Source organism: Streptomyces sp. NPDC090022, assembly GCF_044748145.1.
Lineage (GTDB): Bacteria > Actinomycetota > Actinomycetes > Streptomycetales > Streptomycetaceae > Streptomyces.
Genome location: NZ_JBIVFN010000031.1, coordinates 1 through 55,490 on the forward strand (window position 1 = coordinate 1; position 55,490 = coordinate 55,490).

Below are 55,490 nucleotides of genomic sequence, written 5' to 3' on the forward strand. Positions count from 1 at the left end.
CGATGAGACGCTCGGCGATCGCGACCTTGTGCTCGACCGTGCGGGCCTGGCCCTCCTCGTCGATCGTCAGCGCGATCAGCGCCGCGCCGTGCTCCCGGGCCAGCCGCGACACCTGCGCGAACCGCGACTGCGGGCCGTCGCCGTCCTCGAAGTTGACCGAGTTGATGACGGCGCGGCCGCCCAGCTTCTCCAGGCCCGCCTGGATGACCGGGACCTCGGTGGAGTCCAGCACGATCGGCAGGGTGGAGGCGGTCGCGAACCGGCCCGCCAGCTCCCGCATGTCGGCGACGCCGTCGCGGCCGACGTAGTCCACGCACAGGTCCAGCATGTGCGCGCCCTCACGGATCTGATCGCGCGCCATCTCCACGCAGTCGTCCCAGCGGGCCTCCAGCATCGCCTCGCGGAACTTCTTCGACCCGTTCGCGTTCGTCCGCTCACCGATCGCCATGTAGGAGGAGTCCTGCCGGAACGGGACCGTCTGGTACAGCGACGCGGCCCCCGGCTCCGGGCGCGGGTCGCGGGTCCCGGGCGCGGCTCCCCGGACCCGCTGGACCACCTGTCCCAGGTGCTCCGGCGTCGTCCCGCAGCAGCCGCCGACCAGCGACAGCCCGTACTCGCGGACGAAGGTCTCCTGCGCGTCGGCCAGCTCGCTCGCCGACAGCGGGTAGTGCGCGCCGTCCTTGGTCAGGACCGGCAGGCCGGCGTTCGGCATGCAGGACAGCGGGATCCGGGCGTTGCGCGCCAGATACCGCAGGTGCTCGCTCATCTCCTCCGGCCCGGTGGCGCAGTTCAGGCCGATCATGTCGATGCCCAGCGGCTCCAGCGCGGTCAGCGCGGCCCCGATCTCCGAGCCGAGCAGCATCGTGCCGGTGGTCTCGACGGTCACGGAGCAGATCAGCGGGACGGACAGGCCCAGCGCCTCCATCGCCCGGCGGGCACCGATGATGGAGGACTTCGTCTGGAGGAGGTCCTGGGTGGTCTCCACGAGCAGGGCGTCGGCGCCGCCGGCGAGCAGCCCCTCGGCGTTGATCTGGTAGGCGTCACGGATCGTCGCGTAGTCGACGTGCCCCAGCGTGGGCAGCTTGGTGCCCGGACCCATCGATCCCAGCACCCAGCGCTGCTGCCCGGTCTCGGCGGTGAACCGGTCGGCGACCTCCCGGGCGATCCGCGCCCCGGCCTCGGCCAGCTCGAAGTTGCGCTCGACGATCTCGTACTCGGCGAGCGCGGCGTAGTTGGTGCCGAAGGTGTTGGTCTCCACGCAGTCCACGCCGACCCCGAAATACGCCTCGTGCACCGAGCGCACGATGTCGGGACGGGTGACGTTGAGGATCTCGTTGCAGCCCTCCAGCTGCTCGAAGTCCTCCAGCGTGGGGTCCTGCGCCTGGAGCATGGTGCCCATCGCGCCGTCGGCGACCACCACGCGGGTGGCGAGGGCTTCTCTGAGGGCGTTCGCGCGTTCCTGCGCCCGCGCGGCGGCGGTGTCGGCGGTCATGACGGCCTTCCTTGCAGATGCGGTCCGACGAGGGCCGCGGCGTCGTCCCCGTACACCGTGCGGATCGTGTCCAGCAGGGCGGCGGGCTGGATCTCGTACGACTGCGAGCCGACGGCGGCCAGGACCAGCGCCGACATCGCGCAGCCCAGCTGGGCCGCGTTCTCCAGCGGCAGCTGCCAGCTGAGGGCGGCGAGGAAGCCGGAGCGGAACGCGTCGCCGACACCGGTGGGGTCCTCGGCGGTGACGTCGGGAACGGCGCGGACGGTGATCGTCGGCTCGCCCGCGCGGTCGATACGGACGCCCTGCGCGCCCAGCGTGGTGACCCAGGCACCGACCCGGCCCAGGACGTCGGCGTGGCTCCACTCGGCGCGCTCGCGCAGCAGCGCGGACTCGTACTCGTTGGTGAACAGCCAGCGGGCGCCGTCCACCAGCTGCCGCACCTCGGCGCCGGAGAGCCGGGCGAGCTGCTGGGAGGGGTCGGCGGCGAAGGGGACGCCGAGCTCGCGGGCCTGCTCGGTGTGGTGGACCATCGCGCCCGGGTCGTTGGGCGAGACGAGGACCAGGTCGAGCGGGGTACGGGCGTGCACGGCCCGCAGGTCGATCCGGCCGGCCTCCGCCATGGCGCCCGCGTAGAACGAGGCGATCTGGTTGGAGTCCTGGTCGGTCATGCACATGAAGCGAGCGGTCTGGCGTTCGGCGGAGACGTACACCGCGCTGGTGTCGACGCCGTGCTCCTTGAGCCAGACCTCGTACTCGCCGAAGTCGGGGCCGACGGCGCCGGCGAGGAGCGGGACGAGTCCCAGTCCGCCGAGCCCGTAGGCGATGTTGGCCGCCACTCCGCCCCGCCGGACCTCCAGCGCGTCGACGAGGAAGGACAGCGAGACGTGTTCCAGCTGGTCGGGGAGCAGCTGGTCGACGAACCGGCCCGGGAAGGCCATGAGGTGATCTGTGGCGATGGATCCGGTCACCGCGATTCGCACGTGGACTCCTGTGAGCTGGTCGGTCTGCGGGGCGAAGTGGTCGATGTGGTGCGGTGGTGCGGAGGTGCGGGTGGTGCGGGTGGTGCGGTCGTGCGGTCGTGCGGTCGTGCGGTCGTGCGGGTGATGGGGCCCGGACCGGCTCAGAGACCGGCGGCGGCCTTCAGGCGCTCGGCGCGGTCGGTGCGCTCCCAGGTGAAGTCCGGCAGCTCACGGCCGAAGTGGCCGTACGCGGCGGTCTGGGCATAGATCGGGCGCAGCAGGTCGAGATCGCGGATGATCGCGGCGGGGCGGAGGTCGAAGACCTCGGCGATGGCGTTCTCGATGCGGTCGGTGGGGATGGTGTGGGTGCCGAAGGTCTCCACGAACAGGCCCACCGGTTCGGCCTTGCCGATCGCGTACGCGACCTGCACCTCGCACCGCGAGGCGAGCCCGGCGGCGACCACGTTCTTGGCGACCCAGCGCATCGCGTACGCCGCCGAACGGTCCACCTTGGACGGGTCCTTGCCCGAGAAGGCGCCGCCGCCGTGCCGGGCCATGCCGCCGTACGTGTCGATGATGATCTTGCGGCCGGTCAGGCCGGCGTCGCCCATCGGGCCGCCGATCTCGAAGCGGCCGGTCGGGTTCACCAGCAGCCGGTAGCCCTCGGTGTCCAGCTTGATGCCGTCCTCGGCGAGCTGGCGCAGCACGTACTCCACCACGTTCTCGCGGATGTCGGGGGCGAGGAGGGACTCCAGGTCGATGTCGGAGGCGTGCTGCGAGGAGACGACGACCGTGTCGAGGCGGACCGGCTTGTCACCGTCGTACTCAATGGTGACCTGGGTCTTGCCGTCCGGGCGCAGGTAGGGGACGGTGCCGTCCTTGCGGACCTCCGTCAGCCGGCGCGAGAGGCGGTGGGCGAGGTGGATGGGCAGCGGCATCAGCTCGGGGGTCTCGTCCGTGGCGTAGCCGAACATCAGGCCCTGGTCGCCGGCGCCCTGCCGGTCGAGCTCGTCCCCTTCCTCACCTGTGGCGGCACCCTCCACCCGCGACTCGTACGCCACGTCCACGCCCTGCGCGATGTCGGGGGACTGCGCGCCGATCGAGACGGACACGCCGCAGGAGGCGCCGTCGAAGCCCTTGGCGGAGGAGTCGTAGCCGATCTCCAGGATCTTCTCGCGCACGAGGGCGGCTATCGGCGCGTACGCCTGCGTCGTCACCTCGCCCGCGATGTGGACCAGGCCGGTGGTGATCAGGGTCTCGACGGCGACGCGGGACGCGGGGTCCTCGCGGAGCAGGGCGTCGAGGATGGTGTCGCTGATCTGGTCGGCGATCTTGTCGGGGTGGCCCTCGGTCACGGACTCCGAGGTGAACAGGCGGCGGGACATGTCACTCCTGGTGGCTGGTGGTCTGTCGGGTACGCGGGTGGGTGGTCATACGGGCGGTCATACGGGCGGTCATACGGGCGGTCCGTGCCGTCCTGCGGCGGCCGCGGCGGTCTCCAGGGTCCGGGCGAGCGCCCGTACCGAGTCGGAGCCGCCGTCGGCGGTGCCGCCGATGGCGACGAACGGCGGGTGCCAGCCGTGGGCCGCGATGCGCTCGGCGACCTCGAAGGCGAGGGTGCCGGCGCCGGAGAACCCGCCGAGCAGCAGGGGTTCGCCGCGGGCGAGGGCCGGGCGCAGCGCGGCCAGGCAGGTACGGGCATCGGCGGGCGGGTGGACGGTGGCGAGCGCCTGTGGGCCGGGATGGGCCTCGGCGAGCGCGTCGTAGCACCCGGTGCGGGCGCCGGGCGGCGGGATCAGGCAGATCGTGCCCGCCCCCGCCCACAAGGCCCTGCGCAGCACGCGCAGGGGGCGCGGCACCGGGTGCGCGGCCCGCGGCACGGGGGTGCCGGCGAGGACGTCGAGCGCCTCGGCGACGGTCGTGGACTCCCGCACGACATCGGGGAGTTCACGCAGCAGGTGGGCGGTCTGGGCGAGCGTCTCGGCGGCGTCGGAATCGGCGATCCGGCCCCGGTCGTAGATGGCGGTCAGGACCAGTGCGCCCTCGGCGTCGTGGTGCGCGGTGACGGTGTACGGCAGTGCGGTGTGCGCGCTGACGGACTCGGCGGGGTCGACCCGTACCCCTTCGGCGGCGAGTTCGGCGTACACCGGATCGTGCGCGTCCCCGGCGGGGGCCTGGGCGTCGAAGGCGAGGAGCGACTCGGGGCGGGGGCGGGTGCCGGGGCCGGCGTCGTCCGGGCCGGCGTCGTCCGGGCCGCCCGCGGCCCAGACCGCGAACTGCCCCGGCGCCAGCCACTCGTACGCCGCCGCGTCCAGCGCGCGCCCGGTCAGGGTGGTCAGCAGGTGCGTGACGGGGACGGCCGGGTCCACGGTGACGTACACCGGCACGGCACTGCGCAACGGCCCGGGCAAGCGCTCGGCCCCGGCGAGCGTGATCCCCCGCCCGGACACGGCAGCGGCAAAGGTGACGGGCGTGGCCGACCGGACCACGCCCCGTCCCGCCCCGGCGGCGGAAACGGGGTGGGGGGTGGCCCGAGGGTCCTTGGGCGTGCCGGAGGCGGCCCGGTGGAGTTGGAGGGCCCACGCCGTATGCAGGGCCGTGCTCTCCGTCGCACCCCAGTGCGCCGCCCAGTTGCGCAGGCGCAGCGCCTCGTACGAGGTCAGCCGCTGGCGGGTCCGGCCGTGGCCGCGGCGACGCGAGCCGCGGTACTCGGACCGCCCCGGCAGCGTGGTGGCCCCGGCCGAGGGCAGGGCCCGGGCGGTCCAGAAGGCACGGGCGGGGCCCAGCTCCTGGGCGGCGAGCCAGCCCATGTGGTCGCGGACGTCGGGCCGGCGCTCGCCGCCGAGGGGGCGGCCGGCGCCCAGGTAGGCCCGGTACAGGGCGCGCTGGAGGATCCGTACGCTCCAGCCGTCCAGCAGCGCCTGATGGTAGGTCAGCAGCACCCGCACCACACTGCGCGGCTCCTCCAGGACCGAGATCCGCAAGGCGGCACCCGGCTCGTGCAGGTCGAACGCCCGCAGCCGCTCGCCCAGCAGCAGCGCGTGCCAGTCCGTGCTGCCGCGCGCGAAGCGCTCCACGCGCGGCGCCGCGTACGGATGGATCACGACCAGCGGCGCCGGATCGCCGGCCCCCGGCCGGGCCAGCGCCGCCCGCAGCACCGCCTCGGTGTCGTACAGCGACTGCCAGGCCGCCGTGAACCGCCGCGTGTCCAGCGGCCCGTACCAGCGCCAGTGCAGCTGCTCGACGTGCAGCCCGGAGCCCGGATGGGTCAGCGCGTCCAGCAGGACGTCCCGCTGGAGCGGGGTGACCGGCAGGGCCCGTACGGGCGTGGGACCGGCACCGCCGGCGTCCCCCGCCTCCCGGTCGTACGGCACGAGCGGCACCGCCCGGCCGTCCTCCGCGCCGGTGAGCAGGTCCGACAGCGGCCCCGCCGGGTACGGCGGCGGGGGCAGCGTCAGGGTGTGGTGCGTCGCGCTGTGCCGGAACAGCGTCGGCGTGCACGGCGGCAGCAGCGCGAGCGCCGCGGCGAGCGCGCTCGGCGTGAGCGGGCCGTGGAGGTCGAGCGAGGGCGGTGGGCCGGGCGTGACGACCACGGTCACGGCCACGGTGGCGGCCATCGGCTTTCCCTCCACTTCTTCCCTCGGGTCCGGTCCGGGTCCGGCATCCACTGATCCTTTTCCAAAGGGGGACGAGTATGCGAGCAACGCCCACATATCCCTGACACGTTCGTGACGTCGGCTGCGATGTCGGCTGTGATGTCGGCTGTGACACCGGCTGTGACACCGCCCGTGACGTCCGCCGCGGCGTCCGCGCTCCGGCGGGCGCCGCCGGGCGGACCTCAGCCGGCCGCGAGGACCTCCTCGACCATGCTCATGAACCCCTCGTCCAGCATCGTGTGCACGGCGGTGTCGACCGCCGGGTCCAGCCCGGTGTCGTGACAGGCCACGCTCAGCAGGTAGCGCCCCAGCACGTGGTGCGTGCCGAAGGCCCACTCGCCGTGCGCCGCCGGCCGCCCGTCGGGCGCGAGCAGCTCACCGCTGTCGAGCCCGAAGCCGAACTCGTTGAAGTCCAGCCTCAGCCCCTGACCGAGGGCCTTGGTGTAGGCCTCCTTGAGCGTCCACAGCCGCAGCATCCCGGCCGCCTGCTCGGCGGCCGGGAGCCGGGCCAGCTCCGCCGCCTCGGCCGGGGTGCAGACCCGGTCGTGCAGCAGCTCGAACGACATCCGCCGGCCGGCCGGTTCGGCGTCCACGCCGATCCGGCCGGTCCGGCTGATGCCCACCGCGATCAGGTCCTCGGTGTGGCTGAGGCTGACGTCGAGCTGGTCCAGGCCCCGGATGTACGGGCGGCCGCCGATCCGGTACGACAGGTCCAGCGCGGCCGGTTCGGTGCGCAGCGCGGCGGCGGCCGTGTACTTGACCACCATCCGCGAGGTGACGAAGCGGTAGCGGATGGCGGCGTCGGCGGTGCGCCGGTAGCGCTGCCAGTCCCGGCCCAGCAGCGGCCGCAGGGCGGTGTCGGAGAGCGCGGCCGTCAGCCACTCCCCCCAGGTCGCGTACACCACGGCGTGGCCGTGCTCGGTGACGGCGGCGGAGACCGCGTCCCAGGGTCCGTCGGGCCCGGTGACGTGGACGGGGGGCGCGAGGGCCGTCATGCGGCGGCCTCCGTCCCGTACCCGCCGTACGCGGTCCCGGCCAGGTCGCAGCTGCGCCCCGCCCGGTAGCGGCGTACGAGTTCCTCCAGCACCTGCGCCACGCACCCGTCCGGCAGTTCCGGCACCGCGATGCCGAGCCGGCCGCCGAGACGGGTCAGCGCCAGCACCGCCCAGGCGGGGTCGGCGAGGAACGGGTCGCCGCCGTCCTGGCCCTCCCACACGCCGAGCACCGCGCCGGCGGCCAGCACCAGGGCGTAGCGGTCGCTGAGCACGAGGGCCGCGGGCAGCGCGGGCCGGGCCAGGCACTGCTCGCGCAGCGCGCGCAGCTCGCCCACGAAGCTCTCGGCGAGCTCGGCCAGCGCCCCGATGTGGCCGCCGACGGCGCGGCTGGTCTCCAGTCGCGCGGCGGCGCCGGCCAGGGTCGCGGACAGGAAGTCGTGGCCGCCGGCCGCCCCGAGCAACCGATAGTCCAGCGGCGGCAGTTCGGCGTCCTCCTGGAACAGGGCGGGCGGCGGCTCCTCCGCCCGGAACCACGACCGCTCGGCCAGGTGCGCCAGCTGCGGCACGATCACGGCCTGGCAGGCGGCGGTCCCGGCGTGCCCGAGCCCGGCCACCGGCAGATCGCGCACCAGCTTGTCCAGCGGCCCGTACTGCGGGCTGCCGTGGTCGTAGCCGTGCGCGCCCAGGACGGACGCCAGCTCCTCGAGGTTCTCGCGCAGCAGGTCCGGTACGACGTACTTCACGGCCGCGGCCAGCACGTGCGCCCGCTCGGGCAGCAGCGACAGGGAACGCAGCGCGGCGCGCGCCATGGCGTCGGCCGCGAGCAGGTCGGCGAAGACCCCGGCCAGCGGCTTGTGCCAGCGGCGCGCCATGGGCTTCGTACGGCCGATGGTGACCGACCGGACGGCGGCGTGCAGGACGGTGTCGGCGGCGGAGACGGCCAGCGCCGGGATGATGCAGCGGTTGACCTGGAAGGTGCGCAGGGCGAGGGCGACGCCTTCGCCGGGGCGGCCGACCAGCGTGTCGGCGGGCAGCTCGCAGCCGTCGAACCGCAGGCCGGAGAAGAGGCCGCCGCGCATGCCGGAGGTCATGACGCGCGGCAGCCGGGAGAGCCCGTCGGCCTCCTCCGGGCGGACCAGCAGCACGGAGTGGCTGCGGGCGGAGCGCTCGGGGGAGGTACGGGCGTACACGACGAGCGCGCCCGCGCGGGCGGCGTTCATGATGAGGTCCTTGCGGCCGCGCAGCGTGTAACCGGAGCCGGCCGGCCGCGGTGCCGCCGTGAACTCGTGGCGCAGGATGCCGTTGGCGTGGGCGACCTCGTGGTGGACGATCGCCGCCCGGCCGCCGGCCAGCAGCAGCCCGGCGGTCTCGGCGCGCTGGCGTGCGGTACCGGCGGCCCAGACGGCCGCGGAGGCGAACAGGGACGTGATGCCGTACCCGAAGCCGAGCGCGAGGTCGCGCCGGAAGACCGGGCGCAGCGCGGTGACGAGCAGGTCGGCGCGGGTGAGCCGGCCGCCGAACTCGGCGGGCACGAACTCGGCGCCGACCCCGGCGGCGGCCAGCAGCTCCTCGGTGGCGTACGGCGGCTCGGACTGCCGGTCGGCGGCGAGGAGGGCGGCGATCCCGTGCGGGTTGGCGGGGTCGTGCGGATCTCCGAGCGACTCCTCCAGCCGGGCCGCCCGCACCGCGGCCGCCGCCGCGCCGTGGCCGGCACGGGCGTCGGCGCGGGCATCGGGGGCCGGCGCGAGAGAGTGCGTCATGGTCACTCGTCTCCCGGGGGTCACAGGCTGCGTATGGCGGATTCCGCGTGCCGCTTGGCGAGTTCGAGGGTGGCGGTGCTGTTGCGTCCGAGGGCGTCGCGCACGAACGCGCGCGCCTGGTGGACATCGGCACCGGGGCCGAGCACCCGCTCGAAGGCCTCCTCGCGCAGCAGGACGCTGTGCTGGGAGGTCACGGTCACCCCTGTCTCGTCGGGCACGACGGACCACTCGCCGGTGTGGGCCTCCATCAGCAGCGGTGTCTTCGTCTGCTTGTAGACGATCCGCCAGGCGTGCGGGAAGCAGATGCGGACGGAGTCGGTGGTGTGCACGGACCCGTCGGCGATCCGGGTGTCCATGCTCATCACCTGCACACCGGGCAGGTCCTCGACGACATCGACCCGTGCCACGTGCGGCACCCGGTCGGCCCAGTCGGCGACCCCGTACAGGAAGTCGTACACGAGCTCGGCCGGCCCGTGGACGCGGACGGAGTCCTCGAAGCTCAGGAGCAGCCCGTCCAGCCGCCGCCACTGCTCGGCGGTCTCCTTGAGCTGCGCCAGCTCGGCGCGGCTGTTGGTGTCGGTGGCCAGCAGCAGCCACGCGACGTCGTCCGGCCGGTCGGCGGCGACGGTGAACTCGTGCTCCAGGCGCAGGCGGCACCGGTCGGCGCCGCGCTCCTCGACGGTCCAGGTGCCGCCCATGGACACGGCGGGCGCGGCCGGCAGCTCCTGGAGGAACTCGATCCGCATCCGGCCGTGGTCGAGCGTCCGCCGGGACAGCCACGACTTCACGGATCCGTTGGCGGTCACCCACATCTGGAACCGGTCCAGGACTCCGTCGAAGTCCAGCCGTTCGACGTGGATGCTCGGTGGCACGAACAACGGCCACTGCGTGGTGTCCGCGATCAGCCCGTAGACCACCCCGGCCGGCGCTGCCACGTCGATCTCGTAGGACGTGCGGTGCACTCGCTCACCCGACATCGGCTCAACCTCCCTGACCCTGTGCCCCGACCTTCCCGCCCCACACCGGAGGCCTGCCGGAAAGCCGCTTGAGGAAGGGTCCAGGGGTAGGGGTGGGATGGGGGTGGGGTGAGGTGGGCGTGGGGGTGGGTGGGTGAGCTTCTAGGGAAGGGCCTTCAGGGACTGGCGGGCCAGCTGGTACGCCGGGAGCATCGCCTTGTGCTCGTCGGTGTCGAGCCCGCCGAGGTGGACGACGACCGCGGCGCCGGACGGGGTGACGACCGCGAAGGCGTGCTCCTGCTTGGGCTCGTCGAGCGCGGTGGTCTCGTACGCGGCCTCGGCCGCCGGGAGCGCGCCGGCCGTGACGTCGGTGACGGCCGGCGTGCCGGTGACCTTCTGCTTGGCCAGGAAGGCATCGAGGGCCTGGCGGGCGGTGCCGGGGCTCTTCTCGGCGGTCCAGACGCGAAGGAAACCGATGTGCCCGGCGGGTTTGGCGTCGATCTCGCAGCGCAGGGTGAAGGCGCCGTGCGGGATCCCGCCGGGAACGGCTTTGGGCTGCCAGGACGTGGCGAGGCCGAAGGAGACGGGAAGCGGACAGTCGGTGCCGGGGGCGCCGACGGAGGCGGCGGAGGGGGCGGCGGGGGCGGAGTCGGAGGTGGCTCCGGCGGCGGGTTTGTCACCGGGCTCGGCCCCGGTCTCCGTTCCGGAGGGCCCGCAGGACGTGACCAGCCCCGCGAGTGCGGCGACGGTCAGAAGCCGGACGATGACGGTACGGCGCATGCTTGGTTCCCCCACGGTCGAAAAGGGCAACTTAGCAAGCCGGACGGTGGGGACAGGGGTTCCGGGGTCATCCCGTCAGGTGCGCAATCCGCCCCCTGGCGAGCAGGCGCGCCCGATCGCCACGCGCTCCTGCAGGCATAGCGACCCCGGCCCGCCCGTGGCTGGGAATGGGCCGCCATCGATCGCTACGCGCTGCCGCGATCGCGCGTCTGATGCCTGTCCGGTGTGCCTGGCAGAAAGGGAGTTCGTCATCAGGTGCGGCGATGGGAAGATGGGGCAGGTGAGCGAAGAGGATCTGCTGGCCATGCGCTTCGAGGAGCACCGCAGCCATCTGAGGGCGGTGGCGTACCGGATGCTGGGCTCACTCAGCGAGGCCGAGGACGCGGTGCAGGAGTCGTGGCTGAAGCTGAGCCGCGCGGACGTGACCGGCGTGACGAACCTGGGCGGGTGGCTGACCACGGTGGTCGGCCGGGTGTGCCTGGACATGCTGCGCTCGCGGGGGTCACGCCGTGAGGAACCGCTGCTGCCCGACCCGATCGTCAGCAGCCCGGACACCATCGACCCCGAGCACGAGATGCTCGTGGCCGACTCCGTCGGCATCGCGCTGATGATCGTCCTGCAGACGCTCTCTCCCGCCGAACGGCTCGCGTTCGTCCTGCACGACCTGTTCGCCGTCCCCTTCGACGAGATCGCCCCGGTCCTCGGCCGTACGGCGGCCTCCACCCGGCAGCTCGCCAGCCGCGCCCGCCGCCGCGTCGAGGGGGCCGCGCCGGCCCCCGACTCCGACCTGGCCCGCAGACGGCAGGTCGTGGACGCCTTCCTCGCCGCCTCGCGCGGCGGAGACTTCGACGCCCTCATCGCCGTCCTCGACCCCGACATCGTGGCCCGCTCCGACGGCGGGGCACTGCGCCCGAGCCTGCTGCGGCGCGGCGCGGCGGACGTCGCCTCCCAGGCCATCACCTTCGCCCGGTTCGCCGAAGGCGCGCTCCCGGCACTCGTCAACGGCTCGCCCGGCCTGGTGTCCGTCGCGCAGGGCCGCGCCGTGTCCGTCATGGCCTTCACGATCAGGAAGGACAAGATCGTCGCCCTGGACATCCTCACCGACCCGGACCGCCTCGCCACCATCGACCTCACCCCCCTGCGCCCTCACACCGCCTGACTGCCGACCGGGCAACACCGGACGGGCATCAGACGCGCGATTGCGGCAGCGCGTAGCGACGCGACGAAGGAGCCCTCTTGACAGGCCGGCCCGGCACGGAAGGACAGTCAAGGACTGACGGGATGACCCCGGAACCCCCACAACGCCCAACGGGCACGGGGTCGCCGGCCCTCACCAGTCGCTCAGTCCGTGCTCCCGGGTGGGACGACCCACTGTGTGCGCTGGCGGGTGATCGACGCGATCATGTCGAAGTCGCCGTCGTGGTGGAGGAGGATCGCGCCGTGCCGTTCCGCAGTGGCCGCGATCAGGAGGTCGGGCCAGGACAGCGCGCGGTGGAAACCCTGGTCGATCGCCTTCCGCTGCACGTGCAGGGCCCGCTCGGACACCTCCTGCGCGCAGTAGAGGTAATCGAAGCCGTGCAGCCACTTGGTGATCACGTCGACCTCGTGCCGGCCGCGCACGCTGAACATCAGCTCGTACTCGACCGCCGGGCAGACCGCCAGCAGCCCCCGCTCGTGGAGCGGGTCGAGGACGGCCGCCACAGCCGGCTCACGCCACCGGCTGATGGCGGACTTGTCCGCCAGGAACAGTGCGGTCACGCGGCTGCCTTTGTCTCTTCCGCAGGCGGGTCCACCTTCGTCTTCTCGATGATCTCGCTGAAGTCGAGGTCCCCCGACTTGATCGCGTCGATGAACTGCTGCCGAAGGTGACGCTTGACCGCGTCCTCGACCGCCGCGCGGACCGCGGCGGCCTTGGTCTTGGTGCCGTAGATGGCTCTTGCCTGCTCAACCATCTCGTCGTCGAGATCAATCATCGTGCGGGTCATGACCCACCTCCACCACGTCAGGACCGAAACGACACCAATTCTATCGTCAACTGGTGTCGTTTCTTGTCGCCTGATCGGGTGGTCCGTCCATCGGATCAACGCCCGGCCGACGCCCCCGGCACCCCCGCCCGCTCCAGCCGCTCCACGATGGCCTCCGCCAGCCCCCCGATCGTCGGGGTCTCGTAGATCTGCCGGAGCTTGAGGTCCGTCGCGAACGTACGGGACAGCTGGCGCAGCATGTGGTGGGCCGCCAGGGAGTCGCCGCCGAGTTCGAAGAAGCTCACGTCCGGCGGCGGGTCGGTGACCTTGAGGAGGGTCGACCAGACCGCGCGTACCTCGTCCTGGACGGTCAAAGTGTTGGTCATGCCTCACCCTCGCCGGTACCGCTCGAACGGTGCTGGACGGCGGCGGGACCCGCCCCGGCCGAGGCCCCCGGCCGGATCAGCAGCGCCGCCACGAGCGCCACCCCCGCGCACACCGCACCCGCCGTGAAGCCGGCCGACATCCCGGACCGGGAGGCGACCGCGACCAGGACGGCCAGTCCCAGCGAGCCACCCAGCGTCTGGACCGCGTTCAGGACGCTGGACGCCGCGCCCGCCTCGCCGCGCGCCAGCCCCGACGTGGCCAGGACGGTCGGCGGGATGACGCAGCACGCCATGCCGGCCCCCAGGAGCAGGAGCGGCGGGAGGACGGCCGTCCAGTACGACGAGGCGGCCCCCAGCTGCGAGAGCCAGAGGTTGCCCGTGAGCAGCAGCGACGCGCCCGCCGCCATGAGGTACCGGGCCCCCAGGAGCCGCTCCAGGCGTACGGCGGCCCCGGCCATCAGGGCCATCGTCGCCGCCAGCGGGGTCAGGGCGAGGGCCGCGTCCAGGGGTCCGTACCCGGACTGCTGCTGGAAGTACTGGTTGAGGAAGAAGTACGCGCCCATCACCGAGCCCGGCACCGCCAGCGTCCCGGCGTACGACAGGACGCGGTTGCGGGAGCGGAACAGCCCCGGCGCCACGATCGGCCGCTCGGCGCGCCGCTCGACCCCCGCGAAGAGGGCGAACAGCGCCACGCCCGAGGCCACGCAGCCCAGGGCCCGGGCGTCGCCGGGGCCGGCCTCGGCCGCCCGCGCGAGTCCGTAGACCAGGGCGGTCGCGCCCAGCGCGGACAGCAGCGCGCCCGCGAGGTCGAAGCGGCCCGGGTTGCGGCGGGTCTCGGTGATCACGGCCGGGCCCACGGCCAGGATCAACAGGCCCAGCGGCACGTTGAGCAGCAGTTCCCAGCGCCAGCCGCTGAGCGAGGACAGGGTGCCGGCGAGCAGCAGGCCGCCGGCCGTGGAGACCGCGCCGACCGCGGTGCACACGGCGATGGCGCGCCGGCGGGGCGCGCCCTCCTCGAACATGCTCAGGACCAGCGCCAGGCCGCTCGGCGCGGCCAGCGCCGCGCCCATGCCCTGGACGACGCGGACGGCGGTGAGCACCTCCGCGTTCGGGGCCAGGCCGCGGGCCGCGGCGGCGGCCGTGAAGAGGGCGACCCCGGCGAAGAAGACCTTGCGGCGGCCGAGGATGTCCCCCGCGCGCCCGCCGAGCAGCAGCAGGCCGCCGAAGGCGAGCAGGTAGGCGTTGAGTACCCAGGACGAGCCGACGGCGGTGAGGCCGAGGTCGGCGCGCATGCCCGGGAGGGCGATGTTCACGATGGCGTCGTCGAGCTGGATCATCGCGTTGCAGGAGGCGATGACCGCGAGGGCCAGGCGCGGGCGCGCGCGGCGCGCCCGGGCGTGGCGGGGTCGGTGCGCGGATGAGGAAGCGGACCCGGGCGCGGCCGGCCCGGGCAGCGCCCCGGGCGCGGACCCGGGCGCGGACCCGGGTACGGACCCGGTCGCGGGTTTGCCCGGAGGGCGTACCGCACGGGGTTCGAGGACGGGGGCGGACATGACCTGCCTCCTGAGGACTTCACATGGCGTCAGGCACCAGACACAGGCGGGGCTCATGGGGGACACGGCCGGACTCGGTCTGTTGCTGAAACCTTCTCTCCTCGCCCTCGTCCCGTCCTTGAGAGCGCTTTGAGCGACCCGGAAGCGACCCGGAAGCGACTCGGGAGCGACCCGGGAGCGACCCGGAAACGGCCGTCGGCCGCGGCCCGCCCTACCGGATCCGGAAGTTCGCCATCATCCCCATCGCGGAGTGGTCCAGCAGGTGGCAGTGGTAGACGTACGTCCCCCGGTACGTGTTGAAGGTGGCGTGCAGCTTCACGGTCTCCCCCGGGAACAGCCGGACCGTGTCCTTCAGCCCCGCCTCCGCCGGTCCCGCGGGCGCGCCGTTGCGCTCCAGCACCCGGAACTGGACGAGGTGCATGTGGAAGTTGTGCGGGGCGATCTTGTTCTCGTTCGTCACCGTCCAGATCTCCGACGTGCCGTGCGCGATCGTCTGGTCGATCCGGTCCGCGTCCCAGACCCGCCCGTCCATCAGGCCGCGCGGCTCGGGGCGGCCGTCCTCGTCCATGCTGAGGCCGATGTGGCGCTGGACCGTCGCGGCCGCCGGCGCGGGCAGCGTCCGCAGCACGTTCGGGATCCGGCTCGGGTCGGAGGCGGTGCGCACGACGTCGAACCGGAGCACCTTGCCGACCTGGTCGGGGGTGCCCGGGCCCAGGGTGTTCTCCAGGACGATCTTCGTGCCGACCGGGTACCGGGAGAAGTCGATGACGACGTCGGCCCGCTCGGCCGGCGACAGCCCGACCGTGTCGGTGGTGAACGGGCGCTCCAGCAGGCCGCCGTCCGAGCCGATCTGGATCATCTGGCCGCCGTCGGACAGCCGCAGCTGGAAGAAGCGCATGTTGGAGGAGTTGAGCAGCCGGAAGCGGTACTTGCGGGCCGCGACCTGGAAGTACGGGCTGGGCCGGCCGTTGGCGAGGATGGTGGTGCGTCCGAAGACGTCGTCCATGACGTAGACCAGCTGCCCGGCCTCGTCGAAGCGGGCGTCGCGCAGCGCGATCGGCACCTCGTACTGCCCGGCGGGCAGCGGCAGGGCGGCCTCGATGTCGTCGGTGAGCAGGTACGAGCCGGACAGGCCGCGGTAGACGTGCTCGGACTCCATGTGGTGGGCGTGGTCGTGGAACCAGAGCGGGGCGTGCGGCTGCTGGTTGAGGTAGGTGTACGTACGCGCCGTGCCCGGCGCGAAGGTGTCCATCGGGGCGCCGTCGTTCTCCGGTGAGACGTTGCCGCCGTGCAGGTGGACGGCGACCGGCATGGTGATGTTGTTGCGGTGGCGGACGACGACCCTGCGGCCGGTGCGGGCGCGCAGGACGGGGCCCGGGAAGTGGCCGTCGTACGTCAGGACCTTGGTCTGCGCCCCCGGCAGGATCTCCCGGGCGACCTCCTTGATCGTGACGTAGTACGTGTCCTGGCCGCCCAGGGTGGATATCGGCGACAGCACGGGCAGCGTCGGCATCCTCACCGAGAACGGCGGCGGAACCGGAACCGCCCGCGGGCCGGCGCCGTCGGCGGCCTGCGCCGAGCGGGCGTTGAGCAGCGGCATCAGCGCGCCGCCCGTGATCAGGCTCGCGCCGGTCGCGGCGACGGCGCCGCCGAGCACGCTGCGTCTGGTGACCATGGGATCTCCTCCTGGAGGGACGGGATGTGCACGCACCCGGGGCACGCGGTGAGGGGCCTCGCACAGGTGGTCGCGCCGCGAGTGCACCAGACGGACCTCGTACGTCGCTCGAGCGCGCGTGGGGTGCGGGGGTGACGCGTTGCGCGGGCCTTGCGGGGCTTTCGCGACCCTCCTCGTGCGGACGAAGTGCGTACGGGGAGGCCACCTCGGCCCCGCGCGCGCACGGCCCCGTCCGCACGACCGCAGCCTGACGACCGCGTGCCGGACGAAGGCGTCCCGCACGACCGAGTGCCCGGACCTCCGCGTCCGCGGCACGACTGGGGGAGGCCCACCGTGGACCTGCACGACCTGCACGACTTACGCGACTGGCTGCCGCGCGCCGTCGAGGTCGCCGAGCGCTGGGGCGGGCAGTTCGGCCCGTACACGACCCATGCCGCGCACCGCGTCGGCCCCGACGCCTTCACCGAGGCCTTCGACCGCCTGGCGAAGCGGATGGATCACAACTATCCGTTCTTCCACCCGCGTTACGCCGGACAGATGGTCAAGCCGCCGCATCCGGCGGCCGTCGTCGGCTACCTGACGGCGATGCTCTTCAACCCCAACAACCACGCCGCCGAGGGCGGACCCGCCACCACCGAGATGGAGAAGGAGGCGGTCGCGGAGCTCGCCGGGATGTTCGGCCTGCCCGCGCACGTCGGCCACCTCACCACCAGCGGCACCATGGCCAACCTGGAGGCCCTCTACGTCGCCCGCCAGCTGCATCCGGAGCGCGGGATCGCGTACAGCTCCGAGTGCCACTACACGCACGAGCGGATGTGCCAGGTCCTGGGCATGGAGGGGCACCGGATCCCCGCCGACGGACGCGGCCGCATCGACCTGGGCGCGCTGGAGGAGGCGCTGCGCGGCGGACGGATCGGCACGGTCGTCGTGACCACCGGGACGACCGGCCTCGGCGCGGTCGACCCGGTGCACGAGGTGCTGGCGCTGGCGCGCCGGTACGGGGCGCGGGTGCACGTCGACGCCGCGTACGGCGGCTTCTACGCGATCCTCGGCCGGGCGGGCCTGGCGGGGCTGGACCCGGCCCCGTGGCGGGCGATCGCGGAATGCGACTCGGTGGTCGTCGATCCGCACAAGCACGGGCTCCAGCCGTACGGCTGCGGCGCGGTGCTGTTCCCGGACCCGCGCGCGGGGCGGCACTTCGCGCACGACTCGCCGTACACCTACTTCACCGACTCCGACCTGCACCTGGGCGAGATCAGCCTGGAGTGCTCCCGGGCGGGAGCGGCAGCGGCCGCGCTGTGGCTGACGCTCCAGGTGCTGCCGCTGACCCCGGACGGTTTCGGGCGGATCCTCGCGGCGAACCGGCGGGCCGCGCTCGCGTGGGCGGAGCTGATCACCAGCTCCGACTCCCTGGAGCTGTACCAGCCGCCGGAGCTGGACATCGTCACGTACTTCCCGGCGACGGCGGACGGGTCGCTGCGCGCCGTCGACGCGGCCTCGGAGCGGCTGCTGCGCGACGGCATGACGGCCGAGTCCGACCCGGTGTTCCTGAGCGTGCTGCGCGCGGACGCCGACGCGTTCCTGCGGCGTCACCCGCAGGCGGTGCGCGACGCGGACGCGGCGCGGATCGTGCGCAGCGTCCTGATCAAGCCGGAGGCCGAGCACTACCTGCCCCGCCTGCACGCCCGCGTCGCGGAACTGGCCGCGCGCACCCGCCGCGCCGCCTGACGGCGCCGGCCCCTCGACGCTCCCCTCGGCCCTCTCCAACCGGAGGCACCCTTGTCCTTGTCCATGTCCCCGCCCCCGCAGCGCCGGACCCGGTCCGCGCTCGACCGCTCGGCGGTCACCCACCTGTCCGCTCTCCTCGCGGCCACGTTCCACCAGGACGCGCTGACCCGCTGGATCGTGCCCGACGAACGGCGCCGCGCCGAGCTGCTGCCCGGCTTCTTCCGGGTGTTCGTGGAGCTGTCCGCGTCCTACGACGCGGTGCTCACCTCCCCGGACGGCGACGCCGTCATCCTCTTCCTGCCGCCGGGCGCCGAACCCGACGAGGCAGCCCTCGGGGCGGCCCTCGCGGAATCGCTCGGCGAGGCCTACGCGCCGGCCCTGGCGACCGTCACGGCGCTCCAGGCGGAGCACCACCCCACCGACCGGCCGCACTACTACCTGGCCTTCGGCGCGGTCCGCGCCGACCGGCAGCGCTCCGGCGTGCTGTCGGGGCTGCTCACCGAACTCATGGGCCGCGCCGACCGCGAGGGCGTGGCCGCGTACGCGGAAGCCAGCTCGCCCGGCGGCGAGGCCGTCACCCGGCGGCTCGGCTTCACCCGCCTCGGCGGGGACATCGTCCTGCCCGGCGACGGGCCGACGCTTCGACCGATGTGGAGGGACCCCCGATGAGGGGCGACGATCTGATCATGTCGTGGACCGCGGGCGAGGTCGCGCGCGGCGAGGTGCCGGCGGACCACATCGGTCCGCTGTTACAGGTGCTGCTGTGGAGCAAGGACTTCCTGGTCTCCAGCCACCCGGAGCTGGGCCGCACCGGCCCGGTGTGTCCGTACACGCAGCCGTCGCTGCGCAAGGACCTCTTCCACCTGGCGGTGCCCTCCGCGGAGTGCGAGGACCTGTTCTCGGCGGTGGACTCGCTGCGCACCCGGCACGCGAAGCTGTCGAGGCGGCTGTCCGAGGAGGACCGTGAGCTGCTCACCATCCTGCTGGTGCTGCCGGCGTTCGACCCGACGGACTCGACCGAGCTGGACGAGCTCCAGCGCAAGGCGAAGGACGAGTTCGTGGCGGAGGGCCTGATGATCGGCCAGTTCCACCCGGTGTGCGAGGAGCCCGGGCTGTACAACGAGTCCTTCCGGCCGCTGCGCGCCCCGCTGCCGCTGCTGGCCGTCCGCAAGCTGCTGGTCTTCGACCTGCCGTTCCTGGTGAGCGACGACTCCCACATGGACCACTATCTCCAGCGGTTCGCCCCGGCCATCCCGGCCCGGATCCGCGACCAGCTGGTCAGCCGGGTGGTGGCCTGACACCCACCCCGGCCCACAAAGCGGCGGGTACGGACCCTGACCCCGTACCCGCCGCTTCGCCGTGCCCGCTCGTTCGGGTGATCGACGGTCCAGCGCGGGCGCCCGCCTTCTCCGGAGAGGTACCGTCGCTGGCATGAGGGAAAGGAGCGCGGCCACATGACCACTGCACCGGTCGACCACGGTGGGGAACCCGGCGACTACAGCCTGGTCGATGACCCGGAGCGCGCCCTGAAGTACGCCGTCCAGCACATCAAGGGTGATCGCACGGAGATCATCGAGGGGGTCATCGACAGCGTGCCGCCCACGTGGGACCACGAGCTCGCCATTGAAGCCATCCGCGATCAGCTGATGCCACGAGCGCGGGAACTCGGATGCGCCACCGGATCCGGCAACCTGGACCTTCCCGGCTCACCGAATTGGTACGTGCCGGATATCGCCGTCGTACCCCGAGGGCTGGCCAAGGGGAGCCCCGCCCTTCTGCCCGCCGACGTGCTGCTGGTGGTCGAAGTGACGTCCGAGTCGAACGCCGAGACCGACCGCGTCGTCAAGCGCAAGCGGTACGCCGAGTACGGGGCCCCGCTGTACCTCCTCGTCGACCGGGTCGAGCAGAGCGTGACGCTCTTCTCGGAGCCCGGCCGGCTCGGGTACAGCAGGGCCGACGGGCCCCACCCCTTCGGCACCCCGGTGCGCCTTCCCGATCCCTTCGGGATCGAGCTCGACACCACCGATCTGTAATCAGCCCGCCGCCGGAACCATCAGGCACTCCTCCAGGAACGTCAGGACCCGCAGGTGGTATGCCGGGGCCGTCAGGCCCAGGGTGATGTTGTGGCCCGCCGCCGGGTGGTGGGCGACCGTGGTCGTGGGGGCCGACGTCAGGCGGGCGGTCATGGCCGCGAGGGTGGGCTCGTCGAGCTGCCACCAGAACTCGTGTTCCGCGAAGGTCAGCCGGACCGGCACCCGTACGCGCGGGGCCAGGGCCTCGAACTGGCGCGGCCAGTGGATCGTCTCCGCCGACTCGCGCGGCGGCGTCGGCGAGAGCAGGGCGCGGCTGGCCTGGAAGGTGCCGCGCGGGTAGAGGTTCAGCGGGCCCCAGTTGAGCTTGGTGGCGCCGCCGCCCAGCGTCGAGGGGAAGTGCAGGGCCTCGGGGTTGTAGAAGTAGCCGGTGCCGGAGGTGTCCAGGCCCAGCAGCGGCACCGAGCCGTCGGTGGCCGCCGTGTGCAGGGCGACCTTGCCGCCGTCGGAGTGGCCCAGCAGGAAGACGCCGGCGCCGATGTCGTGGGTGCGCGCGTGCTCCTTGAGCGCCGCGTGCAGGGTGTCCGCCTGCTCGGCCAGGGTCAGGCCCTCGGGCAGCAGGTTCGCGGACTCGCCGTAGCCGGGGCGGTCCACGGCCAGGACCGTGTGGCCCAGGGCGGTGGCGAGCGGGACGAAGGAGTTCCAGTACGCCGCCCGCATGCCGCGGCCGTGGACCGCCAGGATGGTGGAGCGCGGGGCGGTGCCGGGCGCCGGCTCCGCCAGGATGGCCGAGAGGGTGACACCGGCCGCGTCCAGCGCGTACGGCCGCGGGGCGGCCGGGGCCGTCAGGAGCGTGTTCATCGGACCGCCAGCCCCTTCCGGGCCCCGGCCACCGCGTCCACCCACGCCGCCGGCGAGCCGGTGCGCAGCAGCGAGGTGCCGACCAGCAGCCCGCCGAAGCCGGCGTCGAGCAGGTTCGCGGCGGTGGCCGGGCCGTCGATGCCGCTCGCGCTGACCGGGCAGGGGGTGCCCGTCGCGCGGACCGCCGGGAGCAGGTCCAGGCTGCGCCCGAGGTCGCCGGCGCCGCGCTCGCGGGTCTTGATGTCCTTGTTGTTGACGGCGATCACGCACTGCGAGGCGTGCGGGACCAGGGCGAGCTCGGCCTCCGTGGTGATCTCCACGAAGGGGGTCAGGCCCGCCAGCAGGGCCTCGGTCACCAGGGTGCGCATGCTGGACTCGGGCAGCAGCGCCGCCGTCAGCAGGACCGCGGAGGCGCCCAGGTCCTTGGCGGAGCGGATCTGGTCCTTGCGGGTGATGAAGTCCTTCTGGAGCAGCGGCAGGTCGGTCATCGCCGCGACGTCGCGCAGCAGCGCCGGCGAGCCGCCGAACCAGCGGCCCGTCACGACCGAGATGCACGGCGCGCCCGCCGTCTCGTACGCCGCGACGATCGCGGCCGGGGTGCGGCCGCCCAGCAGGTCGTAGCCGTGGGCGTCGCGCCGCTTCACCTCCATCACCACCGGGGTGGGCGAGGCCAGCAGGGCCTCCAGGAAGGACGTCTTGGTCGCGGTGCTGCGGGTGCTCATGACGACGGCTCCATCTCGCGGATCGGGGTGGGGGAGGCGCCCGTGCGCCACGCGCGGGCCAGGGCGGCGATCTCCGGGATCCCGAAGCCGCCGGTGTGGCGGTCGCGGGCCGCGGTGTCCACGTCGATGCCGCGGAAGCCCGGGTGGCGCACGACCTCCTCGTACGCCGGGCGGTTGGCCGGGGACAGGCCGCCGGCCAGCAGGAAGGGGCGGGTCAGGCGGGGCAGCAGGGCCGTGACGTCGGCCTGGTCGAGGGTGCGGCCGGTGCTGCCGATCCGGCCGTCCTCGGTGGCGGTGTCGAGGAGGAAGAGGTCCGTGCCGGCCCGCGCGTACGCCCCGATGAGCGGGCGTTCGACGCAGCCGGCGCCGCCCGGCGCGACGTGCAGGACCTTCACGATGCCCACCGACGCCGGCAGGGCCTCGCGCAGCGCCCGGACGACGGCCGGCGGCTGGTAGGCGTGGAGCTGGATCCAGCCGGCCCCGGCGTGCCGGGCGGTGGCCACGAGCTCGGCGGGATCGGCGAGGAAGGTGACCCACACGGGCAGGAGCCCGGCGGACCGGGCCGCCGCCGCGAGGGCGGCGAGCCCGTTCCGGTCCAGTTCCGAGGGGCCGCCGGGTACGCCGTGCCAGAGCCCGACGCAGTCCGCCCCGGCGGCCGCCGCGGCCTCGATGTCGCGCGGGGCCGTGGCCCCGCACACCTTGAGCAAGGTCTGGGAACTCATTTGCCGAGTCCCAGCATCGAGGCGATGCGGTTGTACTGGATCTCGTTCGTACCGGAGTAGATGGTGCCGCCGACGGCGTTGCGCACCTCCTGCTCCAGTCCGAACTCGGCCATGTAACCGTGCCCGCCGAAGATCTGGACGGCGGTCAGGCTCGTGGCCAGGTTGCTCTCGCTCGTGACGAGTTTGGAGATGGCGAGGTCGACGGTGACGTTCTCGCCGGCCTCCAGCTTCTCGCCCGTGTCGTAGAGCCACTTGCGGGAGGTCTCCAGCTGGATCTTCGTGTCCACGATCTTGTTGGCGATCGTCTGGTACGAACCGATCGTCTTTCCGAACGACTTACGCGTCTTCGCGTAATCGACACAGCGGTCCAGCCGGTGTTGCATCTCGCCCACGTTGACGATGAAGGAGAAGAGGATCTCCCGCTTCATCACGTGGTCCAGGACCATGAACCCGCCTCCGACCCGGCCGAGCACCGCGCTCTTGGGCACCCGTACGTCGTCGAAGAAGAGCTCGCTCAGCGGCGAGGTCCGCAGTCCCATCTTCTTGATGGGCTTGCCGGCCGTCAGTCCCGGGGTCGTGCTGTCCACCAGGAACGCCGTCGTTCCCAGCGGGCCGCCGTCCGGGTGGGTCCGGGCGTAGACCACGATCACGTCCGCGACCGGCCCGTTGCTGACGAAGACCTTGCTGCCGTTGATGACGAAGTCGTCGCCGTCACGGACGGCCCGGGTCGTCATCGCCATCGCGTCCGACCCGCCCTCGGCCTCGGTGATCGCGTGTGCGCCGATCGCCTCGCCCGAGCAGATCAGAGGGAGCCAGCGCTCCTTCTGCTCCGCGGTGCCGAACTGCTGGAGCGGGATTCCGGTCGAGCAGATGGACGTCGTGACCGAGAAGCTCAGTCCCGAGTCCCGGTTGTACTCGCCGAGTCCCTCCAGGACGTACATGGTGGTGAGCAGCGACTGCCCGAGGCCTCCGTACTCCTCGTCGAAGGGCAGTGCCAGGATTCCGGTCTTCTGGACGAGCTTCCACTTGTCTGCCGAGAAGGCGGAGCGCTCGTCGAGTTCGATGTGGTCTGCGCTGAGTGCGTCTCCCCACCGTTCCAGGCCTTCGCGCAGATCTGCCTGGTCGGCGTTCCAACGGATCACGGTGGACCCCTCTGAGTCGGTGATCGGATCAAATGCGTGGACGGTGTCGCGGCGCCGTGGCGGGTGCTCGCTCGCGGGCCGTCAGTAGGCCGAGGAGCGGGCGGCGTCGAGGTTGTGGACCTCGTCCCCGCGCAGGGCCGGCGAGAAGACGCAGACCAGGCGCAGGTCCTCGTCGGGGCTGGCGACGAGGAAGTGGGCGTCGTGCTGGTCGAGCGCGTACATGCGGCCCGGCACGATCTCGTGCGAGGTGCCGTCGAGCTCGATGACCTCGCCGGAGCCGGCGATGCAGTAGCAGGCCTCGAGGTGGTTGACGTACTCCAGGCGGGACTTGGTGCCGGCGAGGACGACGGTGTCGGTGAGGGTGTAGCCGAGGCCGTCCTCGGCGAGGAGGAAGCGACGGGACTGGCCGTTGCCCCACTCGACGGTCTTCACGGACTGGATGTCGCGAACGATCATGGCAATCTCCCGGTGTGTGTGGTCGTACGTGGTGGATGAGGGGTGGAGCGGTCTCACTTCTGTGCGGGTGCGGTGCGGGTGCGGGTGCGCCTTACAGGTCGTGGGGTGTCGGGTCGGGGTCGTGGGGTCGGGTCGGGGTCAGTCGGTGGGCTCGGGCCGTACGGACCGGACGAAGGCGCGGAAGGCCTCGGTGACGTCACCTCCCTCCTCCTGGGCGGCCGCGACGGCGGCGACCGCGGCGGAGCCGATGATCGCGGCGTCGGCGCCGCTGGCTCCGACGGCCTCGACGTCCCTGCGGGTACTGACCCCGAAGCCGACGGCGATCGGGGAGTCGGTGTGCTCCCGCAGTCCGGTGACCGTCCGCGCGAGGGCGGCGTGGCCGGCGGCGGGCGCGGTGCCGCTGCGTCCGTAGTGGGCGACGAGGTAGAGGTAGGCGGAGGCGCGGGCGGCGGCCTCGGCCTGGGTCTGCGGCGGGCTCTTGGTGTAGCAGGTGGTGACCACCGGCAGGCCGGCCGCCGCGGCCGACTCCAGGTGCTCCTCGCGCAGCCGCGGGGGCAGCGCGTGGACCAGCAGTCCGTCCGCCCCGGAGGCGGCGATGTCACGGGTGGCGTCGGTCAGGTCCCGGTGCCCCAGGGAGTACCTCCAGTCGGCGAGCAGGGCGATCCGGGTGTGGGTCAGGTGCGGCCGTACGTCGGCGACGAAGCCGAGTACGTCGTCCAGGCCGGCCCCGCCCCGGTCCAGCGCGCGGCGCGCGGAGCGCCGGATGACCGGGCCGTCGGTGACGGAGTCGGGGAACGGGACGGCCAGTTCGAGGCAGTCCACGCCCTCCTCGTCCAGCATCAGGACCAGGTCCCGCAGGACCGGGAGCGGGGGGTCCCCCGCGTTGAGGAACAGGGCGAGGCCGGGGGTGCCGCCGGGGCGGCGGGCCGGGAAGAAGGGGGCGGGGGCGGTGGTCCCCGCCGCGGTCGGGCTAGGCATGGGCCACCGCCAGGGTGCGGCGCGGGGCCGGCTTCTTCGCGGCCGCCGCCAGCCGGTCGGCGAGGGCGAAGGCGGCGCCCGTACGGATGGCGTCCTCGGCCAGGGCGACGGCCGAGAGCCAGTCGCGGCGGGTGCCGGAGGCCACCGCCAGGGCGGCGGCCCCCATGCACACGGTGCGGGTGGCGACCGGTCCGGCGGTGCCGGCGAGCACCGAGCGGAAGTGGCCGACCGCTCCGGCGGGGTCCGCGGCGGGCCGCAGGTCGGCGAAGGAGCCGTCACCGGGGGCGAGTTCGCCGGGCCGGATGACCCGGGTGAGCGAGCGCTCCCCGTAGACCGTGTTGATCGCGAAGGGCAGGAGTTCGTCGGCGCCGGTGTCGTTGGCGGTGAGCCAGATCCTCCGGTCCGTGGTCGAGGCGGCGAGCTGCCGCAGGGTGTCCAGGGGGGCCGCGGCCGAGACGCCGGTGACCTGGGCGGCCACGGGCAGGTCGGCGAGGAAGGGGCCGAGGGCGTTGAGGAAGCGGCCGAAGGGCTTCATGCTCAGCGGGGCCACGGTGCGCGCCAGCCGGGTGAGCTGGGTGGGGTAGACGAAGGGGCCGGCGAAGGCGATCCCGTACTCGGCGAGGGTGTCCTCGGTCTGGGCGAGGGAGGCGGTGAGCCGGACGCCGAGCCGCTCCAGCAGGTCGACGGAGCCCAGCGAGCTGGTGTAGGCGCGGGAGCCGGTCTTGACGACCTTGACCCCGGCGGCCGCGGCGACGAACGCCGAGGCGGTGGAGATGTTGAAGGTCCTGGGGCCGCCGCCGGTGCCGACGACGTTGACCGTGCCGTCCCAGGAACGAGTGCCGGATCCGGACCCCGGCCCGGTCCCGGTCGCCGCGGCGGCCGGCGTACGGCGCTCGGCGAGCGAGTCGAGCAGGTGGCGCAGGGTGTCGTGGTCCGGGAGCCGGCTGGTCAGGGAGGCCAGCAGGGCGACGACTTCGGCCTTGTCGAGCCGGCCGTCGCCCAGCTGGTCCCACCAGGACCGCCAGGTCTCGCGCCCGACCGGGGCCTGCTGCTGCAGCAGACCGGTGAGTGCGTCATGCACGGTCGTTCTCCGTCTCTCTCCTCGTCGGGGTGGGGCCGGGGCCGGGTGGGGCCGCCGGGTGGTTCTAGGCGGCCGCCGTGCGGGCGTCGGCGATGAAGGCGTCGATCGCCTCGACGCTGCGGAAGTTGTTCGGGTCCAGGTCGGCGTCGCCGACGGCGAGCTCGAAGCGGTCCTCGACCCAGGCGATGAGCTTCAGCACGCCCAGGCTGTCGATGACCCCGTCGTTGAGCAGGTCGTGGTCGACGGCGAGCTCGGCGGGGGCGGTGCCGGGGAGGAACTCGGTGATGACGAAGGTCTTGATGGTGTCGACGTTGCTCATGACGGGTTTCCTTCGGTGGTCGAGAGGGCGGGAGCGATCGGGGCGAGCTGGTCGAGCGCCTTGCGGTCGACCTTTCCGGTGGCCGTCTTCGGCAGCGGCTCGTCGGTGAGCGTCAGCTGCGTGGGGACGGCGGCCCGGGGCAGGTGCTGGGCGCAGTGCTTGCGCAGTTCCAGGACGGTCAGGGTGGAGCCGGGGGCCCGCTGGACGCCGGCGACGAGCTTCTTGCCGGCGATCGGGTCGGGCCGGGCGGCGACGCCCGCCTCCAGGACGTCGGGGTGGTCCTGCAGGACCCGTTCGATCTCGGCGGTGTTGACGGCGACGCCGCGGACCTTGACCTGGAAGTCGGTGCGTCCGGTCAGGTGCAGGGTGCCGGCGCCGTCGCGCCGTACGAGGTCTCCGGTGCGGAACCAGCGGTGGTCGTCGAGACCGAGCGGGTGGCCGGTGAACTTGTCGGCGTGGCGGGTCCGGTCGAGGTAGCCGCGGGTCTGGAAGGGCGTCGAGACGAACAGCTCTCCGCTGCCCGGGCCCTCGACGAGCGTGTTCGTGTCCGGGTCGAGGATCAGGGCCCGTACGCCGGGCAGCGGGCGCCCGATGGGCACGGGCGGGAAGCTGGTCGCGGCCGTGTCGACCTCGTGGACGAAGCTGTCGTTGGTCTCGGTGCAGCCGTAGATGTTGTGGATGCGGGCCTTGGGGAACAGCGACGGCAGGGCGGCGAAGACGCGGTCGGGGATGGCGTCCCCGGTGAACATCACGTGGTCCACCCCGGGGAAGGTCGCCCCCGTCCTGGCGGCGGCGTCCTGGAGGAGTCCGAAGGCCATCGGGACGGCCTGGACGACGTGCACGTCGTGGCGGGTGACCAGGTCGAGCAGGTGCCGGCCGTGGGCGGCGAGCGCCGGGTCGACGATGACGACCCGGCCACCGCGGGCCAGGGTGGTCCAGATGTCGAGGAGGCAGAGGTCGAAGTTGAGCGGGGCGTAGTTGAGGACGGTCCGGTCGGGGCCGATGTCGAAGGCGGGTCCGGCCCAGGCGGTGAAGCGGTCGACGGCCTCCCGGCCGAGCGGGACGATCTTGGGGAGGCTGGTGGAGCCGGAGGTGGTGAGCAGGAACGCCACCTCGGCGGCCTCGTCCTCGGGCAGCGGCTGCGCGGTGACGTCGGGGTTCGGGGCGACCCGGCCGGCGGCGCCGCCGGGGGCGAGGACGTACCGGCAGCCGGCCTGGGCGAAGAGGTCCGAGAGCAGGGTGTCGGCGAGCGCCGGCGAGGGCAGCAGCACCGGCCGCCGGGCCAGCAGGCACGCCAGGACCAGGGCGACGGAGTCGGGCGACTTGTCGGCCAGGACCCCGACCGGTTCCCCGGGCGTGAGTTCCAGGCGGGCCAGCCGGTCCCGCTCCTCACCGGCGAGCTCGTACAGCTCGCGGTAGGTGATCTCGTCGCCGTTGAAGACGAGGGCGCCTGCGTGCGGGCGGTCGCGGACCTGGGTGAGGAAGCCGCCGATCAGGCCGAGCGCCTCCGGTGCGGGCGCGGTGTCGGTGGGCGCGGCCATCAGGCACCTCCGGCGGGCGGGGCGAGCTCGATCCAGCCCGACTTCACCGCCGCGCCCTTGGGCGTCTTGCAGGTGAAGCGGACGACGGTGGCCGCGGTGTCCGGCTGGAGGGTGATCTCCAGCGGGATGTCCGGCGGCACGGGGGCCGAGAAGCGGCAGCCCAGACCGCGGACGCGGGCGGAGTCGCCGCCGGCGAACCGGTCGACGGCCTCCTCGACCGCGAGGGCGACCACGCTCATGCCGTGCGCGATGACGGTCTCGAAGCCGGCGCCGCGGGCGGCGTCCGCGTCGAGGTGGATGGGGTTGAGGTCGCCGGAGGCGTGGGCGTACGTACTGATCCAGTCGGTGGTCAGGGCGTGCACGGCGGTCTGGGGCTCGCCCGCGCCGACGGGGGCGGGGGCCGCGGGGCCGCCGGCGATGTCACCGAACGGCTCCAGCAGGGTCGCGCCCACCAGCAGGGCGGAGATGACCAGTTCCGCGAAGGGCTCGGGGCCGTCCTCGCCGATCAGCCGGACCCGCAGGGCGATCCGGGCGCCGCGGGGCTCCTTGCGGATGCCGAGGACGTCGAGCCGGACGGTGACCTGCTCGCCGGGGCGGACGGGCCGCTGGGTGCGGATGTCCTGGCCGAGGTGGACCACGGAGACGGGGCCGGGCTCGGCGGCGGTCAGTTCGGCGACGGTCTGCTCGGCCACGGTATGGGCGAGGACGAAGGTGTGGACGGGGGACGCCTGCCCCGGGCGGGCGGCCGGCAGGCCGCGCCGGGCGGCGCCGCGGTAGTCGGTGATCTCCGGCTCGGTGACGGTGACCGTGCGGACGGGGGTCGGCAGCGACAGGAGCGTCATACCGGCATCACCACCACGGAGGAGTTGTGGCCACCGAACCCGAAGGAGTTCGTGAGCGCGGGTCCCGGGCGCACGGCGCGCGGCGCGCCGTGGACGACGTCGATGTCCATTCCTGGCTCCAGCTGTTCGTGGTTGGCGGTGGGCGGCACCTCGCAGTGCCGCATGGCCTGCACGGTGGCGATGAGTTCGACGGCGCCGGCGGCGCCGATGAGGTGGCCGATGACGGACTTGGGCGCGGTGACCGGGGGCTGGGCGCTGCCGAACACCTTGGTGAGGGCGGCGGCCTCGGAGCGGTCGTTGTACGGGGTGGAGGTGCCGTGCGCGTTGACGTGCACGATGTCCTCGGGGGCCAGTCCCGCGTCGGCGATGGCGCCGGCCATGGCGGCCGCGGCGCCCGCGCCGTCGGGCAGGGGCATCGCCAGGTGGTGGGCGTCGGCGGTGGCGGCGTATCCGGCGACCAGACCGTACGTCGTGGCGCCGCGCGCCCGGGCGTCGTCGAGCCGTTCGAGGACCACGAACCCGGCGCCCTCGCCCATCACGAACCCGTCGCGGTCGACGTCGAAGGGGCGGGAGGCGTGTTCGGGGTCGTCGTTGCGGAAGCTGACGGCGCTGAGGTTGCCGAAGCCGGCCAGGGTGACGGGGGTCAGGGTGTGCTCGCAGCCGCCGGCGAGGACGAGGTCGGCGCGGCCGGTCTGCAGCAGCATCAGGGCCTGGCCGATGGCGTCGGCCCCGGAGGCGCAGGTGTTGGCCAGCGTCAGCGCGGGTCCGGTCCAGCCCAGCCGCATGGCGATCTGGGCGGCGGCCGCGTTGGGCATCGTCATCAGCGGCATCAGCGGGTTGACCTTGGCCGGTCCGCCGGTGGTGAAGTTCGCGGACTCCAGGTCGCTGGTGGCGCGCCCGCCGACGGCGTTGCCGACGACGACGGCGGTCCGGCCGGGCTCGGCGGTCGGGGAGCCGGCGTCGCGGTGGGCGGCCAGCGCGGCGGCGGTGCCGTAGTGGGCGAAGGGGTCCATCCGCCGGGCTTCCTTGGGCGGGACGAGGCCGGCGACGGCCTCGAGTCCGCGGACCGTGCAGCCGATGCGGACCCGGTGCCGGCTGAGGTCGAAGTGGGTGAGCTCGGCCGCGGTGGAACGGCCGGTCCGCAGGGTGTTCCACAGGTCGTCCGGGGTGCACCCGCCGGGGGTGACCACGCCCATGCCGGTGATGGCGACGGGCGGCTGCGCCGAACTGCCCCTGGACGATCCAGGCATGTCTGCTCCTCGGGAGTAAGGGGTCCGGGGGGCCGTCAGATGATGCGGCACTCGCGCGCGGACTTGATGAAGGCCTCGGCGGCGAAGTCGATGTCGGCCTTGGTGTGCGCGGCGGTGATCGCGATGCGCAGCCGGGCCAGGTCGTTGGGGACGGCCGGGGTGACGACGGGGAGGCCGATGACGCCGTTCTTGCGGCAGACGGTCGCGTAGTCGTACGCGGCGTCGTCGGAGCCGGCGATGACGGGGACGACGGCGGTCTCGGAGTCGACGGTGGAGATCCCGGCGGCGTGGAGCATGCCGCGGAAGCGCTCGGACTCGTTCTGGATGAACTCCACGCGCTCCGGCTCGCGCTGGAGGATCCGCAGGGACTCCAGGGCGGCGGCGGCCTGGGCGGGGCCGAGGGCGGCGGAGAAGAGGAAGGGGCGGGCGGCGTACTTCAGGTGGTGGATCAGCTCGGCGGAGCCGGCGACCCAGCCGCCCATGGAGGGGATGGCCTTGGAGAGGGTGCCGAGCTTGACGTCGACCTTCACCTCGTAGTCGAAGTGCTCCTCGATGCCGCGGCCGGTGGCGCCGATGACGCCGAGGGCGTGCGCCTCGTCGACCATCAGCAGCGCGTTGTGGGCGTCGCAGACCTTGCGGAGCTCGACCAGGGGGGCGATGTCGCCGTCCATGGAGTAGACGGAGTCGACGATGACCAGGCGGACGCCGGTGTCGGGGGCGGCGGCCAGGCGGCGCTCCAGGTGGGCGACGTCGTTGTGGCGGAAGCGGGTGACGGTGGCGCCGGAGAGCTTGCATCCGTCGACGATGCTGGCGTGGTCGTACTTGTCGATGAAGACCGTGTCGCCGGGGCCGACGAGGCCGCCGATGACGCCGACGTTGGCGGCGTAGCCGGAGCCGAAGACGATGGCCTGCTCGCGGCCGCCGAACTTGGCGACCTCGGCCTCCAGCTCCTCGTGGAGCGGGGTGGAGCCGGCCAGGGCGCGGACGCCGTGGTTGCCGGTGCCGTAGCGGTCGACGGCCGCCTTGGCGGCGCTGACCACCCGCTCGTCGCCGGCGAGGCCGAGGTAGGAGTAGCCGGACATCATCAGCAGCCGCTGGCCGTCCTGGTCGGCGTAGGCGGAGTCCCGCTCGACCGTGTAGGCGACGAAGCTGTTCTTGCGGTTGGGCTCGTACTCCAGCGACGCGACCCGGTCGCGGAAGTAGGCCAGCTTCGGCTCGAGGCGGGCCCAGGCAGCGGATGCGTTCACGTGCTTCTCCTCATCGGAAACGTCCGGCGGACCCGGAACTCCATCGGTGCCCCGTTCTTTGTCCGGCGGGGCTCTAGTGGAATTCCATTAAGACCCGGGGGGCGCAATAGCGGCGCAAGAGGAAGCCCGGTGCGACGGCCGCGCGCGAGCGGATTCCGGCTCGAATGAAGTCCCCGGGCCCCCGGTACTTGTTGACAGCCGGAGAACCGCCGCAGGTATCTTCGAAACCGCACGAACTAGGGGGACACGGCCGGAAGCCGACCGTTTTCGGAGAGTGCATAGTGCTGATCAGACTCGTAGGTCTTGTCACGATCGAGCCGGACGGAGCTCCGCCGCAGCACCTCTCCAGCGCTCAGGCGCAGGTGGCGTTCGCCCGGCTGCTCGTCGAACGGACCTCAGGCACGGACCGGGACCAGTTGGCCGAAACGGTATGGCCCGAGGGGCTGCCGGACACCTGGGCCTCGGCGTTGCGCAGCGTGGTGAGCCGGGTGCGTACGTTCGTGACGACCCCGGAGGACCAGCCGGGCGTGACACCGCTCGTCGCGCAAGGGGGCCGCTACATCCTGCGGATCCCGGAGGACGCGGCGGTGGACGTGGAGTGCGCGGAGACCGCGGTGACGGAGGCCGGCGAGGCGTACGCGGAGGGCGCGTACGCGGTGGCGCAGCAGCTGGCGGCCGGCGCCGTCTCGAACCTGCGCGGGTCGTTCCTGCCGTCGCACGAGGGCGACTGGGTCAACGCGATGCGCGAGCAGCTGGAGGAGCTGCGGCTGAAGGCGCTGGAGACGGCGAGCCTGGCGTCGTCGGCGCTGGGCGACGAGCACCACGCGCTGCGGTACGCGGAGGAGGCGGTGCGCCGTGCGCCGTTCCGTGAGAGCGCTTACCGGTGCCGGATGGCCGCGCACACGCGGGCCGGCAACCGGGCGGAGGCGCTGCGCAGCTACCAGCAGCTGCGCGAGGTGCTGGCGGAGGAGCTGGGCATCGACCCGGCCCCGGAGACCGAGGCCGCCTACCTGGAGCTGCTGCGCACCCCCGAGCCCCGTCCGGCCCCGCGCCCGTTCACGTACGTCGACCCGGTCCTGATGGGCATGTTCGAGGTCGACCGCGCGGCGGCGCCCCGCCCCTGCTCCCTGTCGGACCACGGCTGCGTGACCCACTCCCGCCACCGGGTGGCGTGAGGCGCGCGCAGCACCCGTACGACACCGGCCCGCGGTCCCGTACGACACCGGCCCGCCGTCCCCCGGACGGCGGGCCGCGGTGCTGTCGTCACGGCCCCCCGCCGGGGCCGGGGGCGACGGCCGGGCGGCGAACCGGGGCCTGCGCCGGTGTCCGGGTACGGAAAGGGGCCCCGGCCGCCCAAGGGGGGTGGGCGGCCGGGGCCGGGGAGAGGGAGCCGGGTGTGTGTGGGGGGGACCCGGGTCAGGTGATGGAGACGCCCGAGTCGATGCTGATGACCTGGCCCGTCATGCAGTCCTGGTCCAGGAACAGGCCCGCAGCGCGGGCCACTTCCTCGACCGTGACGAACCGGGGGATCGGGGCCTTGTCCTCCATGCCCTCGATGACCCGGTCGGGCAGGTCCTTCGTCATGCCGGTGATCATGAACCCCGGGGAGAGGGCGTTCACGGTCACACCCCGGCGCCCGCATTCGGACGCCAGCGTGCGGGTGAACCCGATCAGGCCGGCCTTGGAGGCCGAGTACGCCGTCTGTCCGGCCGTCGCGATGATCCCCGACGGCGAGACGATGTTGATGATCCGGCCCCAGCGCTGGCGCAGCATGTACGGGACGGTCACCCGTGCCGTGTGGAAGGAGCCGATCAGGTTGGTCTGGATGACCTGCGCCCAGTCGGCCGGGTTCTGCATGGCCATCAGGCTGTCCTTGCGGATCGCCCCGTTGTTGACGAGGACGTCCACCGGGCCGAGCCCGGAGGAGATCTGCTCGTAGATCGCCTGGGTGGCCTCCCACGAGCCGACGTCCCCGGTGACCAGCACCGAGGGGTTGGTCAGCTTCTCCTGGACGGCCGCGGCCGCGTCCCGGGAGCTGTTGTAGTGGACGGCGACCCGGCAGCCGAGCGCGTCGAGCTCCAGCGCCAGGGCCTGGCCGAGGCCGCCCGAGGCGCCGGTGACGAGCGCGACCGGCGACTGCGGCCGCTGACCCGCAGTGTTCTTGCTCATGCCGCGACACCGCCCCATTCCATCAGGATCGAACCCCATGTCATACCGGCGCCGAAGCCGGCCAGCAGGACCTTGTCGCCCGCCTTGATACGGCCCTCCTCCAGGGCCTCGGTCAGCGCGATCGGGATCGACGCCGACGCCGTGTTGCCGTACTTCTGGAGGTTGGTGATCAGCGCCTCCTGGCGCAGCCCGGTGTGCGACAGGATCGAGTTGATGATCCGGATGTTGGCCTGATGCGGGACGATGTGGTCCACGTCCGCGGCCTCCACCTTCGCCGTCTCCAGCGTCTCGCGCACCGTACGGACGGTGTAGCGCACGGCGTTGAGGTAGATCTCGTTGCCGTTGATCTGCGCGTAGTGCAGGCCCGCGTCCAGGGTCTCCTGGGTGGTCGGCATCCGGCTGCCGCCGGCGAGGACCTTCAGCGAGCCCGTGCAGGAGCCGTCCGCGCCCAGGTTCCAGGCCTTGACCCGGTTCTCGGCGCCCGGCTGGAGCACGATGGCGCCCGCGCCGTCGCCGACGAGGATGGACAGGTCCCGGTCGGCCGGGTTGGCCGTCAGGGTGTGGGTGTCGGAGCCGATCAGCAGGATCGGCCTCGGGTCGATGGCGATCAGCGCCATGGCCGAGACGAGCCCGTAGACGAACCCGGCGCACTCCGAGTTGACGTCGTGCGCGCTGCCGGCGATGCCCAGTTCGTGGTGGACGAACGCGGACGTCGCCGGCGAGGGCTGCTCGGGCGTCGCCGTGGCGACGATGAGGTGGGCGATGTCGGCGCCGGTCAGGCCCGCCTTCTCCAGGGCGCGCCGGCCGGCCTCAACAGCCAGGGAGGCGGTGGTCTGTCCCGGGTCCACCGCCCGCCGCTCACGGATGCCGCAGCGGCTGACGACCCAGTGCTCGTCCACGCCGAAACGTTCCGCGAGCTCCGCACTGGTGACGATGCGCTCGGGTACGGACATGCCCCACCCGGTGATGTCGAAGCCGGTCACGTGGCCCCTCGCTACGCCTGCGCCGGGACGAGCTCGACGATCTTCGCGTACACGTCACGCAGCGTGGTCGTGTCGTCGAGGTCGGCGAAGAGCGACTCGTCGGCCGGAATGTGCGGGTACTGGTTCTGGAAGCCGTACAGCCACTCCATCAGGTCCAGCGAGTCGACGTCCGCGATGTGCTGGAGCGGGGCGTCGGGGCTGACCTCTGCGGCACCCGAAACGGCCTCGAGCTGGCTCGCCAGTTCTTCGATGGTGGGCAGCGACATGGGGTCGGTCCTCTCTCGGCAGTGCATCGGCACTCGGCAGTGCGTGATGTGTTTTCGGAAGCGATGAAAACCCCGCCCCCGCAAGGAAGGCGCAAGACGAACCACCTCGGGGGCACCGAGGGGAATTCCCTCCGTCTTGCGCCTGCCTTGCGGGGCATCCGGTTTCCTCGGACGCGAATTGAAGACGGCACAGCACGGCACACAGCCCGAGCCGGACAGGAAATGAGGACCAAGGATGACAACGGTCGCCCCCAAGTCGGTGGACCCCGAGGTCGACGCGATCAGGCACCACTACGAGGTCAGCAATGACTTCTACCGGCTGCTGCTGGGCCCCACGATGATGTACTCCGGTGGTTACTGGGAGGACGGCGAGGACCTCGTCGCCACCCTCGACGAGGCGCAGGAGCGCAAGCTCGACAAGTTCGCCGAGCTCGCGGGCGTCGCCGCCGGCGGCAGCGCCAAGCGCGTGCTCGACATCGGCTGCGGCTGGGGCACCATGCTCAACCGCCTCACCACCGTGCACGGCGCCGAGGCGGCCGTGGGTCTGACCCTGTCCCGCACCCAGGAGGCCTTCATCGCGGGCCTCGACAACCCGAAGATCACCACGCTGGTCCAGAGCTGGGCGGACTACAAGGTCGCCGACGACTCCGAGAAGTACGACGCGGCGTTCTGCATCAACGCCCTGGAGCACTTCGTCTCCTCGAACCTGCCGCCGAAGGAGCGCACCAAGCGCTACCGCTTCTTCTTCCAGCAGGTCGCGAACGCCCTGAACCCGGGTGCCAAGTTCGTGCTGCACACCATGACCGCCGAGGCGCTGCCGATGAACCGCGCGCTGCTCGACGACCTGAAGTTCCTCCAGCGCTCCGAGTTCGAGGGCTGCCACATCCCGCACCTGAGCGAGCTGAGCGCCGCCGCCGAGGGCCTCTTCGAGATCGACGAGGTCGTCAACGAGCGCGAGTCGTTCGCGATGGCCTGCCGCGCCTGGCTGGTGCTGCTCGCCGAGCGCCGGGACGAGGCCGTGGCCATGGAGGGCGAGGAGGTCGTCTCCCGCTTCGAGCGCTACCTCGACATCTTCGCGTACACGCTCGAGGACAAGTTCTTCAACAACTTCCGCGTCACCATCACGCGCCGCTAGGGAGGCCGACGTGACGAGCATTCTCGAACCGGCCAAGGACGGCGGGGCCCGCCCCACGGCCGCCGACGCGGCGCCCGGCGGCCGCGGCCCGACCCGCCACCTGCGGGCCGCGGTCATCGGCACCGGCTTCTCGGGCCTGGGCACCGCCATCCGCCTGCTGCAGTCGGGCATCGACGACTTCCTGGTGTTCGAGCGGGCCGACGAGGTCGGCGGCACCTGGCGCGACAACAGCTATCCGGGGTGTGCGTGCGACGTCATGTCCCACCTGTACTCCTTCTCGTTCGCCCGCAACCCGAACTGGAAGTCCACCTTCGCCACGCGGGACGAGCTGTACGCGTACCTGCGTGACACGGCCGACCGCTTCGGGGTGCGCCCCCACATCCGCTTCGGGCACGAGCTGATCGCCGCCCGCTGGGACGAGGACGAGCGGCACTGGAAGATCGAGACCTCGCAGGGCGAGTACACCGCCCAGGTGCTGGTCACCGGGACCGGCTACCTCAGCGAGCCGTCCGTGCCCGCCATCAAGGGCATCGGCGACTTCGAGGGCACGATCTTCCACTCCTCGAACTGGAACCACGACCACGACCTGGCCGGCCGGCGCGTCGCGGTCATCGGTACGGGCGCCTCCGCGATCCAGTTCGTCCCGGCGATCCAGCCCGAGGTCGGGCAGCTGGACCTGTACCAGCGCACGCCCCCGTGGATCGGCCCCAAGCCCGACAAGCCCAACACCGAGCTGCACACCAAGCTGCTGCGCTCGCTGCCCGGCTACCAGCAGTTCCGGCGGGGCTTCAACCAGTGGGGCCGGGAGGTCCTGGCGTTCTTCTGGAAGCGGCCGCAGCTGGCGCTGAAGGTCCAGAAGATGGCCAGCGACCACCTGAAGAAGTCGGTGCCGGACGAGGCGCTGCGCGCCAAGCTGACGCCCGACTACGTGGTGGCGTGCAAGCGGCTGCTGTTCTCCAACACCTGGTACCCGGCGATCCAGCAGCCCAACGTGGAGATCGTCACCGACTCCATCGCGGAGATCCGTCCCAAGTCCGTCGTGACGGCGGACGGGACCGAGCGCGAGGTCGACACGATCATCCTGGGCACCGGGTTCGAGGCGACGGACCGCCCCGTCGCCCGCCGGATCTGGGGCAAGGGCGGGGTGCAGCTGCGCGAGGCCTGGCAGGAGGGCATGTCCGCGCACCGCGGTACCACCATCGCCGGGTTCCCGAACCTGTTCATGATGCTGGGCCCGAACACGGCGCTCGGACACTCCTCGCAGACCGTGATGATCGAGGCGCAGATCGCGTACGTCGTCGACGCCCTGCGGCAGATCGAGAAGCGCGGCCTGGCCAGCATCGAGGTGCGCAAGGAGGCCCAGGACGCCTACAACGCGCGGCTCGACAAGCACCTCGAAGGCACGGTCTGGATGGCAGGCGGCTGCAAGAGCTGGTACCTCGACGCCAGCGGCCGCAACCCGTCGGTCTACCCGACGTACACCTGGCGCTTCCGCCGGGGGACCAAGCGCCTGGACCTGAGCGAGTACCAGCTCGCCTCCCAGGTGCGCAGCACCAAGCCGGTATCCCACCAGTAGTACGCGAATCGGGAGTCGTAAGCAGATGAGCAGCACCCCCAGAGCCACCGCCGGCGACGCCGGCAGCGCCGCCAAGCCGTCGCGGCGCAACGTCCTCGGCTCGATGGCGGCCACCGCCGTCGCCGTCGTCGGCTGGAACGCCGCCACCCAGACCTGGGCGACGGCCGCCGAGGCCGCCCGCAGCTCGGACGTCGTCCCCGTCCCGGGCCTCAAGGGCACCCTGACGACGGCTCCGGAGACCGTCGGTTCCTTCGGGCACGACTTCGGTCACCTCTTCGACGACGTCAGCAAGCCGTGGGCGGTCCTGCGCCCGGCCGGTGTCGACGACATCGTCACGATCGTCAACTACGCCCGCGTCAACGGCATCAAGATCGCCGTGAACGGGCAGGGCGGTACCGGCAACGACATCGAGTCGCACTCGGTGTACGGGCAGGCGCGGGTCCCGGGCGGCATCTCCATCGACGCCAAGGGCATGGCGAACATCCTGTCCATCGGCAACGACTACGCCGTGGTCGAGGCCGGTGTGACCTGGGGCCAGCTGACCGACGCCACGCTGAAGCTGGGCAAGACCCCGCCGGCGCTGCCCGACTACCTGTACATCTCGATCGGCGGCACGCTCTCGGTCGGCGGTATCGGCGGCACCGTGCAGAAGTACGGCCTGATGGTCGACACCGTGCAGGCCATCGACATCGTCACGGCCGACGGCAAGCTGGTCACGGCCACCCCGTGGCTGCGCTCGGACCTGTTCAACGCGGCGCTGAGCGGCGGCGGCCAGGTCGGCATCATCGTGCGGGTCAACGTCAAGCTGATCCCGGCGCCGACCCGGGCGGTCGTCTTCAGCCTCTTCTACAGCTCCGTGGAGCAGTACCTGGTCGACTCCGAGAAGGTGCTGGCCGACGGCCGGTTCCAGGTCCACGCGGGCGAGATGATGCGGACGCCGGACAACTCGGGCTGGCGCTACAAGCTGGAGGTCGGCGCCACCTACACCACCACCCCGCCGGACCGCAACCGGCTGCTGTGCGACCTGAAGGACGTCCGCGCCGACGCCGTCATCGAGGACGTCAGCTTCCGGGACTACATGTTCCGCCTGGACGCCTACGAGGCGGTCCTGAAGGAGGGCGGCCACTGGTACACGCCCAAGCCGTGGCTGAGCATGTTCCTGCCGGCGTCGAAGACCAAGGCGTTCATGAAGATCGCCGAGCGCGAGCTGAACGCCGACTCGCTCGGCGGCGGGTTCCTGCTCTTCTACCCGTACTTCACCTCGAAGCTGAAGCGCCCGCTGGCCGTCCAGCCGAACGAGTCGGTCGCCTACCTCTTCGACCTGCTGCGCTTCCCGAACCCGGGTGAGCCCAACATCCAGGGCATGATCGACCAGAACCGCCGGCTGTACGACATCGCCGTCGCGATGGGCGCCAAGCGGTACCTGGTGGGCTCGATCCCGATGTCGCACGCGGACTGGAGGAAGCACTTCGGCAACCGCTGGTACGGCTTCGTCCAGGCCAAGAAGAAGTACGACCCGACCGGCATCTTCACCCCCGGCCAGGGCTTCGGACTGATCTGACCGGCTGTGGAGTCCCGGCGGCGGGGGCGGGGATGAGGGACCCCGCCCCCGCCGCCCCCTTTTTCTCTGGAGGCATCGCCCATGACCACCTACGACCTGATCGACGAGGCGGTGATCGACGCCCCGGCGGCGGCCGTCTGGGACGCCCTGATCGCCGAGTTCCGCGGCGCCGAGCAGTGGTGGGTCCCGTACAACACGTTCACCACCGTCTCCGGCTCCCCCGACGAGGTCGGCGGCGAGGTGGGTGTCACGGTGCACACCAAGGGCGTCGACAACGGCGGCCTGAAGCTGCGCTTCACCGCGCGCACCACGGCCGTGGAGCCGGGCCGGCGCCTGGACATCGAGTACGTGGACGGTGTCTTCCGCGGTCCGAGCACCTTCCTGCTGGAGCCGCTGGGCGACGGCCGTACCCGGCTGTCCATGCACTTCGCGGCGGGTCCGCACGGCTGGCTGAAGCTGCTGTCGAAGGTCGCGGACCTGGCGGCGGAGCACTCCAAGGGCACCCTCGCCGCCTTCGAGGCGCTGGGCCGGCAGCTGTCGTCGGGGGTCCGGGCATGACCACGGCAGCGGACGTGACCCGCGAACTGACGGTCCGTACGGACGACGGCGCGGAGCTCGCCGTGACGGTCCTCGCCCCGATCGGCGCGGCGGTCCCGGCCGGCGACGTGGTCCTGGTGCACGGCTGGGCGCACGCCCGGCGCGCCTGGGGCACGGTCGCCGACCGCCTCATCCGGGCCGGGCACCGGGTGGTGCTGTACGACCAGCGCGGGCACGGGGCCTCGACGCTGGGCCGTACACCGGTGTCGGTGGAGCGGCTCGGCGCCGACCTGGCGGCGGTCCTGGGCGAGAGCGCCGCGCGCGAGGCGGTCGTGGTCGGCCACTCGGGCGGCGGGTTCGCCGCCCTGGCGTACGCCGCGGCGCATCCGGAGGCGGCCCGGCTGCGGGGCCTGGTGCTGCTGGGCACCGCGGCGCACGGCCAGGACACCCCGGACAGCGAGGTCAAGATGATGGGCAGCGGCCTGTTCAGCCGGGCGCTGGCGCGCCCGGGGCTGGGCCGCAAGCTGCTGTCGTCGACGATGGGCAAGTCCGCCGACAAGTGGTCCCGGGAGATCAACCGCCAGCTGTTCTCCGCCACCGTCCCGCGGGTGCGGGCGGACTTCTTCCGCTGCACGCGCGGCTGGGACGTCCGCCAGGCGCTGGCGTCGGTGCGGATCCCGGCGGTGGTCCTGCACGGCGAGGGGGACAAGGTCATCGACATCGAGCTGGCCAAGATCCTCGCGGACGTGCTGCCGGCCGCCCGTTTCGAGGCGGTCCCGGACGCGGGTCACATGCTGCCCCTGGAGCGCCCGCTGCTGGCGGTCTCCGCGGTCGCCGAGCTCGCCGCCCGCCGCCCGTGATCGAAACGCTTCTCCCGCCGGGCGTCACGTCGTCGGAGGCCTTCGACGACGTGGCGCCCGCCCCGCTGTTCCCGGCCGAGGCCGCGCTGATGGAGGGCCGCCGGGCGCGCCGGCGCCGCCAGTTCGCCACCGCCCGCGCCTGCGCCCGGCGCTGCCTGTCCGAGCTGGGCCGCTATCCGGTCCCGCTGCTGCCCGGTCCGGGCGGCGCCCCGCAGTGGCCGGCCGGGGTGATCGGCAGCATCACCCACTGCGAGGGCTACCGCGCGGCGGTGGCGGCCACCTCCGACACCGTGGGCGCCCTCGGCATCGACGCGGAACCGGCGGGCCCGCTCCCGCGGGGCGTGCTCGGCCTGATCACGTCCCCGGCGGAGCGCGACCACCTGGCCGCCCTCGAGGCCGCCGATCCCGAAGTGCCCTGGCAGCGGGTCTTCTTCTCGGCGAAGGAGGCGGTCTACAAGGCCTGGTACCCGGCCGCGGGCATCTGGCTCGGCTTCCGCGACGCCACCGTGACGCTCCGCCCGGAGGGCACGTTCACGGCCCGGCTGCACCCCGCGGACCCGCCGCCGGTCTCGCCGTTCTACGAGGGCCGCTGGCTGGCCACCCCCACCCTGGTGATCACGGCGGTCTCGCGCGGCTAAGGTGCGGCCATGAGTACGTCCAACCCGCGTCTGGAGCCGGTCACCGCCGCCAACTTCGACGCCGTCTGCGCCGTTTCCGTCCGCCCCGACCAAACACACCTGGTCTCCCCGGTGGTCAAGTCCCTGGCCGAGGCCTACGTCCACCCGGCCGTCGCCTGGCCCCGCGCGATCGTCGACGACGACACCGTCGTCGGCTTCGTCATGGCCTTCCTCGACTGCGCCTGGGACGACAACCCCGACGACGTCCGCTTCGGCATCTGGCGTCTGAACATCTCCGCCGGCCACCAGGGCAAGGGCTACGGCCGCTTCGCCGTCGAGGCGATATGCGCGGAGCTCCGCGGCCGCGGCGTCAGCCGCGCCTACGTCACCTGGGACACGGGCACGCACACCCCCGAACCCTTCTACCTGGGCCTGGGCTTCCGCCGCACCGGCGAGCTGAGCGGCAATCAGACGGTGGGCGTGCGCGCCCTGTGAACCGCCGTGCGGTGCTGCCGTCCAGGGCCTACTGCGGCGGCAGCACCACGGTTCTCGGCGGGGCCGCGGCCTCCGGGGCGGCCGGGGCGGCGCCCGTACGGAACTCCTGCGGGCTCACGCCGCGGACCCGTTTGAACGCCGTCGACAGGGCGAAGGCCGAGCTGTAGCCGACGCGGCGGGCGACCGTGGCCACCGTGGCGTCCGGTTCGCGCAGCAGGTCGGCGGCCAGCGCCAGGCGCCAGCCCGTCAGGTACGCGACCGGGGGCTCGCCCACGATGTCGGTGAAGCGGCGGGCCATGGAGGCCCGCGAGACACCGACCTTGAGGGCGAGCTCCTCGACCGTCCAGCCGTACGAGGGGTTCTCGTGCAGCAGCCGCAGCGCCGGGCCCACGACCGGGTCGCCCTGGGCGCGGTACCAGGAGGGGGCACCGCTGCCCGGGGCCGCGAGCCAGGTGCGCAGCACGCCGATCAGCAACAGGTCCAGCAGCCGGTCCAGGACGATCTCCTGGCCGGGCTCGTCCTTGCCGATCTCCGCGGCGAGCAGGGCGATCAGGGTGTTGTCCGCCGACTCCGCCGGGCGCACCAGCAGCGTCGGCAGCGCGCTCAGCAGCCGGCGGCCGATCTCGCTGGGCGCCTGGTAGGTGCCGCTGAGCATGACCGCCGAGCCGTCGTCCTGGAAGGTGTCGCCCCAGGTGCGCACGCCCAGCGACATGGACTCGGTGACGTCCTCGCCGTCCTCGGTGCTGCACCGCTGTTCGGGGCCCACCGTGATCTGGACGGCCGTGTCGGGGGCGTCCGCGACCGTGTACGGCCCGGGGCCGCGTACGACGGCCACGTCGCCGGGGCGGATCAGGACCGGTGTGGCCTCGTCGGGCAGCAGCCAGGCCTCGCCGCGGACCATCGTCACCACCGAGATCGGCGCGTGGTCCTCGACCCGCAGCGACCAGGGCGGGTTGAAGACGGACTTGAGGAGGAAGGCGCCGCGGGCCTTGGGGCCTTCCAGCAAGCCGGTCAGAGTGTCCATGGCTCCATCCTCTCCGACGACGCGCCGAAGCGTCCGCTCTCCCGCGGGGGACGGAAGAGAGAGCGGACGCCGTTCACGGGGGTGATGCGCGGTGATGCGTGGTGATGCGTGGTGGTGCACGGTGCCGCGTGACGCGTGCCGGGCCTCAGGCGGCCGAGCCGCGCCCGTGCAGGGTCAGCGCCCGTCCCAGGGCCGCGAGAGCCGCCGTACAGGCGACCGTGCGGACCACGTTGCCCGACGTCCAGCGGCCGCCGAAGCGGGAACGGGCCGCGGACAGGTCCGACCCCGCCTTCGCCAGCTGGTTGTTCAGCGGGATGTTGACGACCGCGGTCACCGCCAGCGACAGCCCGTACAGCGCGAAGGCCAGCCAGCCCCAGCGTGCGGTGTCGAGCCGGCCGCCGCGCTGCTGCTGGGCGGCCGCGACGCCCGTCGCGAGGAACGCGCCCAGGAAGAGCAGCCCGAACAGCCCGTTGTCGATGGCCTCGTTGATGTTGCGCATCGCGGTCACGTACGTGTGGTCGTCGCCGCGCCCGAGGCCCGGCATCACCGAGATGTCGAACGCGAAGTAGAGGCCGGCCATCAGGCCCGTGCCGACGGTCGCCGCCACCAGGGTCGCGGATTGAGTACTCGTGCTCGTCACTTCAGGATTCCCTTCAGTGTGCGCTCGTATCGCCTGCGCAACAGCGTCGCACCGATCAGTCGGACAGGAGGGGGAATGGTCGCCGAGACGTGACGGACGGAGGAGCTGGGGGCTCCGTCGAACATCCACGGCTGCAGGTACGTCATCACGCGCATCGGCGCGGTCCCGATCAGCTTGCGCTCCTCGGCGAGGTACGCGCGCTCCCCGAGCCGGTCGAAGACGGGGAAGACGACCCGCTCCTCGTCCCGCAGGTGGTCCCGCAGGACGGTCTCGAAGTCGGCGGACGCCTTGACCAGGCCGTCGCCGCCGTGGGCGATCGCGGTGGAGACCGCGGCCATGGCCGTGTCCAGCGACTCGTGGTCCTCGTGCAGTTCGCGGGCCTGTGCGTCGAAGTCGGCGTCGCGGCCGCGCAGTCCGGGCCACAGCACGTCGTCCTCGCTGGTGTGGTGCCACTCGATGACCTCGCGCAGCCGCTGCCACCACTCGGCGCCGCCGGCGGCCTGCCAGGCGGGCGCGGCCGCGCGCAGCCGGGCCGCGTCGCGTCTCATCGCGATGTGCATGAGGGCGAATCCGTGGAAGTGGGGCGGGAGCGAGTCCAGCCCGTGCTCGCTGGAGAAGGACGGCTTGGGCGCGGTCATCGGGACCTCCTGCCGGTCGGCGCGGCGGTGCGGTGGTGCGTGCCGCGGCGCGGTGGTGCGGGGTGGTGCGTGTCCTGCGGTGAAACGGGGGGTGCGGTCGTACGAGTGGGGCTCCCGGTGCCCCCGGTCCCCGGTTCCCGGGCGGGCGGCGGCCGTACCAGAGTCGCCGCCCGACCGGTCACGGGATGCCGGTGGTGCCTCGTGCCTCGTACCTCGTACCTCGTACCTCGTACTTCGTGCCCGGTACGCCCTGGCTCAGACGTTCCAGACGCCCGTCGCCGCGGCCTCGCGGGCGAACTCGGCGAAGTCCTTGGGCTTGCGGCCCAGGGCCTCCTCCACACCGTGGACCACGTGCGCGTTGCGCCCGTCCAGGATCATGGTGAACAGGTCGGCGAAGTCCTCCGGCAGCCCGTTCTCGCGGAGCACGGCGCGGTACTGCTCGTTGGTGACCGAGATGTACTTGATCTCGCGGCCGGTCGCCTTGGACAGCTCCGCCGCCACGTCGGTGTAGCTGAGCAGCCGCGGACCGGACAGCTCGTAGGTCTTGCCGATGTGCTTGTCCTCGGTCAGCGCGGCCACGACCACGTCCGCGATGTCGTCGGCGTCGACGAAGGCCTCGACGGCGTCACCGGTCGGCAGGGCGATCTCGCCGGCCAGGACGGGCTCCAGGAAGAAGCTCTCGTTGAAGTTCTGGTTGAACCAGCTGGACCGGACGATGGTCCAGTCGGCGCCGGAGGCCTTCACGTTGTTCTCGCTGACCTCGGCGGCCTCCTCACCGCGGCCGGAGAGCAGCACCAGACGGCGCGCGCCCTTGGCGACGGCGACCCGGGAGAACTCCTCCACCTGCTCGGCGGCGCCGGGGAAGGCGAGGTCGGGGTAGTAGGTGATGTAGACACGGTCGACGCCCTCGAGCGCCGCGTCCCAGGTGGAGGAGTCCTCCCACACGAAGGCCGGCGACCCGCTGCGCGAACCGATGCGCACCTGGCGGCCCTGCGCGGTGAGGCGCTCGGCCACGCGGCGGCCGGTCTTGCCGTTTCCACCGATGACGAGGGTGATCTGCGTGTTCTGCGTGTTCTGAGTCATGAGTACAGTCAAGTCCAGTCTCGCGAGACGGGCCATAGCCACAAAGCTCAGTTCCATACGCCTGCGTCTACGAGAGGTCACCTCGAAGCGGCGCGGAGAGTGCGGCTGCGGCATGAGCCCGAGAATCGTAGGCATGCCTTCACGGGGTGGGCCACAGCATTCCGAGCGACTCTCAACTCCTCATGGACCCCGTATCGAGCACCTCTCGAGCGGTCCTGGACCGGTCCTGTACGGCGAGACTCGAGCGGGCCTCCAAGCGTTCCCGACACGATCGGACCAGGAGTTGCGACCCGTTGTCCGGGAGGCCAGATGAACCCCACTCCGGAGCGTCCGGAGCTCGACCAGTTGTCCGCCGATCTGGCCGGGCTGCTCGGACGGATCGGGCTCGACCCGGCCGGCCAGCGGCCCACGCGCCGGGACCGGATCGACATCCGTTTCGCGGCCGCGGCCGCCCGGCATCCGGGCAAGGTCGCCGCCCAGGACGCGGAGGACTCGGCGACCTACCTGGAACTGGAGTGGCTCGCCGACGACATCGCCCGCCGGCTGAGCGGGCGTACGGGACCGGGCCAGGCCGTCGCGGTACGGGCCCGGCGCTCGTGCATGGCGGCGGGCGCCGTGGTGGGCGTGCTGCGCTCGGGGGCGGCCGTACTGCCCCTGGAGCCTGGGCACAACCCGGGTCTGCAGGAGTTCCTGATGCGGGACGCCGGCGCCGAGATGGTCATCTCGGACGGCGGGCTGCTGCGGGACGAGATCCCGGTGGCCAAGGCGGGCCGGTTCGTCATCGCCGTACGCCCGGAGCAGGCCGTACGGCGCGAACTGCCGCAGCGGACGGCGTTCCTGGCGCTGCCGGCGGGCGGGAACCCGGGGCGGGCGCTGGCCGTCGAGCCGGTGACGCACCTGGACGTGCTGTCCTGGCTGGACGTGTGCCTCCCGATGCTGGAGACCGGGCCGGACGAGGTGTGGACGTACTTCCACTCCCTGAGCCTGGACCTGGGCATGCGCGAGATATGGGGGCCCCTGCTGTCGGGAGGCCGCGCCATCGTCGTGGACCGGGACACGGCGTCCGACGCGCGCGAGTTCGCCCGGGTCCTGGCGGAGCACCGGGTGAGCGTGCTGACGCAGCTGCCGTCGGCGTTCGCCCGGCTGGCGGAGGCGACCCGCGGCACCACCCTGCCGGCCCTGCGGCACGTCCTGCTGGCCGACGAACCGGTGGATCCCGCGTCCCTGGCGGCCTGGAAATCCTCCGCACCAGCCCCCGAGGCAACCCTCTGGGACGTCACCGCATCGCCGGTAGAACTCTGACACCACTCCCCCGGCCGAGGGGCCCGCACCCGGCCCCTCGGCCACCCCCACACCCCACACCCGTCCCGACCCGACCCGCCCGGCACGCCCCCACTCACGCCCGCCACATGACGCGGCCCGGCGTGCAGCGCGGCCAACGGCCCGGCCCGGCACACGACGCGGCCCGGCGCGCAGCGCGGCCGGCGGCTCGGGGCGTCCCGACGCCCGGACCGGCAGGTGGCCCGGCAGCGCCCGGCGCCCGGTCCGGGCCGGCGCCCGGTGCCGACCGGAGCATGGCACGGCACGCCACGGGTGGCCGCAGCGCACGGCCCGGGCCGACCGGGCCCCGGCCCCGGCAACGCCCGTCCCGCCGGCACCGCGTCACGCGTTGTGCGTCACCGGGTCCGGGGACCGTTCCGCCTCCCGGCGTACGGACGCCAGCAGTTCCTCGCCCGCCCGCCCCAGGGACTCGCGTACGACGCGCCGGGCCGCGCCGAGGTCGGCGGCATCGCCCAGGTGCGGACGTACGGCACCGGGCCGCAGGACCACGTGGTGGCGGACCGTCACGAGCCCCGTGGGGTCCACCGTCCAGGTCCCGGTATGGGTGGCGAGCAACGCGTCCGGCGCCTGCGGGCGCTTGCCGACGACCCGCCCCGAAGCCGCTTCGGGGAAGCACACGCGGTACGGCCAGTCGCCGGCCCGGGCGGCCAGGCGGCCGTACGTCCGGGCGGGCGGTGCCGCGACCCGGACGGAGTCCTCGAAGCACAGCACGAGGTCGTCGAGCCGTTCCCAGTGCGAGGCGAGCGTCAGCAGGTCCTGGGCATCCCGCCAGGCCTGCTCGTACGCACCGGTCAGCGTGACGCGCGAACGGTCGCCACCGTCGAGCGCCTCGACGGCCCACTCGCCGGCCGCGCAACCGACGCGCCGCCGGGCGGGATCGAGCACCCGGTGCTCGGTGCGCAGCGTCACGGTGCCGCCGACGGGGCAGCCCGCGCCGACCAGACCACGGGGGGACCCGGGAGCACCCGGCACACCGGAACCAGGTCCGGCGTCCCCGCCCGCGTCCCCCGTCAGCGACCACACCAGCCACTCGTCCCGCACGCCGTCGCCGGTGAGCCGCTCCACGTGGACGGGCGCCGGGAAGTACAGCGGGCTGCGCGCCGCGTCCGCGAGGAGTCCGTACAGGACCCCCGCGGGCGCGGCGACCTCCGCCTCCCACACCCGGGGGGCGAGCGGCATCAGAAGTTCCCCAGCCCGCCGCACACGTTGAGCGCCTGGGCGGTGATCGACGCGGCCAGGTCGGTGGTCAGGTAGCCGACCAGGCCCGCGACCTCCTCGGGGGTGGAGTACCGGCCGAGCGGGATCTTGGCCTCGAACTGCTCCTGCACGTACTCCTCGGTCGTGTCCCACGCCGCCGCGTAACCGCTGCGCACGCGCGCCGCCATCGGCGTCTCGACGTACCCGGGGCAGACCGCGTTGACGGTGACCCCCGTGGGCGCGAGCTCCTTGCCGAGGGCCTTGGTGAAGCCGACGACCGCGTGCTTGGAGGCCGAGTACGGGGCGCCGAGCAGCACACCCTGCTTGCCGGCGGTGGAGGCGATGTTGATGATCCGCCCCCAGGGCGCGTTGCCCAGGCCGCCGCTGTTGAGCACCTCCCGCGTCAGCAGGAACACGCTGTTGAGGTTGGTGTTGATGACCTCGTGCCACAGCTCGTCGGTGATCGAGGCGGTGGCGCCGCCACCGCTGCGCCCGGCGTTGTTGACCAGGATGCTGACCGGCGCCCCGTACGTGGCGACGGCGGCCGCGACCAGGTCCTCGACGGCGCCGCGGTCGGTCACGTCGGCGGCCAGCCCCTCGACCGCCAGGCCCTCGGCCCGCAGGTCCTCGGCGGTCTGCTTGACGTCCGCCGCGGTCCGCGCGCACAGGAACACCCGGTGTCCGCGCGCCCCCAGGTCCCGGGCGATGGCCAGCCCGATCCCGCTGGTGGCTCCCGTGACCAGGGCCACCGGCCGCTCGGGGGCCTTGCCTGTCCGCTGCACCGGCTGTGTCGTCATCGGGCGCCCTCCATCGATCGCGTCGGCCCTTCGACGGTGCCCGATCCCACTCGGGGCACACCGGAAGAGGGGTGGGGCGAGGTCCGCCGAGCCCGCCGGCGGCGCGCCGGAGCCGCCGCGGCCGGTGCCGCCGCGGGCGGTGCCGCCGCGGCCGGTGCCGCCGCGGCCGGTGCCGCCGCGGCCGGTGCCGCCGCGGGCGGTGCCGCCGCGGCCGGTGCCGCCGCGGCCGGTGCCGCCGCGGCCGGTGCCGCCGCGGCCGGTGCCGCCGCGGCCGGTGCCGCCGCGGCCGGTGCCGCCGCGGCCGGCGAGGCCGCCGTCGAGGCCCCGGCCGACGAGGACGGCTGGGACGACGGGGACGACGGGGACGTCCGGGACGAAGGGGAGGACGGTGACGGCCGGGACCTCTCCCCTGCCGGCTCCCGGCGTACGGGACGGGTCTCCTCGCGCGCGGCCACGCCCAGCGGCGCCAACGCCCGCGCCAGCGCGTCCTCGGTCAGCTCCGTGCCGCCCGACGCGACGTACCCGTCCGGCCGGATCAGCAGCCAGCCGCCCGCCGACAGGCCGAGCGCCCGGCGCAGCAGCCCGTCGGGATCGGCCAACGCCCGCGGCCCGCCCTCACCGCCACGACCCTCACCACCACCGACGGCGCCGGTGACCGTACGGACCGACAGCCACGCCTCGTGCCGGGCGCCGGCACCCGCGGCCGTATCGGCGGCCTCCCCGGTGCCCTCGGGCACGTACAGCAGTGACCAGCGCACGTCGCGCAGTTCGGCGCGGAGCGCCGCCGCCCCCGCGTCGTCCACGTGCCGGGCCGCAGTGGCCGCGGCAGCCACGGCCACCGCCGCCCGCGAGCCGGCCGGCAGGCCCATGCCCGCGACCGGGGTGGTCAGGGAGCTCTCCGGGTAGCCCAGGCGCAGCCCCGACATGCCCCCCAGCACCTTGCGCTGGATCGCACGGCGCAGCGGTCCGACGTTGCGTACGACGCCCATCACGACCGGCAGGGCCAGCCCGGCGAGCGTGTTCTTGAACTGGACCAGGAACGTGGCCTGTTTGGTCGACCCGAGCAGCGCCTGCCCCACCGGCACGCGCTCCTCGCCATAGGTGTGCAGCAGCTCCCGCCCCGCCCAGCCGTGCGCCGCCATGGCCAGCTTCCAGGCGAGGTTGTACGCCTCCTGCACGCCGGTGTTCATGCCCTGGCCGGAGGCCGGGCTGTGCACGTGCGCCGCGTCACCGGCGACGAAGCAGCGTCCGTCGTGCATGCGCGGCACCATCCGCTGCTGGAAGGTGAACAGGGAGGTCCAGGTCGGCTCCCCGACCCGTACCTCGGTGCCGAGCCCGGCCGACAGTTTGGCCGAAAACCGCTCCGCCACCGGCCGCGGATCGGCGCCGGGGCCGGTGGGCGCGGTGTCCAGCAGCCGCCAGCGACCCTGCTCGGGGTACGGGACCATCATCAGCGCCTGCCCGCCGGTGTGCGCCCAGTAGATGGTGTCCGGCGGCAGGTCGACGTCGACCGGGGCGTCGGCGAGTTCCCAGGTCTCGCTGGACTCCCCGATCAGCGGCAGCCGCAGCTGCTTGCGCACCGTGCTGTGCCCGCCGTCGCACCCGACCAGCCAGCCGGTGACGTGCCGCTCCTCGCGCCCGTCGGCGTGCGCGAGCACCGCCCGTACGCCGGAGGGGGACTGCTCGAAGGAGACCAGCCGTACGCCCCACTCGACCTGCACGCCCAGCCGGGCGACGGCCTCGCGCAGGACCGCTTCGGTCCGGGTCTGCTCGATGATGACCGTGTACGGGTAGCGCGTGGGCATCGAGGCGTAGTCGGCTTCCAGCCGCACCAGCCGCCGCCCGCTGCCGTACATGGTGAACGCCCGGTTGCGGCGTCCGTGTTCCAGGACCGGGCCGATCACACCCATCTGGTCGAAGGTCTCCAGGGTGCGCGGGTGGACGGCGACGGCCCGGCTGGTGCGGGCCGGCCGGGACGCGGCGTCGATCAGGCGGACCGCCAGGCCCCGCCGCGCCAGCTCGTGCGCGGCGGTGAGCCCGACCGGGCCGGCGCCGACGACCAGAACCTGGCCGTCGGCGGCGGCGTAGACGGGAACGGGAACGGGAACGGGCACGGCATCGGCGGCGGACGCGGCCGCCGCAGTGCCGTCGACGGGACCGTCAGGGGTGGCGCTGCCGCCACCGACGTCCGATGCGATGTCACGCGGCACGGGCAGGCTCCTGCAGCCGCACCGGCTCGGTGCGCCACGGCTCGGCCTCCAGGGTCCGGAACAGGCCCGGCTCGGGAGTGGCCAGCGCGGCCAGCGGGCCGACGAGCTCGCGGAAGGTCTCGCTGCGCATGGCGGCCTGGTGGGAGGCGGCGTCCAGCCACTCGGCGATCTCGATGAAGACGTTCGGCTCGCCGAGCGAGCCCAGCGTGCGGTGCGCGATGTGGCCGGGCTGCGCGCTCATGAAGGCGGAGATCCGCTCCTTCGCGGCCAGGAACTCCTCGACGTCGCCGTGCACGGTCAGCTTGTTGACGAAGGTCACCACAGGAATCTCCAGGGGAGGGCTAGGCGGCCGTCTCGACGGCCGCGCGGGTACGGATGCTCATCAGCAGGCCCCGGCGGGCGGGCTTGCCCACGGGGGTGCGGGGCACGGCGTCGATGACTTCGACGCGGCGGATCTGCTCGAAGGGCGCGAGGCGTTCGTTGGCGCGCTCGACGATCGAGTCGAGGGCGTCGAGCAGCCCGGGGCCGCTGGCCGCCCGCGGATCGCGCAGGACGATCCCGGTCCATACGACGGCCCCGTGGACGGGGTCGGGCCAGCCGGCCACCACGCAGTCGGCGACCCGCTCGTCGGCGGCGACGACGGCTTCGACGGCGGTCGGCGAGACGAGTTCGTTGTCGTACTTGAAGACGTCGCCGAGCCGGTCGACGAGGAACAGCTCGCCGTCGGCGTTGACGTAGCCGACGTCGCCGGTGGAGAACCAGCCGCCGTACTCGACCTTGGCGGGCCCGAGACAGTCCAGGTAGCCGGCCATCAGCTGCGGCCCCCTGACCTGCACTTCCCCCGTGGAGTACGGGGCCAGCGGGCGCCGGGTGTCCAGGTGCACGATGCGGCACTCGGTGCCGGGGACGGTCTGGCCGACGGCGGTGCTGCGCGGCCGGTCGTGGGCGTCGTAGGCGTCGGAGCGGCCGCCGCCGGGGCGCTGGCAGTGGCTCAGCGGGGACAGTTCGGCCATGCCGTACCCCTGGACGACGGGTACGCCGAGCCGCTCGCGCAGGGTGCGGGCGGCGGACGGGTCGAGGGCGGTGCCGCCGGACAGGACGGCGGTCAGCCGCGGACCGGCGGGCACGCCCTCGATGCTCACGTCGTGCGCGTCGCGCAGCTGGGCGGCGAGCCGGTGCAGCCGCGCGGGCAGGCCGTAGTAGTGGCTGGCCCCTTCACGGGCGGCGACGGCGAGCGAGACGAGCGGGTCGGGGTGGGTGCACAGCACCTGGCAGGCCCCGGCGTACACGGCCGAGTTGAGGTGCATGACGTGGTACAGCGGCAGGTGGTTGAGGACGACCGAGTCGCGCCGCAGGTCGTGCGCGGCCGCCGTCTGGGCGGCGTTGGCGACGAGGTTGCGGTGGGTGAGCCGTACTCCGCGCGGGTTTCCGGTGGTACCCGTCGTGAACTGGATGCACGCGAGGTCATCGGGCTCCGCCCCGGAACCGGAAGCGGGGGCGGGGGCGGCCCCGGGCCCGGCGGGCCACCGGGGAAGCCCGGCCCCGTCGGTGACGACGACGGTGTGCAGGTGGGGCAGTTGGCCGGCGAGGGACTCCAGCAGCCGCGCGGTCGCCGCCGGTACGAAGGCCACCTCCACGGAGGCGGTGGCGAAGACGTGCGCCAGCCCGGCCTCCTTGATCAGCGGGTTGACCAGGACGGCGGTGTTCCCGCTGCGCGCGGTGCCGTAGTAGGCGGCGGCGAAGGAGGCGTCGAGCACGTTGGCGACCCCCACGCGTGCCCCGCGCCGGCCCACCGTGTGCTCGAGGTGTCCGGCGATCCGGTCGGCCTGCGCGTCGAGTTCGGCGAACGTGACGGCGGGACGCCCGTCGTCGTACCGGATCGCCGCCGCGTCCGGGGCGCGGCGCGCGGCGCGGCGCAGCAGCCCGTCGAGCGGGAGCTCGGGGTACGAGAAGACCGGCACGTCTCTGCCCTCCTGGGGACGCGGCTCCCCCCACGGTCCCCACGGACACTCGAGACCCCCTGGACACCCACTCGACGACGACCGGAGACCCCCGCGCCGGGGGCCGGAAAGGGAGAAGCCCCCGGCCGGGAACTCCCGACCGGAGGCACTCGCCCCACCCATGCCGCTCAGGCCCTCAGGCCGCGATCAGCGCACCGATGACGCCGAGGGAGGCGCCGAAGACCACGACGTGGCGGACGTTCTGCAGGACCCAGACCCAGGCGGGGAATCCGTCCTCGGCTGCCTTGAGGAGGGCGGGGACGTCGATCCGGGCGAGTTCGCCGCCCTTGCGGGCGAAGGCGGCGCGCACGGAGGTCACGGCGGTCAGGTTGCTGTAGAGGATCACGCAGTTGATGGCCAGCACGATCGACTGGACGGCCCAGGTGAACGGCCCGGCCCAGGACCCCGATCCGGCGAAGAGGTTGACCGCGGCCACCGCCGCCAGCGCGGTGGCGATCCCGACCGGGGCCCAGGTCTCGTGACCGCCAGCGTCGAACCGCATCCCGTTCTCCGTCAGCACCGTCTTCCGCACGCCCTGGCGCTCCAGCTCGGCCTCGGCGCCGGCCGTCGCGGTGGCCCCGTAGCGGGCGCGCACCACCGGGATGCTCAGGAAGGCCGCGGCGACGAGCAGCTGCAGGATGGCGACGAACGCGTTCATGGTGGGGGCTCCCCTTCGACTTGAACTGTGTACAAGACGAAGTTAGCCCGCCAATTGAACTAAGTGCAAGCCCTCGCCTGAACTTTGTAAAAGTCCCCAGCCCGCACCCCCTCCCCCCTCAGCCGTGGACCTGCGTGTTCTGGCAGGCCGTCAGCAGCCAGCGCCCGCCGTCACCCTGCTTGGTCATCACGTACAGCGGCGATCCCTCGGGGCCCTCCACCGCGCCGTCCGCACCCCGGTAGACCTGGCGGACCTTGACCGCGGCCACGTCCGGACGGAGGAACTGCACGTGCGTGACCTCGTAGCCGGCCCCCTCCACCCCGTCGGCGTTCGGCAGGACCTCGCGGGTGAACTCCGCGATCGCGTCGAAGCCGAGCAGGACCTTGCCGTGCCCCGTGGTCCAGAACGCGTCGGGGTGGAAGAGGGCGAGGAACCCCTCGACGTCACGGGCCCGCTGAGCACGCTCAACGGTGGCGACGACCTGGCGGATGGCTTCGACATCGGCGGCGTGCGCCGTGGATTCGGTGGTCATGGGCGCCATACTCGTACCTCAAGCAAAGTGGAGGTCAAGCGATATGATCACATGGGGGCATGACGAGGACTCTCTACCTGCTCTGCTCCGCCGCACCGCCCGTCTTCGACGTGGCCCACGTGATCGAGGACGCCCAGGCGCGCGGCTGGGACGTATGCCTGGGGCTGACCCCGACGGCGGCGCACTGGCTGGCCGGGAGTCTGGACGGCCTGGCGGCCCTGACGGGCCATCCGGTGCGCTGGCAGTACAAGCTCCCCGGCGAGCCCGATGTCTGGCCCCCGGCCGACGCACTGCTGTTCGCCCCGGCCACCTTCAACTCCATCAACGCCTGGGCACTCGGCCTCACCGACCGCTTCGTGGTCGGCGTCGCCGCCGAAGCCCTCGGCAAGGGCACCCCGACGGTCACGATGCCGTGCACCAACACCGCACTGGCCGCGCACCCACAGTTCGAGCAGAGCCTGGCCATCCTGCGCACGGCCGGCGTCGACGTCCGCTTCGGCGAGGGCGGCTTCATCCCGGGCCCGGCCGGCCCCGACGCCCCGGCATCCTTCCCCTGGCCGATCGCCCTGGACGCGGTCTCCGCCTGACCCCCTTCCAGATCCGGATCACCCACGGCACCCTTCGCGCCCGCCGCCGTTGACCTCGCCCTACCCGTTCGCGACGCATGAGGTCCGCGCACGAACGATGCCCGCCCCCCCTCTCCCCCACACGCCCGTTCACTCACCAGAAGGAGCCCCATGAGAAGGGCGATACCGTACGCCGCCGTCGCGGCCGGCGTCACACTGCTCGCCCTCTACCTGTCCGAGGTCATCGACACCGTGCCGTACTCGATCTTCGCCGTTCTCGCAGGCACCGCCCTCCTCGTCGACGGGGTTCGACAGGCGCGCAACCTCAGCCGCCCCCACAGCCGCTGAGGCACTTCTCCGCCACCGGTTCACCGAGCCCGACCAGACCGGACACCACGCCGTTCCCCTTCACCCCTGCCGACCCCTGACCACCCCCTGTCACCCTTCCAACTCCTCGACAAAAAACAGAACGTTCTCTATGTTATGAGGGTCGTCGCGCCGTCCAACGCCGTGCCGCCACACGCCGTGCCGCCGCATTCCTCATCGCTCCAGCCGAACCGCGCAGGGGGACCACGCCCGTGACCACAACCGAAGCCGCCGCCGCTCAGGAGCTGCTGACGGGCTGGCGCCCCACCGGCCGGGACCGCTTCGTCGTCACCGCCCGATGGCCGCACGACCACCCCGCCTACCCCTCGGCCGACGGTGTGCACGACCCCCTGCTCCTCGCCGAAACCGTCCGCCAGGCCATCACGCTGCTGTGCCGCGAGGCCTACGACGTCCCGCCGGCCCACGACCAGCTCTGGGACCACTTCGTCTACGCCGTCGAACCCGCCGCCCTCACCACGACTGCCCCCACCACGATGGCGCCCCCCACGACTGCGCCCACCACAACCGCCCTCACCACAACCGCCCTCACCACACCCACCCCCACCACACCCACCCCCACCACTACCGCTCTCGCCCCTGCCGCCCGCACCTCCGACCCGCTCCCCACGCAGGTCGAACTGCACATCGGCTGCGCCGACATCACCCGCCGGCGCGGCCGCCTCACGGGTCTGACCACCCATGTCGCCGTCATCCGCGACGGTGTCCTGCTCGGCGGCGCCGAGGCCGCGTTCACCATCCGGCCGGCCCTCACCACGGTCGGCGCCGACAACACCGGCATCGCCACCGACCGCACACCGAGCATGGCCCTGATGGAGGCGGCCCGCCGCGCCGCCCAACAGGCCGCCCACCCCCACGGCGGCCTGCTCAGCGGCATGGCCGTCGAGTTCCTGCTGCTCGCCGACCCCGACGCACCCTGCGCGATCGACACCGAGGTCACCCCGCACATCTGGGAGCCGGACGGCCGCCTCCAGATCCGGGTGACCGCCCGCCAGCACGGCCAGCTGGTCTTCGCCGCCACCGCCACCGCCGAGGTGACCTCGGTGGAACTCCTCCTCGCCTCCTAGCCCCCATCTCGGCTCTCCTTTCCGCTCCGGTCCTACCTCTATATGCATCGAGGACCCCG

At 73.0% G+C, this 55,490-nt stretch carries 56 protein-coding genes; 17 read left to right on the plus strand and 39 right to left on the minus strand.

The features are described from left to right. From ACIPXB_RS32940 to ACIPXB_RS32975, 8 genes are all read right to left on the minus strand, one after another. A partial coding sequence (locus ACIPXB_RS32940) for a homocysteine S-methyltransferase family protein (protein ID WP_401455936.1) occupies positions 1-1,492 on the minus strand: 1,492 nt, incomplete at its 3' end. Continuing rightward, complete coding sequence (locus ACIPXB_RS32945) at positions 1,489-2,472, minus strand: carbohydrate kinase family protein (RefSeq protein WP_401455939.1); 984 nt, start codon at positions 2,470-2,472, stop codon at positions 1,489-1,491. The genes ACIPXB_RS32945 and ACIPXB_RS32940, both read right to left, overlap by 4 nt. A gap of 140 nt (positions 2,473-2,612) precedes the next feature. Then, on the minus strand, positions 2,613-3,836 hold the full coding sequence (gene metK / locus ACIPXB_RS32950; RefSeq protein ID WP_401455941.1) for a methionine adenosyltransferase: 1,224 nt from the start codon (positions 3,834-3,836) through the stop codon (positions 2,613-2,615). A gap of 69 nt (positions 3,837-3,905) precedes the next feature. After that, positions 3,906-6,068: a condensation domain-containing protein gene (locus ACIPXB_RS32955; RefSeq protein WP_401455944.1), complete on the minus strand. Its 2,163-nt coding sequence runs from the start codon at positions 6,066-6,068 to the stop codon at positions 3,906-3,908. 221 nt (positions 6,069-6,289) lie between these two features. Next, on the minus strand, positions 6,290-7,102 hold the full coding sequence (locus ACIPXB_RS32960) for a 4'-phosphopantetheinyl transferase family protein (RefSeq protein WP_401455946.1): 813 nt from the start codon (positions 7,100-7,102) through the stop codon (positions 6,290-6,292). After that, on the minus strand, positions 7,099-8,862 hold the full coding sequence (locus ACIPXB_RS32965; protein ID WP_401455947.1) for an acyl-CoA dehydrogenase family protein: 1,764 nt from the start codon (positions 8,860-8,862) through the stop codon (positions 7,099-7,101). Before ACIPXB_RS32965 ends, ACIPXB_RS32960 begins: the two co-directional genes overlap by 4 nt. A 20-nt stretch (positions 8,863-8,882) precedes the next feature. Then, on the minus strand, positions 8,883-9,839 hold the full coding sequence (locus ACIPXB_RS32970; RefSeq protein ID WP_401455950.1) for an aromatase/cyclase: 957 nt from the start codon (positions 9,837-9,839) through the stop codon (positions 8,883-8,885). Between the two features lie 141 nt (positions 9,840-9,980). Further along, a complete protein-coding gene (locus ACIPXB_RS32975) occupies positions 9,981-10,598 on the minus strand; it encodes a lipoprotein (RefSeq protein WP_401455952.1) in 618 nt (205 codons plus the stop codon). Positions 10,599-10,869: 271 nt separating this feature from the next. Between ACIPXB_RS32975 and ACIPXB_RS32980 the strand changes: the two genes are divergently transcribed. Then, entirely contained in the window at positions 10,870-11,757 is an 888-nt protein-coding gene (locus ACIPXB_RS32980; protein WP_401455954.1) for a sigma-70 family RNA polymerase sigma factor, read from the plus strand. Positions 11,758-11,939: 182 nt separating this feature from the next. On the opposite strand, the gene ACIPXB_RS32985 is transcribed toward ACIPXB_RS32980, so the two are convergent. The 5 genes from ACIPXB_RS32985 to ACIPXB_RS33005 all read right to left on the minus strand — a co-directional run bounded on the left by ACIPXB_RS32985 (position 11,940) and on the right by ACIPXB_RS33005 (position 16,176). After that, complete coding sequence (locus tag ACIPXB_RS32985) at positions 11,940-12,356, minus strand: PIN domain nuclease (RefSeq protein ID WP_401455955.1); 417 nt, start codon at positions 12,354-12,356, stop codon at positions 11,940-11,942. Beyond that, positions 12,353-12,583 carry a type II toxin-antitoxin system VapB family antitoxin gene (locus ACIPXB_RS32990; protein WP_401455957.1) on the minus strand — a complete coding sequence of 77 codons (231 nt, stop codon included), beginning with the start codon at positions 12,581-12,583 and terminating at the stop codon, positions 12,353-12,355. Before ACIPXB_RS32990 ends, ACIPXB_RS32985 begins: the two co-directional genes overlap by 4 nt. A gap of 95 nt (positions 12,584-12,678) precedes the next feature. Then, positions 12,679-12,948 (minus strand): phosphopantetheine-binding protein, encoded by a 270-nt coding sequence (locus ACIPXB_RS32995; protein WP_401455958.1) that lies wholly within the window; start codon positions 12,946-12,948, stop codon positions 12,679-12,681. Next, the gene (locus ACIPXB_RS33000; RefSeq protein WP_401455960.1) at positions 12,945-14,501 is read right to left on the minus strand and encodes an MFS transporter; all 1,557 of its coding nucleotides are present in this window, start codon (positions 14,499-14,501) and stop codon (positions 12,945-12,947) included. Before ACIPXB_RS33000 ends, ACIPXB_RS32995 begins: the two co-directional genes overlap by 4 nt. 211 nt (positions 14,502-14,712) lie before the next feature. Next, positions 14,713-16,176, minus strand: coding sequence for a multicopper oxidase family protein (locus tag ACIPXB_RS33005; RefSeq protein WP_401455962.1), 1,464 nt, complete (start codon positions 16,174-16,176; stop codon positions 14,713-14,715). Between the two features lie 333 nt (positions 16,177-16,509). Between ACIPXB_RS33005 and ACIPXB_RS33010 the strand changes: the two genes are divergently transcribed. From ACIPXB_RS33010 to ACIPXB_RS33025, 4 genes are all read left to right on the plus strand, one after another. Further along, on the plus strand, positions 16,510-17,904 hold the full coding sequence (locus ACIPXB_RS33010) for a pyridoxal phosphate-dependent decarboxylase family protein (protein ID WP_401455964.1): 1,395 nt from the start codon (positions 16,510-16,512) through the stop codon (positions 17,902-17,904). Positions 17,905-17,955: 51 nt separating this feature from the next. Next, positions 17,956-18,573, plus strand: a complete 618-nt coding sequence (locus ACIPXB_RS33015) for a hypothetical protein (RefSeq protein ID WP_401455967.1) — start codon at positions 17,956-17,958, stop codon at positions 18,571-18,573. After that, the gene (locus tag ACIPXB_RS33020; protein ID WP_401455969.1) at positions 18,570-19,202 is read left to right on the plus strand and encodes a DUF6875 domain-containing protein; all 633 of its coding nucleotides are present in this window, start codon (positions 18,570-18,572) and stop codon (positions 19,200-19,202) included. The genes ACIPXB_RS33015 and ACIPXB_RS33020 overlap by 4 nt, the downstream gene beginning before the upstream one ends. Positions 19,203-19,358: 156 nt before the next feature. Next, complete coding sequence (locus tag ACIPXB_RS33025) at positions 19,359-19,937, plus strand: Uma2 family endonuclease (RefSeq protein WP_401455971.1); 579 nt, start codon at positions 19,359-19,361, stop codon at positions 19,935-19,937. Here the strand turns inward: ACIPXB_RS33025 and ACIPXB_RS33030 are convergent, their stop codons facing one another. The 12 genes from ACIPXB_RS33030 to ACIPXB_RS33085 all read right to left on the minus strand — a co-directional run bounded on the left by ACIPXB_RS33030 (position 19,938) and on the right by ACIPXB_RS33085 (position 31,095). Beyond that, positions 19,938-20,795 carry an alpha/beta hydrolase gene (locus ACIPXB_RS33030; RefSeq protein ID WP_401455974.1) on the minus strand — a complete coding sequence of 286 codons (858 nt, stop codon included), beginning with the start codon at positions 20,793-20,795 and terminating at the stop codon, positions 19,938-19,940. Continuing rightward, positions 20,792-21,517, minus strand: coding sequence for an indole-3-glycerol-phosphate synthase (locus ACIPXB_RS33035; RefSeq protein ID WP_401455977.1), 726 nt, complete (start codon positions 21,515-21,517; stop codon positions 20,792-20,794). Before ACIPXB_RS33035 ends, ACIPXB_RS33030 begins: the two co-directional genes overlap by 4 nt. After that, a complete protein-coding gene (locus ACIPXB_RS33040; RefSeq protein ID WP_401455980.1) occupies positions 21,514-22,239 on the minus strand; it encodes an N-(5'-phosphoribosyl)anthranilate isomerase in 726 nt (241 codons plus the stop codon). The genes ACIPXB_RS33035 and ACIPXB_RS33040 overlap by 4 nt, the downstream gene beginning before the upstream one ends. Next, positions 22,236-23,381 carry an acyl-CoA dehydrogenase family protein gene (locus tag ACIPXB_RS33045; RefSeq protein ID WP_401455983.1) on the minus strand — a complete coding sequence of 382 codons (1,146 nt, stop codon included), beginning with the start codon at positions 23,379-23,381 and terminating at the stop codon, positions 22,236-22,238. The genes ACIPXB_RS33040 and ACIPXB_RS33045 overlap by 4 nt, the downstream gene beginning before the upstream one ends. 81 nt (positions 23,382-23,462) lie before the next feature. Continuing rightward, positions 23,463-23,837 (minus strand): ectoine synthase, encoded by a 375-nt coding sequence (locus ACIPXB_RS33050; protein ID WP_401455984.1) that lies wholly within the window; start codon positions 23,835-23,837, stop codon positions 23,463-23,465. 138 nt (positions 23,838-23,975) lie between these two features. Further along, positions 23,976-24,815, minus strand: a complete 840-nt coding sequence (trpA, locus tag ACIPXB_RS33055) for a tryptophan synthase subunit alpha (protein ID WP_401455985.1) — start codon at positions 24,813-24,815, stop codon at positions 23,976-23,978. Further along, on the minus strand, positions 24,808-25,896 hold the full coding sequence (locus ACIPXB_RS33060; RefSeq protein WP_401455986.1) for a hypothetical protein: 1,089 nt from the start codon (positions 25,894-25,896) through the stop codon (positions 24,808-24,810). Before ACIPXB_RS33060 ends, trpA begins: the two co-directional genes overlap by 8 nt. 64 nt (positions 25,897-25,960) lie before the next feature. Beyond that, positions 25,961-26,215, minus strand: coding sequence for a phosphopantetheine-binding protein (locus ACIPXB_RS33065; protein ID WP_401455988.1), 255 nt, complete (start codon positions 26,213-26,215; stop codon positions 25,961-25,963). Further along, positions 26,212-27,756: an AMP-binding protein gene (locus ACIPXB_RS33070; protein ID WP_401455991.1), complete on the minus strand. Its 1,545-nt coding sequence runs from the start codon at positions 27,754-27,756 to the stop codon at positions 26,212-26,214. The genes ACIPXB_RS33065 and ACIPXB_RS33070 overlap by 4 nt, the downstream gene beginning before the upstream one ends. Next, the gene (locus ACIPXB_RS33075) at positions 27,756-28,598 is read right to left on the minus strand and encodes a MaoC/PaaZ C-terminal domain-containing protein (protein ID WP_401455993.1); all 843 of its coding nucleotides are present in this window, start codon (positions 28,596-28,598) and stop codon (positions 27,756-27,758) included. Before ACIPXB_RS33075 ends, ACIPXB_RS33070 begins: the two co-directional genes overlap by 1 nt. Next, positions 28,595-29,848, minus strand: a complete 1,254-nt coding sequence (locus tag ACIPXB_RS33080; RefSeq protein ID WP_401455996.1) for a beta-ketoacyl-[acyl-carrier-protein] synthase family protein — start codon at positions 29,846-29,848, stop codon at positions 28,595-28,597. The genes ACIPXB_RS33075 and ACIPXB_RS33080 overlap by 4 nt, the downstream gene beginning before the upstream one ends. 35 nt (positions 29,849-29,883) lie before the next feature. Beyond that, a complete protein-coding gene (locus tag ACIPXB_RS33085; RefSeq protein ID WP_401455997.1) occupies positions 29,884-31,095 on the minus strand; it encodes an aminotransferase class I/II-fold pyridoxal phosphate-dependent enzyme in 1,212 nt (403 codons plus the stop codon). A gap of 281 nt (positions 31,096-31,376) precedes the next feature. Between ACIPXB_RS33085 and ACIPXB_RS33090 the strand changes: the two genes are divergently transcribed. After that, a complete protein-coding gene (locus ACIPXB_RS33090) occupies positions 31,377-32,270 on the plus strand; it encodes a BTAD domain-containing putative transcriptional regulator (RefSeq protein WP_401455998.1) in 894 nt (297 codons plus the stop codon). Between the two features lie 241 nt (positions 32,271-32,511). Here ACIPXB_RS33090 and ACIPXB_RS33095 read toward each other — a convergent pair whose 3' ends face one another. The 3 genes from ACIPXB_RS33095 to ACIPXB_RS33105 are packed head-to-tail and all read right to left on the minus strand — an operon-like array spanning position 32,512 to position 34,513. Continuing rightward, complete coding sequence (locus ACIPXB_RS33095) at positions 32,512-33,264, minus strand: SDR family NAD(P)-dependent oxidoreductase (RefSeq protein ID WP_401456000.1); 753 nt, start codon at positions 33,262-33,264, stop codon at positions 32,512-32,514. Beyond that, entirely contained in the window at positions 33,261-34,247 is a 987-nt protein-coding gene (locus tag ACIPXB_RS33100) for a 3-oxoacyl-ACP synthase III family protein (protein ID WP_401456002.1), read from the minus strand. Before ACIPXB_RS33100 ends, ACIPXB_RS33095 begins: the two co-directional genes overlap by 4 nt. An 11-nt stretch (positions 34,248-34,258) precedes the next feature. Beyond that, complete coding sequence (locus ACIPXB_RS33105) at positions 34,259-34,513, minus strand: hypothetical protein (protein ID WP_219665194.1); 255 nt, start codon at positions 34,511-34,513, stop codon at positions 34,259-34,261. A gap of 235 nt (positions 34,514-34,748) precedes the next feature. On the opposite strand from ACIPXB_RS33105, the gene ACIPXB_RS33110 reads away from it, so the two are divergent. The 7 genes from ACIPXB_RS33110 (at position 34,749) to ACIPXB_RS33140 (ending at position 41,294) form a co-directional block, all read left to right on the plus strand. Then, positions 34,749-35,648 (plus strand): class I SAM-dependent methyltransferase, encoded by a 900-nt coding sequence (locus ACIPXB_RS33110; RefSeq protein ID WP_401456004.1) that lies wholly within the window; start codon positions 34,749-34,751, stop codon positions 35,646-35,648. A 10-nt stretch (positions 35,649-35,658) separates the two neighbouring features. Beyond that, positions 35,659-37,224, plus strand: coding sequence for a flavin-containing monooxygenase (locus tag ACIPXB_RS33115; protein ID WP_401456006.1), 1,566 nt, complete (start codon positions 35,659-35,661; stop codon positions 37,222-37,224). 25 nt (positions 37,225-37,249) lie between these two features. Then, positions 37,250-38,785: an FAD-binding protein gene (locus ACIPXB_RS33120; RefSeq protein WP_401456008.1), complete on the plus strand. Its 1,536-nt coding sequence runs from the start codon at positions 37,250-37,252 to the stop codon at positions 38,783-38,785. Positions 38,786-38,866: 81 nt separating this feature from the next. Continuing rightward, positions 38,867-39,343 carry an SRPBCC family protein gene (locus tag ACIPXB_RS33125; protein WP_401456010.1) on the plus strand — a complete coding sequence of 159 codons (477 nt, stop codon included), beginning with the start codon at positions 38,867-38,869 and terminating at the stop codon, positions 39,341-39,343. After that, a complete protein-coding gene (locus tag ACIPXB_RS33130; protein ID WP_401456011.1) occupies positions 39,340-40,182 on the plus strand; it encodes an alpha/beta fold hydrolase in 843 nt (280 codons plus the stop codon). Before ACIPXB_RS33125 ends, ACIPXB_RS33130 begins: the two co-directional genes overlap by 4 nt. Next, positions 40,179-40,820, plus strand: coding sequence for a 4'-phosphopantetheinyl transferase (locus tag ACIPXB_RS33135; protein ID WP_401456013.1), 642 nt, complete (start codon positions 40,179-40,181; stop codon positions 40,818-40,820). The genes ACIPXB_RS33130 and ACIPXB_RS33135 overlap by 4 nt, the downstream gene beginning before the upstream one ends. A 9-nt stretch (positions 40,821-40,829) precedes the next feature. Further along, on the plus strand, positions 40,830-41,294 hold the full coding sequence (locus ACIPXB_RS33140) for a GNAT family N-acetyltransferase (RefSeq protein ID WP_401456015.1): 465 nt from the start codon (positions 40,830-40,832) through the stop codon (positions 41,292-41,294). Between the two features lie 28 nt (positions 41,295-41,322). On the opposite strand, the gene ACIPXB_RS33145 is transcribed toward ACIPXB_RS33140, so the two are convergent. The 4 genes from ACIPXB_RS33145 to ACIPXB_RS33160 all read right to left on the minus strand — a co-directional run bounded on the left by ACIPXB_RS33145 (position 41,323) and on the right by ACIPXB_RS33160 (position 44,679). Continuing rightward, a complete protein-coding gene (locus ACIPXB_RS33145) occupies positions 41,323-42,318 on the minus strand; it encodes an AraC family transcriptional regulator (RefSeq protein WP_401456017.1) in 996 nt (331 codons plus the stop codon). Positions 42,319-42,463: 145 nt separating this feature from the next. After that, the gene (locus ACIPXB_RS33150; protein WP_401456018.1) at positions 42,464-42,958 is read right to left on the minus strand and encodes a DUF1772 domain-containing protein; all 495 of its coding nucleotides are present in this window, start codon (positions 42,956-42,958) and stop codon (positions 42,464-42,466) included. After that, positions 42,955-43,596 carry a hemerythrin domain-containing protein gene (locus ACIPXB_RS33155; RefSeq protein ID WP_401456021.1) on the minus strand — a complete coding sequence of 214 codons (642 nt, stop codon included), beginning with the start codon at positions 43,594-43,596 and terminating at the stop codon, positions 42,955-42,957. Before ACIPXB_RS33155 ends, ACIPXB_RS33150 begins: the two co-directional genes overlap by 4 nt. A gap of 255 nt (positions 43,597-43,851) precedes the next feature. Beyond that, entirely contained in the window at positions 43,852-44,679 is an 828-nt protein-coding gene (locus ACIPXB_RS33160) for an NAD(P)H-binding protein (protein ID WP_401456023.1), read from the minus strand. Positions 44,680-44,988: 309 nt separating this feature from the next. Between ACIPXB_RS33160 and ACIPXB_RS33165 the strand changes: the two genes are divergently transcribed. Beyond that, on the plus strand, positions 44,989-45,981 hold the full coding sequence (locus tag ACIPXB_RS33165; RefSeq protein ID WP_401456024.1) for an AMP-binding protein: 993 nt from the start codon (positions 44,989-44,991) through the stop codon (positions 45,979-45,981). A 360-nt stretch (positions 45,982-46,341) separates the two neighbouring features. Here the strand turns inward: ACIPXB_RS33165 and ACIPXB_RS33170 are convergent, their stop codons facing one another. The 7 genes from ACIPXB_RS33170 to ACIPXB_RS33200 all read right to left on the minus strand — a co-directional run bounded on the left by ACIPXB_RS33170 (position 46,342) and on the right by ACIPXB_RS33200 (position 53,423). After that, the gene (locus tag ACIPXB_RS33170; RefSeq protein ID WP_401456027.1) at positions 46,342-47,199 is read right to left on the minus strand and encodes a hypothetical protein; all 858 of its coding nucleotides are present in this window, start codon (positions 47,197-47,199) and stop codon (positions 46,342-46,344) included. Then, positions 47,199-48,014: an SDR family NAD(P)-dependent oxidoreductase gene (locus tag ACIPXB_RS33175; RefSeq protein ID WP_401456028.1), complete on the minus strand. Its 816-nt coding sequence runs from the start codon at positions 48,012-48,014 to the stop codon at positions 47,199-47,201. The genes ACIPXB_RS33170 and ACIPXB_RS33175 overlap by 1 nt, the downstream gene beginning before the upstream one ends. After that, positions 48,011-50,224, minus strand: a complete 2,214-nt coding sequence (locus ACIPXB_RS33180; RefSeq protein ID WP_401456029.1) for an FAD-dependent oxidoreductase — start codon at positions 50,222-50,224, stop codon at positions 48,011-48,013. The genes ACIPXB_RS33175 and ACIPXB_RS33180 overlap by 4 nt, the downstream gene beginning before the upstream one ends. Further along, the gene (locus tag ACIPXB_RS33185) at positions 50,214-50,546 is read right to left on the minus strand and encodes an antibiotic biosynthesis monooxygenase family protein (protein ID WP_401456030.1); all 333 of its coding nucleotides are present in this window, start codon (positions 50,544-50,546) and stop codon (positions 50,214-50,216) included. Before ACIPXB_RS33185 ends, ACIPXB_RS33180 begins: the two co-directional genes overlap by 11 nt. Before the next feature lie 19 nt (positions 50,547-50,565). Then, on the minus strand, positions 50,566-52,185 hold the full coding sequence (locus ACIPXB_RS33190; RefSeq protein WP_401456032.1) for a class I adenylate-forming enzyme family protein: 1,620 nt from the start codon (positions 52,183-52,185) through the stop codon (positions 50,566-50,568). A gap of 175 nt (positions 52,186-52,360) precedes the next feature. Next, positions 52,361-52,882: a hypothetical protein gene (locus ACIPXB_RS33195; protein WP_401456033.1), complete on the minus strand. Its 522-nt coding sequence runs from the start codon at positions 52,880-52,882 to the stop codon at positions 52,361-52,363. A gap of 118 nt (positions 52,883-53,000) precedes the next feature. Then, entirely contained in the window at positions 53,001-53,423 is a 423-nt protein-coding gene (locus ACIPXB_RS33200; RefSeq protein ID WP_401456036.1) for an SgcJ/EcaC family oxidoreductase, read from the minus strand. A gap of 50 nt (positions 53,424-53,473) precedes the next feature. Between ACIPXB_RS33200 and ACIPXB_RS33205 the strand changes: the two genes are divergently transcribed. The 3 genes from ACIPXB_RS33205 (at position 53,474) to ACIPXB_RS33215 (ending at position 55,431) form a co-directional block, all read left to right on the plus strand. Then, complete coding sequence (locus tag ACIPXB_RS33205) at positions 53,474-54,001, plus strand: flavoprotein (protein WP_401456037.1); 528 nt, start codon at positions 53,474-53,476, stop codon at positions 53,999-54,001. Positions 54,002-54,151: 150 nt separating this feature from the next. Then, the gene (locus tag ACIPXB_RS33210; RefSeq protein ID WP_401456038.1) at positions 54,152-54,328 is read left to right on the plus strand and encodes a hypothetical protein; all 177 of its coding nucleotides are present in this window, start codon (positions 54,152-54,154) and stop codon (positions 54,326-54,328) included. 230 nt (positions 54,329-54,558) lie between these two features. Beyond that, complete coding sequence (locus ACIPXB_RS33215) at positions 54,559-55,431, plus strand: AfsA-related hotdog domain-containing protein (protein WP_401456041.1); 873 nt, start codon at positions 54,559-54,561, stop codon at positions 55,429-55,431. Positions 55,432-55,490 lie beyond the last annotated feature (59 nt).

Coding starts and splice junctions, on each gene's coding strand:
- ACIPXB_RS33175 (WP_401456028.1), bottom strand. CDS start 48,014: ATGACGACACAGCCGGTGCAGCGGACAGGCAAGGCCCCCGAGCGGCCG.
- ACIPXB_RS33025 (WP_401455971.1), top strand. CDS start 19,359: ATGACCACTGCACCGGTCGACCACGGTGGGGAACCCGGCGACTACAGC.
- ACIPXB_RS33030 (WP_401455974.1), bottom strand. CDS start 20,795: ATGAACACGCTCCTGACGGCCCCGGCCGCCCCGCGGCCGTACGCGCTG.
- ACIPXB_RS33040 (WP_401455980.1), bottom strand. CDS start 22,239: ATGAGTTCCCAGACCTTGCTCAAGGTGTGCGGGGCCACGGCCCCGCGC.
- ACIPXB_RS33200 (WP_401456036.1), bottom strand. CDS start 53,423: ATGGCGCCCATGACCACCGAATCCACGGCGCACGCCGCCGATGTCGAA.
- ACIPXB_RS33065 (WP_401455988.1), bottom strand. CDS start 26,215: ATGAGCAACGTCGACACCATCAAGACCTTCGTCATCACCGAGTTCCTC.
- ACIPXB_RS32960 (WP_401455946.1), bottom strand. CDS start 7,102: ATGACGGCCCTCGCGCCCCCCGTCCACGTCACCGGGCCCGACGGACCC.
- ACIPXB_RS33095 (WP_401456000.1), bottom strand. CDS start 33,264: ATGAGCAAGAACACTGCGGGTCAGCGGCCGCAGTCGCCGGTCGCGCTC.
- ACIPXB_RS33050 (WP_401455984.1), bottom strand. CDS start 23,837: ATGATCGTTCGCGACATCCAGTCCGTGAAGACCGTCGAGTGGGGCAAC.
- ACIPXB_RS32955 (WP_401455944.1), bottom strand. CDS start 6,068: ATGGCCGCCACCGTGGCCGTGACCGTGGTCGTCACGCCCGGCCCACCG.
- ACIPXB_RS33195 (WP_401456033.1), bottom strand. CDS start 52,882: ATGAACGCGTTCGTCGCCATCCTGCAGCTGCTCGTCGCCGCGGCCTTC.
- ACIPXB_RS32995 (WP_401455958.1), bottom strand. CDS start 12,948: ATGACCAACACTTTGACCGTCCAGGACGAGGTACGCGCGGTCTGGTCG.
- ACIPXB_RS33170 (WP_401456027.1), bottom strand. CDS start 47,199: ATGCCGCTCGCCCCCCGGGTGTGGGAGGCGGAGGTCGCCGCGCCCGCG.
- ACIPXB_RS32990 (WP_401455957.1), bottom strand. CDS start 12,583: ATGACCCGCACGATGATTGATCTCGACGACGAGATGGTTGAGCAGGCA.
- ACIPXB_RS32980 (WP_401455954.1), top strand. CDS start 10,870: ATGGGGCAGGTGAGCGAAGAGGATCTGCTGGCCATGCGCTTCGAGGAG.
- ACIPXB_RS33160 (WP_401456023.1), bottom strand. CDS start 44,679: ATGACTCAGAACACGCAGAACACGCAGATCACCCTCGTCATCGGTGGA.
- ACIPXB_RS33165 (WP_401456024.1), top strand. CDS start 44,989: ATGAACCCCACTCCGGAGCGTCCGGAGCTCGACCAGTTGTCCGCCGAT.
- ACIPXB_RS33145 (WP_401456017.1), bottom strand. CDS start 42,318: ATGGACACTCTGACCGGCTTGCTGGAAGGCCCCAAGGCCCGCGGCGCC.
- ACIPXB_RS33155 (WP_401456021.1), bottom strand. CDS start 43,596: ATGACCGCGCCCAAGCCGTCCTTCTCCAGCGAGCACGGGCTGGACTCG.
- ACIPXB_RS33205 (WP_401456037.1), top strand. CDS start 53,474: ATGACGAGGACTCTCTACCTGCTCTGCTCCGCCGCACCGCCCGTCTTC.
- ACIPXB_RS33210 (WP_401456038.1), top strand. CDS start 54,152: ATGAGAAGGGCGATACCGTACGCCGCCGTCGCGGCCGGCGTCACACTG.
- ACIPXB_RS33035 (WP_401455977.1), bottom strand. CDS start 21,517: ATGAGCACCCGCAGCACCGCGACCAAGACGTCCTTCCTGGAGGCCCTG.
- trpA (WP_401455985.1), bottom strand. CDS start 24,815: ATGCCTAGCCCGACCGCGGCGGGGACCACCGCCCCCGCCCCCTTCTTC.
- ACIPXB_RS33000 (WP_401455960.1), bottom strand. CDS start 14,501: ATGTCCGCCCCCGTCCTCGAACCCCGTGCGGTACGCCCTCCGGGCAAA.
- ACIPXB_RS33105 (WP_219665194.1), bottom strand. CDS start 34,513: ATGTCGCTGCCCACCATCGAAGAACTGGCGAGCCAGCTCGAGGCCGTT.
- ACIPXB_RS32975 (WP_401455952.1), bottom strand. CDS start 10,598: ATGCGCCGTACCGTCATCGTCCGGCTTCTGACCGTCGCCGCACTCGCG.
- ACIPXB_RS32970 (WP_401455950.1), bottom strand. CDS start 9,839: ATGTCGGGTGAGCGAGTGCACCGCACGTCCTACGAGATCGACGTGGCA.
- ACIPXB_RS33020 (WP_401455969.1), top strand. CDS start 18,570: ATGAGGGGCGACGATCTGATCATGTCGTGGACCGCGGGCGAGGTCGCG.
- ACIPXB_RS33080 (WP_401455996.1), bottom strand. CDS start 29,848: ATGCCTGGATCGTCCAGGGGCAGTTCGGCGCAGCCGCCCGTCGCCATC.
- ACIPXB_RS33125 (WP_401456010.1), top strand. CDS start 38,867: ATGACCACCTACGACCTGATCGACGAGGCGGTGATCGACGCCCCGGCG.
- ACIPXB_RS33070 (WP_401455991.1), bottom strand. CDS start 27,756: ATGGCCGCGCCCACCGACACCGCGCCCGCACCGGAGGCGCTCGGCCTG.
- ACIPXB_RS32965 (WP_401455947.1), bottom strand. CDS start 8,862: ATGACGCACTCTCTCGCGCCGGCCCCCGATGCCCGCGCCGACGCCCGT.
- ACIPXB_RS33120 (WP_401456008.1), top strand. CDS start 37,250: ATGAGCAGCACCCCCAGAGCCACCGCCGGCGACGCCGGCAGCGCCGCC.
- ACIPXB_RS33140 (WP_401456015.1), top strand. CDS start 40,830: ATGAGTACGTCCAACCCGCGTCTGGAGCCGGTCACCGCCGCCAACTTC.
- metK (WP_401455941.1), bottom strand. CDS start 3,836: ATGTCCCGCCGCCTGTTCACCTCGGAGTCCGTGACCGAGGGCCACCCC.
- ACIPXB_RS33005 (WP_401455962.1), bottom strand. CDS start 16,176: ATGGTCACCAGACGCAGCGTGCTCGGCGGCGCCGTCGCCGCGACCGGC.
- ACIPXB_RS33130 (WP_401456011.1), top strand. CDS start 39,340: ATGACCACGGCAGCGGACGTGACCCGCGAACTGACGGTCCGTACGGAC.
- ACIPXB_RS33110 (WP_401456004.1), top strand. CDS start 34,749: ATGACAACGGTCGCCCCCAAGTCGGTGGACCCCGAGGTCGACGCGATC.
- ACIPXB_RS33075 (WP_401455993.1), bottom strand. CDS start 28,598: ATGACGCTCCTGTCGCTGCCGACCCCCGTCCGCACGGTCACCGTCACC.